Below are 57,671 nucleotides of genomic sequence, written 5' to 3' on the forward strand. Positions count from 1 at the left end.
TGTGAATTGTCGGGCGGCGCTAGCGCTTGCCCGGCCTACGATCAGGTTTTGTAGGCCCGGTAAGCGTTAGCGCCACCGGGCTTTGTTATTCCGGCGTCCCGGAATAAATATCAAACCGATGCCCTTTCGTCACCACGGCGTTGGTGGTCGCGACATCCGCCAGCGGCGGCGCATAGTCCGGGCGCTTCACCACTACGCGTTTGGTCGCCAGCAGGCGGGCCGGTTCGAGCAATCCATCCGCATCCAAATCAGGCCCCACCAGCGACTGAAACACCCGCATCTCTTTCTTCACCAGCGCACTCTTCTGCTTGTGCGGAAACATCGGATCGAGATAGACCACCTGCGGACGCGGCGTGATATCCGTCAGCGCCGTCAGGCTGGAGGCGTGCATCAGCTGTAACCGCTCCTGCAACCACGAGCCAATCTCCGGGTCGGCATACCCGCGCGCCAGACCGTCGTCGAGGAGAGCGGCGACCACCGGGTTACGTTCCAGCATCCGCACGCGACAGCCCACGGATGCCAGCACAAAAGCATCCCGCCCCAGGCCTGCCGTGGCATCTACCACGTCCGGGAGATAACTGCCCTTCACACCGACCGCTTTCGCCACCGCTTCACCGCGACCGCCGCCAAATTTGCGACGGTGCGCCATCGCCCCGCCGACAAAATCGACAAAAATCCCGCCAAGCTTGGGCTCATCGCTTTTGCGCAGTTCCAGATGTTCTGGCGTCATCACCAGCGCCATCAGATTTTCAGCATCGTGCTCCAGCCCCCAGCGGGCGGCAAGAACAGATAAGGCGCCGTCTCCGGCGCCTGTTTCATCCAGCAAACAAATTTTCACGAACGCGATTAGCCTTTGATTCCGTAATGTTCCAGCATCGCATCCAGCTGCGGCTCGCGGCCACGGAAGCGTTTGAACAGCTCCATTGGCTCTTCGGAACCGCCGCGCGTCAGGATGTTATCCAGGAACGACTGACCGGTATCGCGGTTGAATATCCCTTCCTCTTCGAAGCGAGAGAAGGCATCCGCTGCCAGCACGTCGGCCCACAGGTAGCTGTAGTAGCCCGCCGCGTAGCCGCCCGCAAAGATATGGCTGAAGGCGTGCGGGAAACGGCCCCACGATGGCCCAGGAATGAGCGCCACCTGCTTCTTAATCTCGCCCAGGGTTTCGAGGATTTTAGCCCCCTGCTCCGGGCTGAACTCCGCGTGCAGACGGAAGTCGAACAGGCCGAACTCCAACTGGCGCAGGATAAACATCGCCGCCTGGTAGTTTTTCGCCGCCAGCATTTTATCCAGCAGTTCTTTCGGCAGCGGTTCGCCGGTTTCATAGTGACCGGAGATAAACGCCAGCGCGTCCGGCTCCCAGCACCAGTTTTCCATAAACTGGCTCGGCAGCTCGACGGCATCCCACGGCACACCGCTGATGCCAGACACACCCGCCGCTTCGATACGGGTCAGCATATGGTGCAGACCGTGGCCGAATTCGTGGAACAGGGTGATCACTTCGTCGTGCGTGAACAGCGCTGGTTTGCCATTGACTGGACGGTTGAAGTTGCAGGTCAGGTAAGCGACCGGTTTTTGCAGCGAACCGTCGGCTTTACGCATCTGGCCGACGCAGTCGTCCATCCACGCCCCGCCGCGTTTGTTCTCACGCGCGTACAGGTCCAGATAGAAGCTGCCGCGCAGCTCGTTTTTCTCGTCGTACAGCTCGAAGAAACGCACTTCCGGATGCCAGACTTCCACATCGTGACGCTCTTTGGCGGTGATGCCGTAGATGCGTTTCACCACTTCGAACAGGCCGTTAACGGCTTTGCTTTCCGGGAAGTATGGGCGCAGCTGCTCGTCGCTGATGCTGTAGAGATGCTGTTTCTGTTTTTCGCTGTAGTAGGCGATGTCCCACGGCTGCAGGTCATCCACGCCACACTCCGCTTTGGCGAAGGCACGCAGCTGAGCCAGCTCTTTTTCGCCCTGCGGACGCGCGCGTTTGGCGAGGTCAGTTAAGAAATCGAGCACCTGCTGTGGGTTTTCCGCCATTTTGGTGGCGAGGGATTTTTCAGCGTAGCTGTCAAAGCCCAGCAGTTGCGCCAGCTCGTGACGCAGGGCGAGAATTTCCGCCATCACCGGGCTGTTGTCCCATTTACCGGCGTTCGGGCCCTGGTCAGAGGCGCGGGTGCTGTACGCGCGGTAGAGTTCTTCACGCAGCGCCTGGTTGTCGCAGTAGGTCATCACCGGCAGATAGCTCGGGATATCCAGCGTCAGGAGATAGCCTTCCTGCTCTTTCGCTTCGGCCTGCGCTTTGGCCGCAGCCAGCGCGCTTTCTGGCATGCCTGCCAGTTCGGCTTCGTCGGTGATGAGCTTCGACCAGCCCATGGTAGCGTCGAGGACGTTGTTGCTGTACTGGTTGCCAAGCTCGGACAAACGCGCGGCGATTTCACCGTAGCGCTGCTGTTTCTCTTTCGGCAGGCCGATGCCCGACAGTTCAAAATCACGCAGGGCGTTATCGACCGCTTTCTTCTGGGCGATATCCAGCTTCGCGTAGTTTTCGCCGTCGCGCAGATCGCGATACGCGTTGTACAGCCCTTCATGCTGACCGACCCAGGTGCTGTACTCAGAGAGCAGCGGCAGGGTTTGTTCGTAGGCTTCGCGCAGCTCCGGGCTGTTTTTCACCGAGTTCAGGTGGCTCACCGGCGAGAAAATACGGCCCAGCACGTCATCCACTTCCGCCAGACGCTGGCACAGATTGTCCCAGGTGTAAGGTGCGCCCTGCGCAACCACGCGCTCAACCGCCTCGCGACAGTTATCCAGCGACTGGGTCACAGCCGGGACAACGTGCTCAGGGAGGATTTTAGAAAACGGCGGCAACGAAAAAGGCGTGAGTAATGGGTTGGTCATAAGCGCTGTCCTGTTGAATAAGGTGAATGAAGCGCGCATCCGGCGCTGGGCATATTGTCTCTGTAATGGGGATAAGTGTAGTGAATTTCAATGCCAGGCGCAGCGCTTTCGCGGCGGCGGGGACTTTTCTGTATACTGTGCCAATACGCTCTTTTTTCGCCCGATGGCGCTTCGCTTATCGGGCCTACGATTCTCTACTGGAACACCTTTACCCATGCTCAGTTATCGCCACAGCTTCCACGCGGGCAACCACGCCGATGTCCTCAAACACACCGTTCAGAGTCTGATTATTGAATCTCTTAAAGAGAAAGATAAGCCGTTTCTCTATCTGGACACCCACGCGGGCGCGGGCCGCTATCAGCTCAGCAGCCAGCACGCGGAGCGTACCGGTGAATATCTGGAAGGTATCGCCCGCATCTGGCAGCAGGACGATCTTCCGGCTGAGCTGGAGCCGTACATCGGCGTGGTGAATCATTTCAACCGCAGCGGCCAGCTGCGCTACTACCCAGGCTCGCCGCTGATTGCGCGCCAGCTGCTGCGCGAGCACGACAGCCTCCAGCTGACCGAACTGCACCCGAGCGACTTCCCGCTGCTGCGCTCTGAGTTCCAGAAAGATAATCGCGCGCGCGTGGAAAAAGCCGACGGCTATCAGCAGCTGAAATCCAAACTGCCGCCGGTTTCCCGTCGCGGCCTGGTGCTGATCGACCCGCCGTACGAAATCAAAACTGACTATCAGGCGGTGGTTACCGGCATTAACGAAGGCTACAAACGCTTCGCCACCGGGACCTACGCCCTGTGGTATCCGGTGGTTCTGCGCGCGCAAATCAAACGCATGATCAAAGAGCTGGAAGCGACCGGCATCCGCAAAATCATGCAGATCGAGCTGGCGGTGCGTCCGGACAGCGATCAGCGCGGCATGACCGCCTCCGGGATGATCGTCATCAACCCGCCGTGGAAACTCGAAGCGCAGATGAACAACGTCCTGCCGTGGCTGCATAAAACCCTGGTGCCAAGTGGTCATGGCCACGCGACCGTCAGTTGGATCGTGCCAGAGTAATCGCAGTCATCGGTGGAACCTATGGATTCCAGGTATACAATCGCGGCAATCAACGATTAAGGAAGAAGTTATGACTAAGCATTATGACTACATCGCCATTGGCGGCGGCAGCGGCGGTATCGCCTCGATTAACCGTGCAGCCATGTATGGCCAGAAATGTGCGCTGATCGAAGCCAAAGAGCTGGGCGGCACCTGCGTGAACGTCGGTTGTGTACCGAAAAAAGTGATGTGGCACGCCGCGCAAATCCGTGAGGCGATCCATATGTACGGCCCGGACTACGGCTTCGATACCACCATCAATCACTTCGACTGGGACAAGCTGATTGCCAGCCGTACCGCCTACATTGACCGCATCCATACCTCGTATGACAACGTGCTGGGCAAAAATAACGTCGATGTGATCCGCGGCTTTGCGCGCTTCGTTGATGCGAAAACGATCGAAGTGAACGGCGAGACGATCACCGCCGATCATATCCTGATCGCCACCGGCGGCCGTCCAAGCCACCCGGACATTCCAGGCGTGGAGTACGGTATCGACTCCGACGGTTTCTTCGAACTGCCTGCCCTGCCAAAACGCGTGGCGGTAGTCGGTGCGGGTTATATCGCTGTCGAGCTGGCGGGTGTGATTAACGGCCTGGGCGCGGATGCGCACCTGTTTGTGCGTAAACACGCGCCGCTGCGCAGCTTTGATCCACTGATCGTCGAGACGCTGGTCGAAGTGATGAACGCCGAAGGGCCAAAACTGCACACCAACGCGGTACCAAAAGCGGTGGTGAAAAACGCCGACGGCAGCCTGACTCTGGAGCTGGAAGATGGCCGCAGCCAGACCGTCGATTGCCTGATCTGGGCGATTGGCCGCGAACCGGCTAACGACAACTTCAATCTCGCCGTCACCGGCGTGAAAACCAATGCAAAAGGCTACATCGAAGTCGATAAGTTCCAGAACACCAGTGTTCCAGGAATTTATGCGGTCGGTGATAACACCGGTGCGGTTGAGCTGACACCCGTTGCCGTTGCCGCAGGCCGTCGTCTGTCTGAACGTCTGTTCAACAACAAGCCGGACGAGCATCTGGATTACAGCAACATCCCGACCGTGGTCTTCAGCCACCCGCCAATCGGCACCGTCGGTTTAACCGAACCGCAGGCGCGCGAGCTGCATGGCGACGATCAGGTGAAAGTGTACAAATCGTCCTTCACGGCGATGTACACCGCAGTGACATCTCATCGCCAGCCGTGCCGCATGAAGCTGGTTTGCGTCGGCCCGGAAGAGAAAATCGTCGGGATCCACGGCATCGGCTTCGGCATGGATGAAATCCTGCAGGGCTTTGCGGTAGCGCTGAAAATGGGTGCGACCAAGAAAGACTTCGACAATACCGTGGCGATCCATCCGACGGCGGCGGAAGAGTTTGTGACGATGCGTTAATTCCCAATGCCCCTCTCCCGAGGGGCATTTTGTTTGACCATTCATAAATCGTTGCAAAACGAATGCTCCGAATTTCTCCAGCGCCTCTCTCGCTTACCCAGTCAAATAAAAAACGCAGAATCAAGCAGATACCACCCGTTTGCTCAAACCAGGCCAAACCACAAAACGTGATCTACCGCACACTTCGTCCTTCGCACACCGAAGCGAGTGTCTAAGCTTAGTAGATGCCCGGGAAACACCCGTATGTGTGACAACGCAAACCGGAGGTCCTAACCACCATGTTCAACCAGAAATTACACGCTGCAGATATCGTCGAGTTCGAGGTTGCGGAAGAGCTGCGCTACGAAACCGATCCCTGCGAGTTGAAACTGGATGAGATGATCGAGGCGGAACCGGAACCCGAAATGATTGAGGGGCTGCCCGCGTCTGACGCGCTCACCCCGGCCGATCGCTATCTTGAACTCTTCGAGCACGTCCAGTCGACGCGCCTGTTTGCCGACAGCAAAACCTTTCCCGACTGTGCGCCGAAGATGGACCCGCTCGACATCCTCATTCGCTATCGCAAGGTGCGACGCCACCGCGATTTCGACCTGAAACGTTTTGTCGAAAACCACTTCTGGATGCCGGAGTCGCTGACCACCGAATACGTCTCCGACCCGAGCCAGTCCCTCAAAGAGCACATTGATAATCTGTGGCCGGTGCTGACGCGCGAGCCGCAGGATCATATTCCGTGGTCGTCCCTGCTGGCGCTGCCGCAGGCCTATATCGTGCCTGGCGGGCGTTTCAGCGAGACTTACTACTGGGACTCCTATTTCACCATGCTGGGGCTGGCGGAGAGCGGGCGCAACGATCTGCTCAAGTGCATGGCCGACAATTTCGCGTGGATGATCGAGCGCTACGGGCACATCCCGAACGGGAACCGTACCTATTACCTCAGCCGCTCGCAGCCGCCGGTCTTTGCCCTGATGGTTGAGCTGTTTGAAGAGGACGGCGTGCGCGGGGCGAAGCGTTATCTCGACCATCTGTTGATGGAGTACGCTTTCTGGATGGACGGTGCCGAGTCGCTGGTGCTGAATCAGGCCTATCGCCACGTGGTGCGTATGCCGGACGGTTCGCTGCTCAACCGCTACTGGGACGACCGCGACACGCCGCGCGATGAGTCGTGGATTGAAGATGTGGAAACGGCCAAACACTCGGGCCGTCCGCCGAATGAAGTTTATCGGGATCTGCGCGCGGGCGCGGCGTCGGGCTGGGATTACTCCTCCCGCTGGCTGCGCGATGCCGGGCGTCTCGCCAGCATTCGCACCACCCAGTTTATCCCGATCGATTTGAACGCATTCCTGTTCAAGCTGGAAAGCGCTATCGCCAATATCTCCGGCGCAAAAGGCGATAAAGAGACCGAAACCACCTTCCGCCAGAAAGCCAACGACCGCCGCGCCGCCGTGAATCGCTTCCTGTGGGACGACGAAAACGGCTGTTACCGCGATTACGACTGGCGTCGTGAAGAGATGGGGCTGTTCTCCGCTGCCAGCATCGTGCCGCTGTACGTCGGGATGTCGACCCACGAACAGGCCGACCGTCTGGCCGACACGGTGAAAGCCCGTCTGCTGACGCCGGGCGGGATTCTCGCTACCGAGCACGAAACGGGCGAACAGTGGGACAAACCGAACGGCTGGGCGCCGCTGCAGTGGATGGCGATTCAGGGGTTCAAACAGTACGGCAATGACTCGCTGGGAGATGAGATCGCCTGGAGTTGGCTGCAAACGGTGAACCACTTCTATAAAACGCACCACAAGCTGATTGAGAAGTACCACATCGCCAGCGGCACGCCGCGCGAAGGCGGCGGGGGCGAGTATCCGTTGCAGGATGGTTTTGGCTGGACCAACGGCGTCGTGCGACGACTGATCGGGCTGTACGGAGAGCCTTAGCGGTTTCTGGCTTCGGTGCATAAAAAAGCCGGGTGGCGGCTTCGCCTTACCCGGCCTACAAAAGCTAATAACCCTAATCTGTAGGCCCGATAAGCGCAGCGCCATCGGGCAATTTCCAGCTCTGGTGCTTAAAAAAGCCGGGTGGCGGCTGCGCCTTACCCGGCCTACAAATGCAATGGAGTCAGGTGGAAATTAGCGAATCACATCATAAATATCGGTCTGAATTGTTTGCCATTTTTTCGTGCTCGCATCCGGCTGCGCCAGGGCGCGGCGCTTCGCCTGATCGGCTTCGTATTTCTGCCGCTGCACCACCGCGGGTACCGTACAGAACGCCTTCAGATATTGCTTGCGTATGGAGGTCAGCTGTTCGCCGTTCGCCATCGCATGACTCACGGTTGCAATAAAGCGACGACAGGGTTTCTGCTCGACCATTTGCAGGCGGTAGCGCATCAACACTTCCAGCACGTCATCGTATCCGGCTGACATCGCCTGCTCGGTCCAGGACATCTTCCAGTCCATTCCGCCCTTTAAAAACAGCAGCGTCGCGCGAGTATCATTGCGATCGATGGCCGAGCGGAAGTTATTCTCATCCCAGGTCACACCCATACGCGTCAGTTTTTCCCGCGAGGACGGGGCTTCGCGCATCTCTTGCGCCACCTGCGGCGGCTCAGGGTTGGGCGCGGCAGCCGCTGACGGCGGACTGCTGCCGAACACCAGCCAGACTCCGCCCGCAACAATCGCCAGCACCATCACCCCCACCGCACCCCACAGTGCGCCGGAGATCAGCTGGTCGCGCTGCTCGGGTGTGCGCGGCGCGCGCTGAGTTGGCTTTTCAATGCTGTCGCGAATTTCAAACAGATCGCCGCCGGTCTGACGGTCCATCTTCTGCGCATTTTCCCAGAAGTTATGCAGCTCGCTGGCGTCGACCGCCATCAGCCCGGTCGGGTTGATGCGCGTGCGCCCTTCTTCAAACGCCCGCTGGATCGGCCCGGCAATCTGGGCGTAGTAGTTATCCAGCAGCAAAAGTTGCGCCGAGCTCAGCGCCTGCTGCACGGTGAGCATATTGCGGATCTGGCGGATGTCATCGAGGAAGGTTTGCAGGGTTTTGCGCGGCTCCACCAGCAGCGTTAAATTCGAGCGGTCATTAAACAGCGACGAGTAGTAGCGGCTGAACTCTTTCTTATCCACCAGCATCTGCGCCATTTCGCTGAACATCATGCCGCTCAGCACGTCGTTTCGCTCGCTGTTTTTCAGCCAGCGGCGGACGCGGTCGGCATTGAAGAGAGTTTTGAGGTGATTATTAAGCCGCACCGGATCGGGCCACGCCTGCATGATCAAGGATTTAATCATCAGTTCGAGCGCGCGCACCTGCTTATGGGCCTGAAGTTGCAGGGATTCGTTGCCCGGCGCGAGATCGGTGTTATAGCCCAGCAAGGGCTGCTGCAGACGAAGATGTTCCAGCGCCGTGACGAAACGCACCGCGGCGATCAGCTGGTTTTGGCTGACATCCTGGCCGCTTTCATATTTCGGCACGCGCTGCTGCAACAGGCGTAATTGCAGCGTGAAGTCGGACATTTCGGCGTCATTGAGATTCAGCCGTTTCGCCACCGGTCCCCATCCGCCCAGCGCCAGTCGGGCCGTATCGAGCTGGTCGAGGAACCAGCGCGGGTCTTTCCCTTCAGAGACGTGCACATCCAGGAGCAGTAAGATCTCCACGGATGCATGACGAATAATGCCAATACAATGTTCAAACTGCTCGCCGATATGGTGCGATGTACCCGATGTCATCATTTTCCTTAAGTACTACAAAGCTAATTAAGCTGGCCTTAAAGGCAATTTTTTCTTTTATTTCTGTGCTGTTAAACCATAACTGAGATTATGGAGAAATAAAGTGACAGCTCTATAATCATTGAAAATAGTTATGGGAGAAAACGAATGCCGGTACTCACTACTTCACGCCTGACCTGCTCGCCTGTACAGGAACAGGACTGGCCGTTTTACCTGTCGCTGCAACAACACCCCGATGTGATGCGATTTATCGCCGATAAGCGGCCAATTGCCGTCATTCGGGAGGCATTCGAACCTCGTCTACAGCCGTGGGAACCCGGCAGCGCACATTGGCTGTGTCTGATTGTGCGTGATACCGCAAGCCTCACACCGCTGGGTGCTACCGGTTATATTCACAGAGAAAATGACTGCGCGGAAGTGGGCTTTATTTTCGCCGCAGAATCGCAGGGGAAAGGTTACGGATATGAGTCGTTACGCGCCGTGTGTGATTACGCGTTTAACGAGGGGGGAATTCGCCGTCTGACCGCCACGGTGACGGTGGGCAACGTCGCCTCCCGCGGCCTGCTGGAGAAAGCAGGCTTTGTGCTGGAAGGCGAGTTGCGGGAAAACTACTGGCTGGCGGATAGCTGGCATAACGACTGGATTTTCAGCCTGTTAAAGCATGAATTTCAGCCTGAAAGCCGTTAAGAAATTACAGGAACATCCCGCCTGACACTTCGATGCGCTGAGCATTCATCCACCCCAGTTCGTCGCTCAGCAGGGCCGCGATGGCGTCACCGATATCGTCCGGCAGTCCGACACGCCCAAGGGCCGTATTCGAGGCCACCATCTGATTAATCTGCGCATTATCGCGCACCCGTCCGCCGCCAAAATCGGTCTCAATCGCGCCCGGGGCGATGATATTGGCGGTGATTTTACGCGCGCCTAACTCTTTGGCCTGATAGCGAGTCAGCACTTCCATCGCCCCTTTCATCGCCGCGTAGGTACTGGAACCCGGCTGGGCAAAACGCGCCAGTCCGCTGGAGACGTTGAGGATGCGTCCGCCGTCTTTGATCAGCGGCAGCAGGCGCTGGGTCAGGAAGAACGGGCCTTTGAAATGGACGTTCATCGCGTCGTCAAACTGCGCTTCGCTGGTCTCCGCAAAGGGCGCGTATAAACCCGTTCCAGCGTTGTTCAATAAATAATCGAAGGTGTCACGCTGCCAGACATGTTTAAGCTGGGAGAGCACTTCAGCGGCAAAACGTTCGAAGGCTGAGGTATCCCCGACGTTCAGCTGCAATGCCACCGCTTTCACCCCTTTTAATTCAATTTCGCGCACCACTTCCTGCGCTTCTTTCTGGCTGCTGTTGTAGGTCAGGATGATGTGGGTTCCCTTCGCCGCCAGCTTCAGCGCTGCGTTTTTACCTAAGCCGCGGCTGCCACCTGTCACTAATGCAATACGTTCACTCATGATAAACCTCGTTTCGTTTGATATGGCGATTGAGTAAGAGCTTATTAGGTGATAGAAAATCAATAAAGATGGCAGAAAACGCTTCACTGTTTCACTGACAACAATAATGAGCGCAGCCTATGGATAAAATTCACGCAATGCAGCTCTTCATCCGCGTGGCGGAAATGGAGAGTTTTTCTCGCGCCGCGGACACGTCAGGACTTCCTAAAGGTAGCGTATCGCGCCAGATTCAGGCGCTGGAAAACCTGCTCGGCACCCAGCTGTTACACCGCACGACGCGCCGCGTCAGCCTCACGCAGGACGGGATGGTTTACTACGAGCGGGCAAAAGATCTGCTGGCCAACCTCGACGAACTGGACGGTCTTTTCCAGCACGACCCCACCAGCATCAGCGGGCGCTTGCGCGTCGATATGCCCGTTGGCGTTGCGCGAAATTTAGTCATCCCGAAACTGCCCGCCTTTTTGCAGCAGTACCCTGGTATTGAGCTGGAACTGAGCAGCAGCGACCGGATGGTCGATGTGATACGCGAAGGGTTCGACTGCGTGGTGCGCGTCGGCACGCTGAAGGATTCGGGGTTAATCGCCCGCTCGCTCGGCAAACTGTCGATCATTAACTGCGCCAGCCCCGACTATCTGGCGCGTTTTGGCTACCCGGAGAATCTGGACGATCTGGCCTCTCACGCGGTGATTCACTACGCCCTGAACCTGGGCACGCGTCCGCAGGGGTTCGAGTTTTATAACGGCGATAGCACTCAGTGGGTGAAAACCGGCGGCATTTTGACAGTCAACAGCACCGAGACCTATCACGCGGCGTGTCTGGCCGGTCTGGGCATTATTCAGGTTCCGCGCGTGGGCGTGCGTGAGGCGATCAAGGCCAAAAAAATGGTCGAGATCCTGCCGCAATACCGTGCAGAACCGATGCCGGTTTCCCTGATCTACCCGCATCGGCGTAACCTCTCGCGCCGCGTTCATCTGTTCATGGAGTGGCTAACAACGATAATGAAAGCCTACGTTGACTAGTCGCAGTCTATAATTCAGTAAATTCCCGCCAAACGAAAAAAGGAAAATGCGCGTGACGCCGGAAAACAACCCGCAACGACCCACCCAGGAACTGGAGTACGACCCCATCAAGAAGATGGAAGCAGAGCCGGAAAAAAATCCCTCATCCAGCAAGGCCACCAAAGCGCTGGAAACCGTCACCGGAACGGCGCAGAAGATTCAGCGCCGCCCGATGATTGCGCACCTGATCCGCGCCGCAGAACGCTTTAACGACCGTATGGGCAACCAGTTTGGAGCGGCCATCACCTACTTCTCCTTCCTGTCGATGATCCCGATTATGATGGTGTCCTTTGCCGCGGCGGGTTTTGTCCTCGCCTCGCACCCGACGCTGTTACAGGACATTTTCAACAAGATCCTGATTAACGTCAGCGACCCGACGCTGGCCGCCACCCTGAAAAGCACCATCAACACCGCCGTGCAGCAGCGTACCACCGTGGGGATTGTTGGGCTGTTGATCGCCCTTTATTCCGGGATCAACTGGATGGGGAACCTGCGCGAGGCGATTCGTGCCCAGTCGCGCGACGTCTGGGAGCGCACGCCGCAGGACCAGGAGAAAATCTGGATTAAGTATTTCCGCGACTTCGTATCGCTGATTGGCCTGCTGGTCGCCCTGGTCGTGACGCTGTCGATCACCTCCGTTGCCGGCTCTGCGCAGCAGATGATCATCTCGGCGCTGTATCTGGACTACATCGAGTGGCTGAAACCCGCCTGGCGGCTGATTGGTCTGGCGATTTCAATCTTCGCCAACTATCTGCTGTTCTTTTGGATTTTCTGGCGTTTACCGCGACACCGTCCGCGCAAGAAAGCGCTGATCCGCGGGACCTTCATCGCTGCCATCGGCTTTGAAGTGATTAAGATCGTGATGACCTACACCCTGCCGTCGCTGGTCAAATCCCCGTCCGGCGCGGCGTTTGGCTCGGTGCTAGGCCTGATGGCGTTCTTCTACTTCTTCGCCCGCCTGACGCTGTTCTGCGCCGCCTGGATCGCCACCGCCGAGTACAAAGACGACCCGCGCATGCCGGGCAAAACCCACCGCTAAACCCCTTATCGGGCTGAATAAGAATGCAAAATTTCAGCCCGATTCGGCATTTCAGCATATAAATCCAGCCTGTAACTTTTATTTAACCAAAAACCAGTTTTATCGACTGATATTTAAATTCTGTGAAGCATTTCATGGAAGGGTTTTCGTCAGGCTGAAGATTATCCGCTTTTTGCTGCTTTTCTCGCCGCTTCGCGCCCCTGTTACAGATTGAAATGTCGCTTTTGCTATGCGTAATATGGCCTTTCGTCAGACCAAACAATAAGAAAATTTTATGCAAGCCACCGCCACAACTCTCGATTCAGAACCGGAAAGCACGCCGGTCAACTCGCGTAATAAAGTCGTCGTTGCCTCACTGATTGGCACCGCCATCGAATTCTTCGATTTCTATATTTACGCCACCGCCGCGGTCATCGTCTTTCCGCATATCTTCTTCCCGCAGGGCGATCCGACGGCGGCAACGCTTCAGTCGCTGGCCACCTTCGCCATCGCCTTTATTGCCCGTCCGATTGGTTCGGCGGTGTTCGGCCACTTTGGCGACCGCGTCGGGCGCAAAGTCACTCTGGTGGCCTCGCTGCTGACGATGGGGATTTCTACCGTGGCGATCGGCCTGCTGCCGACTTACGAAACCATTGGTATTCTGGCGCCGGTCCTGCTGGCATTGGCGCGTTTTGGTCAGGGCCTGGGCCTTGGCGGTGAATGGGGCGGCGCGGCGCTGCTGGCGACAGAGAATGCGCCACCGCGTAAACGCGCGCTGTACGGCTCTTTCCCGCAGCTGGGCGCGCCGATTGGCTTCTTCTTTGCCAACGGCACCTTCCTGCTGCTCTCCTGGCTCCTGACCGATGAGCAGTTCATGAGCTGGGGCTGGCGCATTCCGTTTATCTTCTCGGCGGTGCTGGTACTGATCGGCCTGTATGTCCGCGTTTCCCTGCATGAAACGCCGGTGTTCGCCAAAGTGGCGGCGGCGAAGAAGCAGGTGAAAATCCCGCTCGGCACGCTGCTGACCAAACATCTTCGCGTGACCGTGCTGGGCACCTTCATCATGCTGGCGACCTACACGCTGTTTTATATTATGACGGTCTACTCCATGACCTTCAGCACCGCCGCCGCGCCTGTGGGGCTGGGTCTGCCGCGTAACGAAGTGCTGTGGATGCTGATGATGGCGGTGATCGGGTTTGGCGTGATGGTGCCGATTGCCGGGCTGCTGGCCGACCGATTTGGCCGTCGCTCGAGCATGATCGTGATTACGTCGCTGATTATTCTGTTCGCGCTGTTCGTCTTCCCGCCGCTGTTGGGTTCCGGCAGTCCGGCGCTGGTGATGGCTTACTTACTGATTGGTTTGAGCCTGATGGGGCTGACCTTTGGCCCGATGGGGGCGCTGCTACCGGAGCTGTTCCCGACGGAAGTGCGTTATACCGGGGCGTCGTTCTCCTATAACGTATCGTCGATTCTGGGTGCGTCTGTGGCACCGTATATCGCCACCTGGTTACAGGCGAATTATGGTCTGTTCTACGTGGGTGTGTATCTGGCGGCGATGGCAGGGTTGACGCTGATTGCGTTGTTGTTGACGCATGAGACGAAGCATCAAGCGTTGTGATGGGTTTTGCCGGGTGGCGGCTTCGCCTTACCCGGCCTACGATTGGGGTTGGTTTTAGGTTTTGTAGGCCCGGTAAGCGAAGCGCCACCGGGCAGCAAACCGCACAACAATTACTTCTTCATCTGCGACAAAATCGTCCGGCACTGATTCGCATCCCCTTCTGACGGCGAAATCAACGCCAACAAGGCTGCCGCTGGCGTCACCAGCGTTGCCAGCGCGGCGGCCACGGCGCCGCGCGCAATCAACGGCCCCGCTTTCACACCCGCCTGCGGATTCTTGAACGACCCGCGCACATACAGCGGCGAGCGCAGGGTGATAATGCGGAAGCCCTTACTCTCCGGATCGATGGTCAAATCCAGCTGCTCCGAGGCCATACTTGCCGTCCCCGTCACGTTAATCACCGCATTCTCCGTATCGAAGGCAAAAATCTGAGGACGCGCCACGCCGTTGACCAGGTCGAGGTTCGCCGCCGCGCAGTTCACCCGCACTTCGTCATCGCCAAAAATCTGCCCAATGATGAAGTTACCGACGTTCAGCCCAAGGATCTCCATCAGGTTACGACTCACCAGCCCGTCGTTCATCAGCAGTTTGAGATTCCCGTTGCTGCTGCCGAGCAGCGTCGCCACCGAGTTCCCGACTCCGCGAATATCCGCGTCACCGTTCATCTCACCGAGGGTTTTCTGCATCAGTTCAACGTTCGGCATCAGCTCTTTCAGCTTCAACCTGCGCGCCTGAATATCGGCCCGCCCCTGCATCGGCTTTTTATCGCCTTCGAGATGAATGTTGGAGGAAATCGTCCCGCCCGCGAGGCCAAATTTCAGCGGCTGCAGGCGCAGGTCGGCGTTTTTCAGGATGATATGAGTCGAGAGGTCGCTGATCGGCAAGGTGCTGCCGTGCTCGATTTTGCGCCCCTTGAAGCGCACGTCGGCATCCATCACGTCCCACTTGTCGGTTTCAAAGCGATCGTACGGCAGCACTTTGTCCGACGGCTGAATGTCCTTCTCGCCTTTCTTCTGTTCGGAACGTTTGGACTGCTGCGCACCTTTCCCGGAATCGACGCCAATCAGCGGGCCGAGATCGGCGAGACGCAGCTGGCGGGATTCCACATCCCCTTCCAGCTTCGGACGCGGCTTGCCGGTGGTGTAGGCGAGCGAGCCGTGAATATCGCTATCGCCGATGCGGCCATTGAAATTACGGTAATCAAAGACCGACGATTTTTCCGTATCGATTTTGGCGACCAGATGCCCGTCCGTCTCAAACGGCGGCGTATCCGGGAGCAGCACGCCGGTTAAGTCATACAGCTCGCCCAGCGAATCGCCGGAGAATTTGAGCTGCAGATCCACACCGCCCATTTTCATCGGATCGTTCACCGTGCCGACAAAGGCTACGCGGGTATTACCCGAGCGGAAATCCGCCTGCACCGGGAACGGCGTGCCTTCGCTGCGCAACGCCAGCACGCCGCCGATTTTACCTGTCCCGGTCAACGGCTGATCGTTGTAACGCCCTTTCGCCTTCAGGCCAAAGACGTAATCGCCGACGCGGGTTTTATCGTCTTTCCCTTTGGTGCCGGTGACTTCGCTGAACGGCAGCGGTTTGCCGAGCGGATCGACCAGGATCTCGATATCCGCTTTGCTGACTTTGTCGTCGATGGCGATCCGCCCGCGATCGAACAGAATATTATCCAGACGGAAGGACCAGGCCGACGGCGGCGCGTTGGGATCTTTCTCTTCACCGCTGCTGGCGAGATTAAAGGTCCAGTTATTGTTCTTCTCTGACAGGCGAATCAGCCGCGCATCGGGCTGTTGCAGTTTGATCCACGGCAGATAGACCGTTTTGGTCAGCAGCGCGAGCGGGGCCAGCGTCGCTTCCACGCGCGGCAGATGGACCATCGTCACATCGGGAATATCAGGGGGGTTGCCGAGAATAATATCGTTGGCATGCACGTGCGGCCAGGGCACCCAGCTGCGCCAGCCGGTTTCGTCTTTCTGACGCTCCCAGACCACGCCGAGATCGCCGCGAATGGCGAAGGGCCGGTTCAGTTCGGTGGAGACTTTCTGGTTGATGGTCGGTTTGAGGCGGTTCCAGTCGAACGTCGCAATGATGATGATCGCGACCACAATCAACAACAAGAAGATCCCTGCTACCCAGGCAACGATCCTGGTGGTTTTGGTCATTGTTATCCCCTTTTTTATTACCTTGCCTTTCATGAATATAGTTCAGGCAGCGGCAAACAGCAGGGGTTACAGCGTGATAATGACCTTATCGAGCGTGTCCATTGGCACCGGACGGGAGAGGAAATAGCCCTGTGCCGCCGCCGCCGGTGAGTTTTGCACATCGCGCCACTCTTCGAGGGTTTCGACACCTTCGACGATCACGCCCTGGCAGTAGCGATTCATCAACTGGAGCAGCAGCGTGAACAGGTTACGGCCTTCGGACGTCTGGCGCAGCATGATGAACAGGTCACGCGCCACCTTGATGTAGTCGTAACGCACTTCGCTGAGCGCGGAGAAGTTCGCCATGCCGGTGCCAAAATCGTCCAGCCACAGCGGGCCAAACTCGCACATCGAGGCGAACGAAGAGTCCTGCGGCAGACGCACGTGCTCCACCAGCTCAAAGCGCATCCACGGCAGCGAGGCGACCAGTTTTTGCAGCTTCGGGTTCTGGCGCAGGGCGATAAGCGTAGGGCCGTCGACGTTCACCGACGCCAGAATGTCGTGGCAGGCGAAAAAGTCCTGCTTTGTGCCCAGCATTTCGAGCTGCTCTTCCAGCACATCCAGACGCTGGCGCACGCTCACTTCGGCAAAGTAACGGTCCGGTGCGATACGCTGCGTGGGATTCGACGGATGGGTCACGACGGTCAAAATCTCAATCGCCATCAGCCTGCCGTCAGTACGGTAAATGGGCTGATAAGTATAAGCACGCTCACATTGCAGCCAATAGCGATGCTCCTGCAAGCTTTCAATACTTGCTTCCGGAGTGGTGCTTAGCCGCTGGATAACCTGCTCTGACTTCATTTCAGATGTCCTGTTGAGAAAAAGATGACGTGTCTGGACTCGTCAAAGGGTTATCGGCCTGGGAAGTGAGAACTTTATGTTCAGTTGGCGGGGAAAATGAAATTAAGATGACAGAATCTGTCCGGAACGCGCGCTGGCTCAAAAAAAAATTTGGAACGTCGTTTTAATATAGTTGACCATAAAATCCCCACAGCGCACACTTACTTTAATTTATCTGTTCAGGTTCACGACTATGTCTAAAAAAATTGCCGTGATTGGCGAATGCATGATTGAGCTGTCACAAAAAGGGGCGGACGTTAGCCGCGGTTTTGGTGGCGATACGTTGAATACTTCGGTGTACATTGCCCGCCAGGTCGCGCCAGACGCGCTGACGGTGAACTATGTGACCGCACTGGGTACCGACAGCTTTAGCCAGCAGATGCTGGAAGCCTGGCAGAGTGAAAACGTCGGGACGTCGCTGATTCAGCGTATGGAAAACCGTCTGCCGGGGCTGTATTACATCGAAACCGACAGCACCGGTGAGCGCACGTTCTACTACTGGCGCAACGAAGCGGCGGCGAAATTCTGGCTGGAGAGCGACGACTCTGCGGCGATCTGCGAAGAGCTGGCGACCTTTGATTATCTCTACCTGAGCGGGATTAGCCTTGCGATCTTAAGCCCGTCGAGCCGCAAAAAGCTGCTCTCCCTGCTGCACGAATGCCGCGCCAACGGCGGGAAAGTGATTTTCGACAACAACTACCGTCCGCGCCTGTGGGCGAGCCGCGAAGAGACGCAGCAGGTTTATCAGCAGATGCTGAGCTGCACCGATATCGCGTTCTTAACGCTGGACGACGAAGATGCCCTGTGGGGCGAGAAACCGGTCGACGAGGTGATCGCCCGAACGCATCAGGCCGGTGTGTCTGAAGTGGTGATCAAGCGCGGCGCAGACTCCTGCCTGGTTTCAGTTGAGGGTGAAGCCGTGGTGGATGTCCCGGCGGTGAAACTGGCGAAAGAAAAAGTGGTGGATACCACGGCGGCGGGCGATTCGTTCAGCGCCGGGTATCTGGCGGTGCGCCTGACGGGCGGTACGGCCGCCGAGGCCGCAAAACGCGGGCACCTGACAGCGAGTACGGTGATTCAGTACCGCGGGGCGATTATTCCGCGCGAGGCGATGCCGGAATAAAATGCAAAAGGGCGACCATCGGTCTAATGCTGGTCAGTTAAGCATCTGAGGTTGTTCCGTTCACCTTATGTTCAGCAGAATATAATCGCGTCACAACCTGTGAACGTGACAAGGGGGCTGCGCGGCCCCCTTGTCAATCCCCGCGCCCCGCCATGAAATCGGTGCTTCGCACTGCGCTCACCTCCCGACCATCTGCCTGCGGTCGGCTCGACTCGACATCCCTGTCTCGTTTCGCCTCTGGCCGCCATCCATGGCGTCCAGCCCTTGTCATCTGGTCTCCGGTTCGCCGATTTCTGCGGGGGCCAACACCGGTGCCACATTCAGACGGCTGTGAAGGTTGAGGGATCGTGAGTCCGGCTGAAAATCGCCGAAGCGTTTCCTGGAGGCCGGGTCGAGGCGCAGGGAAGCGCCGAGAGGGTGCGACCTGCATGGATGCAGGATCGCGCCCGACCCGAAAGCCGCAAGGAATAAGCTGAGGGCACCGCGAAGCGGCGATTTTCTTTGCCGGGAGCCGGGGTTGCCAGGGTGGTGGCGATTGAGCCACCCTGGCACGTTCACCGCAGAGTGATGGACCGGAAGCAGAGGAACGAAAGTGAACGGAACGATTCCACTGATGCCATAAAGGTCTTGGGCAAGCAAAATAATGAATTTAAATTCATTATTTTGCTTAACTGACTGGCATTAGACCATCGGTCGCCCTTTTTAATGTTTTCTCCCTCTCCCGTGGGAGAGGGTCGGGGTGAGGGCATCAGCCCGCACACACTGACATTACTGCGCCTGCGGAATATCCGTCGCGTCCGGGTGTAAATCATCCGCCGCTGGCTGCGCGGTGCGCTCTTCCTGCGTCATGATGCTGTCCCAGGTCGCCTGCAGATCTTTCACGTTGTATTCCGGCTCGCCTTTCGGCTGCAGCAGCACCAGAGCCATATCCTGCGACAGCTGCTGGCGCAGGTCCTGATTAATCATCTCGACGGTCAGGCTGTTCAGGAAGTCCTGACGCAGCTTCTGGTACTGCTCCGGCGCGATATCCACCACCTGATTTTGCAGGGAGCGAATGCGCTGGCTGATCAGGATATCCGTGTCAGTGCGGGCGTAAGTCGCGAACAGTTTTTGCAGCTCCAGATTCTTCTGCGCGACCAGGGCGTTGAACTCTTCTTCGCCCAGACCCTCTTTACGCACTTTCGCCAGCTCTTTAGCGACCACGCCGAGATTGGCGTTCAGCTTATCGTTCGGCGATTCCACGTTGATGGCGCACTGGGCGCGCTGGAACAGCACGCGGCAGTCGAAACCAATGCCGATATCCTTCGCATTATTTTTGCTGAGCGTTTGCTGAACGTGCCAGAACAGCGCTTCACGCGCGAGATCTGCACGCCAGTAGCGCAGCAGCGCCGCGGACTCGCGAATCGGTTGCCATGGAGTGTCCCACATCAGGGCCAGGCGATCCTGACGCACGGTGTCGGTCATGATGCTGACCGGCTCTGCACGCAGCGGTGCGAGTGTTGAAACAGGCGCTGGCACTTCGCGTTTGCCTTTCAGCTCGCCGAAGGTTTTGCCAATCTGCTCGATCACCGCGCGGCTATCGACGTTGCCGACCACAATCAGCGTCATTGCATCCGGGGTGTACCATTTTTGATAGAAGGATTTGACCTGCTCAATGTCGACCGGCTGTTTGATAGGCTCTGCCGGATCGTGCCCCAGCAAAGATGACCCTTTCAGGCGATAGCGCCACCAGCCGTCTTTGGTATCAGCAGGCCAGGTCGCCACCATGTCGCTGTTGCTCAGCGCATAGTTGACCGTATCCGGAGTGATCGCCACTTTGCCCGCGGTATCGCCCAGCCACGTGAGGGCTTCTTTCAGGAGGTCGTTACGGTTGTTCGGCAGGCTGAGGTTAAACATGGTGTAGTCGTAAGAGACGACCGCAGGTGGAAGTGGACGTTTCGGGTCGATGCCCTGCTGCCACAGTGAACGCACCTGTACTGCTTGCAAACTGCCGCTTTGGGTCAGCGCCAGTCGAGGAATAAAATGGCTAAGCCCGCTCTGCTGCGTGTTTTCGGTCAGTGAACCGGTGTTCACCGACAGGCGGATCTCAATGCGATCGCTGGGACGTTGCGGCGTGGCTAACACCTGCCACTGAAACCCATTCGCCAGTGTGCCCTGCTGCCAGGCTGGGTCGGGCTGGAGTGTATCTGCCTGCACATAACTGGCTGCTGCCATCATCAGCAAACCGCCGGTTAAGAGTCGAATTTTTGTGCCCTGCATGTAAACCCCTGATCAACATTCCTGGTTAAAAAGAGTGTCTCACTACATTGAGCACTCTGAAGATAACGTTCAAACACTTCGATTAGACCGCGTGTTCGGCTAAACGTCACGGCGTGAAGTGAAATATACCCGAAAAAAATCTTGTCGAAGTATGACAGGTATGAGCAGTTATTATGCGCAGGAGCCCGCTCCCCGACAAGGGTGAGCGGGCATAAGTATCGAATTTAAGAGGATAAACCGTGGGATTTGCTCTCGGTGACGCGATTATTGAGCGTGTCGTCGAGTTTTTTGTGGTCGAGCTCTTTGACCCATTTCGCCACCACAACCGTCGCCACACCGTTACCGATCAGGTTAGTCAGGGCGCGGGCTTCGGACATGAAGCGGTCGATACCGAGGATCAGCGCCAGGCCCGCCACCGGCAAATGCCCGACCGCGGAAATGGTCGCCGCCAGCACGATGAACCCGCTACCTGTTACGCCCGCCGCCCCTTTCGAGGAGAGCAGGAGCACTACCAGCAAGGTTATCTGATGGAAGATATCCATGTGGCTGTTGGTCGCCTGAGCGATAAACACCGCGGCCATCGTCAGGTAGATCGACGTCCCGTCGAGGTTAAACGAGTACCCGGTCGGAATGACCAACCCCACCACCGATTTACGGCAGCCCAGTTTTTCCATCTTATCGAGCATGCGCGGTAGCGCAGATTCGGAAGACGAGGTCCCCAGCACAATCAGCAGCTCTTCGCGGATGTAGCGGATGAATTTGAAAATACTGAAGCCCGTCGCGCGCGCAATACTGCCCAGCACCACGACCACAAACAAAATACAGGTGATATAGAAGCAGATGATTAGCTGGCCGAGCTGCACCAGGGTGCCGACGCCATATTTACCGATGGTAAAGGCCATCGCCCCAAACGCACCGATAGGCGCGAGGCGCATGATCATATTGATGATGCCGAAAATCACCTGCGAGAAGCTTTCAATGACGTTGAAAATCAGCTGCCCTTTGCTGCCCAGACGATGCAGAGCAAACCCAAACAGCACGGCGAACAGCAGCACCTGCAGGATATTCCCGCTGGCGAAGGCGCCAATCACGCTGCCGGGAATGACATCCAGCAGGAAGGCAACGATGCCCTGGTCTTTTGCCTGTTCTGCGTAAACGGCAACGGCTTTCGCATCCAGCGTGGAGGGATCGACGTTCATCCCCGCGCCCGGCTGCACCACGTTCACGATAATCAGACCGATAATCAGCGCCAGGGTACTGACCACTTCAAAATACAGCAGCGCCACCGCACCAGTCCGGCCTACCGCCTTCATGCTTTCCATGCCAGCGATACCGGTCACTACGGTACAGAAGATAACGGGCGCGATGATCATTTTGATGAGCTTAACGAAGGCATCGCCAAGCGGTTTCATTTGAGCGCCCAGTTCAGGGTAGAAATGGCCAAGCAGAATACCGATGGCAATCGCTGTCAGGACCTGAAAGTAAAGGCTTTTAAAGAGAGAGGTTTTCATAGGGTGTCCTTGGGAAGAAAAACCACAGGATTTTTATGGGTAAGACTTACCTGCGGCTTTAAAATAACACCCGTAAAACATGACAGAAATGAACTTAGATCAAATATGAAACATGAATGTTAAAAACTGTGTGCTGACTCGTACAAGCCAGCAACAAAGTTAGACTTTTGCGGGGGGATTGTCGTCACTGAAGTAACGTTTTTCGAACTCTTCCGCCGGAACGGCTTTGGCAAACAGGAATCCCTGACCGCTTTCGACGCCCGCTTTCGCCAGCCAGTCGCGCTGGGCTTCGGTCTCGACGCCTTCGGCAATCACGTGCAGACTCAGGCTGCGCGCCATCTGGATAATGGCTTCCACCATGCTGCTGTCATCTGGCAGCCCATCGACAAAGGTTTTGTCGATTTTCAGGACGTCCACCGGCAGCGTTTTCATATGCTGGAGCTGACGCAGACCGGCGTAGCCCATGCCGAAATCATCCAGCGCGATGCGGATCCCGGCGTTACGCAGCGGTTTGAGGATCGCCACCGCCTCGTTCGGGTCGTCGATGCGACGGCTCTCGGTGACTTCCAGAATCAGGGTGTCCGGCTTGATACGGTAGCGGTTGATCAGCTCCAGCATCTCCGAGACCATCGTCGGGTGCATCAGCTGTAGCGCCGAGAGATTCACCGACAGCGGCATGTTGATCCCGCGCTCCTGCCAGGCCGACAGCTGACGGCACGACTCTTCCAGCACCCAGTAGCCAACGGTCACCATCAGGCCGCAGGACTCAATGCGCTCGATAAGCCCTTCGGGCAACTCCCAGGTACCGTCCGCCTGCTTGACGCGCAGCAGCGCTTCCGCACTGGTGACTTCGCCAGTCGCGAGGTTGACCTGCGGCTGGAGCCAGATCGCAAAGTGGTCGTTATCCAGCGCGGTGAGAATATCGCTCTCTTCGGTCAGACGCTGCTGCGCCTTTTCCATCTGCTCCGGCTCGAAGAACTGGATCTGGTTTTTGCCTTTGCGGCGGGCGGTGAACGCCGCCGAGAAGGCGCGGCGATAGAGTTGCTCCGCCGTCAGATCGCCGTAATACATCGCCAGACCAATACTGGCGCTCGGGCGCAGCTGGATGCCCTGAATCGGCAACCGCTCATTAATGACAGTGAGTACTTGCTGACCTAATGTGATGGCGTGCCACGGCTCTTTCACGCCGTGAGCCAGAATAACAAAGTCGTAGCCGCTTACCTGGGTGAGGATCATGCGCGGTGCCAGCACCGATTTGATTTTCTCCACCAGCGTTAAAAGCAGCATCTCGCGCTGACTCTCTTTCAGCACACCCGCCGTGTCCTGCAGGGTTTCACAGGCGACGGCCATCAGCGCCGTGGTCTGCTGGCGCGCAACGGTCTGCTCCAGCAGGGCCATCAGGAAGGCTTTGTTCGGCAGGTCCGAGACCGGGAAGCGGGTCGCATTGCTGTTGAGTTCATCATGCTGGCGCAGGAGGCGCTGCTGGTTGATGTTGTAACTGCGCACCAGCATGCCGATCTCATCGTCGTGGTGCAGGCGTGGGAGTGCGAGCTGGTGCCCGACCTGGTCCTGAGGGGCGAGGCTGTCCAGCTCGCGGGCGATTTTACGCAGCGGATGGACAATCAAGCGGTTGATACACCAGGTCAGGGCCACGGTGAGGATCAGCGTCAAAAGTAAGTAAGTAGTTACTAACGTGGAGATCCAGCTCATGACAAACTTGTGCATGCGATAGGCGTCGGCCTGCAGCACCAGATAGGCCAGCGGCTGCGGGTTGGCCGGGCGTTCGAGGGAGTAAAGCGGGAGCGAGATCTGCACCGGCAGTTCAAACAGGCGCATGATCATCATCGGCACCGGACGTTCGGGGATAAAGCTCATCCGCAACGCCTGGAATTGATTCGGTAACACCACGTCCGCGCGGCTGACTATCCCCGCAGGCTGAATGCGCTTGATGATGGTTTCTGCGTCGGGGATATCCCCTTTGAGAATGGCCGCAGAGAGCGGTTCACGGACCGATCGGGCAATACTTTCCAGTTGCGAAGCCGTGTTGTAGCGATTCTGCTGTACGGAATGAAACAGCAAAATGACGCAAAAGACGAATACAAACACCATAGTGACGGCAGAAACCATCGCCATTTGTTTGATAGTTAAAGAACGGCTGACACGCAAATTGACTCTCCACAAAACCCGAAGCATAGGGTAACAAAACGTTACCCTATTCCCGGAGGAGTATACCCGATTGCGACGATTTTAAGAGAGACTAAGAAGTGGATTAAAGATAAATCCGGTTACCAGTCTGCGTAAGGGGTTAACGGCTGCGGAGGCAGGTCCATATCGCCCTGCCAGCCCTCTGCCGAGTAACGCACGTAAATCAGCGCATGGCTCGGGGTGTAATCTTTCGCCTGCTGAATATCGACGCCCATACCGACAAACCAGTTTGAGGTGACGCGACGTTCGATGATGGCACGAGCGGTGTAACCGGTGCCCTGGCTGCTGCTCCCTGACTCCGTCTGTTCACTCGCCTTCTCGCGGTAATCCGCAGGGATAAGGTTCAGCAGCGGGTAGCGCGGCATGGTTTTGGTCCGGGAATGAGACCACGATACCGAGCCACCCAGTTCCCACGACCAGTTCTCAGTGCGCTGACGCCACAAAACAGGTACGGAGAACGAGAGATATTCCTGAGGGCTGTAGTAACCGCCCTGTCCAAGGGTGTAGTTGCTCAAGTCCTTGTCGTAGTGCCAAATCATGTTGTTGAGGCCGACCGTCACCCGTCGGTTATTCTCATTGATAAGCTTGTAGTAATAGCCCGTCATCCAGCGCACGCGCCAGTTATCCTCAACATTTTTGCCTTCCAGCGTATCCGCCCCCAGACTCGCCCAAACGCCGTTGGCTTCACCTTTATCGTAACTCGCGCTGACTACCCCACCATTAGCTCTGACGCCGCCCCAGGTTTCGCCCGTGTTGCTGTTAGGATCTTTTTGCCCACCGAAAGCCAGTAAGGAACTTGAGATCGGCCGACGATGCACATTCAGCGTATAACCGATGGGGCCCAAATCGTTGCTGTAACTTAACCCGCCGACGATATCGACGACGTCAAAGCCCATTGGCGTTGTGCCAATATCCATCGCCCAGGTGTCATTTTCCCAACCCACCGCGACGCTTGCGCCGCTATCAGATTGACTGCGATCGCCGCCCACACAAGGAACGTCATAGCAGGTCCCGAAATGCGGGGAATAGGTGCCGTCGCTTTTTTGGCTAAAGGTCCCAACATCCATGTTCACCATGTCGGTACGGAAGAACATCCGTCCGTCCGACAGCGGTGCGTCCACGTGCAGCATGGTGGTGTGCGCTTTCAGGTCGGAGTAACCGCCCGTGCCGCTGGAACCCCAGTAATCATGTTGCAGGGTGACGTTCACATCCTGCTGTTTATACAGATCCGCCGCATCGCTGCGCACGCCGCGTTTCAACCAGTCGTCTTTTTCGTCATTGCGCGTCAGACGGGTAAAGCTGTCGTTATCTTCAGGGCGCGTGGTGGTGACGCCAGAGGCGACCATTGCATCTTTGTAGGTTTCCAGCGCCTGCTTCGGCTGGCCGCTCTGGGCCTGGAAGTTGGCCGCATCGCGCAGGACCAGCGCACTTTCCATCGACGGTGGCTGGGATTTGGCCTGCGGAATGATTTTGTTGAAGGTCTGCTGCGCGGCAGCCGTATCGCCGAGATCGGACTGCACTCGCGCCACGCGGCGCTGCATGTTGATCGACGGCGCTTCGCCGTTCTGCCCGGCGGGCAGTTTCGCCAGTTCAGCGCGGGCCGCGTCTTTGTTGCCTTCCGCGATATACACTTCCGCAAGACCCAGCAGCGCGTCTTCGTTTTGCGCTTCGCGTTGCAGCACGCTGTTGTACGCCGCTTTGGCCGAGGCGTTATCCCCGCGCTGCTGCGCCCAGTCGGCCAGCGTTAACTCGATGCGCGTGGAAGGCGGCTGCTGACGCAGCAGGGTTTCCGCCTCGCGCTCCTGGCCGCTGTCGCGCAGGCGGTTGGCGGTTTCCAGCACCTGATCGCTTTGCAGACGGTCGGCCAGCTCCTGAATGTTGCCGTTCCACTTCTCGCGCGGAAGGGTGTTCAGATGAGCGAGCGCGGCGCGGTCCTGATTATTGCCAGAGAGGTATAACCCGTAGGCGTATACCTGCTCCGGATCGTTCGGTTTTTGGCTGGCCAGCTGGCGCATCAGGGTGTCCGCCTGGCTGCGCTGTCCGGCGCTATAAAGATCCCGCGACAGGCGGTAGGTGATCCACACATCGCCCGGCGAAAGCGCCAGACGGCGGCGCTGAATCTCTGCTGCCTGGGCAAATTTGCCTTCGTTTTCCAGCTGTTCCGCCTGGGCTGAGAGCCGGTCGTTGGTCAGGCTGCGTTCGATATCATCGATACTGCGACGCTGGCTGTTGGAGAGCGAGCGGATAAACTGATCGGCTTTTTCCGGCGATTCGGCGCGGTAGATATTCGCCAGCCCGCGCACCGCGTTGCTGTTCCCGCTGTCCATCCGCAGAGCCTGACGATAGAAGCGCTCAGCGGCGGCGTTGTCTTTGCGCGCCACGGCGGCATCGCCGAGGCCCAGCACCGCATAGCTGTCGGTGTTGTCGATATTCCGCGCCTGCTGATAATAGCGTTCCGCCTGCGGGACGTTGTTGGCTTTCAGCGCCGCGTCACCCTGCTGGATCAGCAGCCAGTAGCGGTTCACTTTCAGCAGACTGTCCCATTTGCCGCGGTTGTCGCTCTGCGGATCGAGGGCGATCGCTTTTTCAAACTGGGCAACGGCGCGGGCACGATCCCCGCGCTGAGAATAGGCTTGCCCCAGCGCGCCCACGGCTTCGCTGTCGGCGTGATTGGCGCTAACCGCCTGCTGGAGTTCCGACACCGCTTTTCCGCCCTGTCCCGCCTCTACGGCGGCCAGCCCTTCGGCTTTGGCGCGGAACGCTGGATCGGCCAGCTGTTTTTGCTGGGCTTCGAGCTGGGAGCGTGCAGCGGTGACGTTATCGCCCGCGCTGAACACCTGCAGATAGTCCTGAAGCGCTTTTACGCTGCCGGAACTGACCGGCAGGTCTTTGATTTGCTGATACCAGAGACTGGAGGCAGCATCACGTCCGGCGTTCGATTTCGCCATCTGCTCAAGCACGGCAAAGCCTTCGTCGCGGCGTCCGCTCTGGAACAGCAGCTGCGCCAGCGTGTTTTGCAGATCCGTATTGCCAGGGTTACTGGCGTTGATGCGTCTGAGATGGTCAATGGCTTCGTTGCGGCGAGCCGGGCTTTTCGCCACCACGGACCAGTATTCTGTCGCGAGAGAGGCGTCGGGAGGATTCCCGGCGAACAGTTTGTCGTAGGCGTCAATCGCCTCCTGGGTATGGCCGGTGGTCGCCAGCAGACGCGCCTGCTGCAGCTCCTGACGCCCTTCCGGCGTGGAGAGCGTCATGGCGTTGCGCGACGATTTATAGGCGCCGGAGGTCGGGGCAAGTCCTTTCAGCCGGTCTAACTCTTTCTGCGCTCCGGCGTTATCGCCCTGACGCAGCAGGTAGCGGAATCGCGCGGCGATGACGTCCGGGTTATTGGGGTCAATCAGCTCAAGGCGATACAGCGACTGGCGAACCAGATCTTCGCGGTGAGTCGATTCGCCCAGACGCACCTGCTCCAGCAGCTGTTGTTGCTGCGGGGAGTTGGCGGCCTGCGCCAGCGGCATCAGCGTTAAGCCGAGCGATAAACTGAGTAAACTTAATGAGAACTTGCGCATTCCTGGCCCCAGTCAGGGTGTAACTCACCCTTTGCGGTGAAACGAAAACGATGCTGATCCCATCCTTGTCCAAACAGGGTCAGTACGTAGCTGTAATAGGCGTCATTACCGGGGAAATGATCGGCAACTCGCTGGCGTTGAACCGCTTGTGCGTCGCGGTCTTGTAAAAACGGCAGCAGTGAGGCGGAGAAACCGACCGGGCCATCGCCCGTGGTTTTACCGCTGGCGACATCGACCTTCTCCGGGGGAACGCCTTTTTTTGTTGTCATCGTCGTCATGGGTTTAAAACGTGCCAGCAGCCGCGCTTTCTGCGGATCCCGGTCGTGCAACATGCCCGCCCAGAGATAGACGCGAATCGCATCGTAGCTGCCGATAAACGTTTTTTCTGGCTTCAGCTGCCAGCCCTTATTTTTTTGATACTGCACCCAGTCGGGTGAAAATCCCTTTGGCGCGGTTTCCAGCAGCAGTCGCAAATTGGTTTCGCGAAGCGTGGTCCAGGGTGCGCCATAGCGGGTGAAATAGTTCGCCAGCTGCGGCGGGAGATAGCTCGGGTTGAAGCGCCAGGAGGTCTCTTCGGCAAAGCCGATTTTACCGGGCAGCAGCATCAGCCCCAGACCCGGCACTTTGACCACCTCTTCGCGGGCAATGCGCTTGAGCAGCGCTTTCCCGGTCGCGGTGTAGTCCGGCGCGTTCCATAAACGCCCCGCTTCCAGCAGCGACCAGGCGATCCAGATATCGGCATCCGATGCGGAATTGCTGTCGATCACCGCCCAGGCGTCTTTCTCTTTCTGCCCCCACAGCCAGGCGGGGAGATGCTGGCTCAGATCGCCCTGCGCGAGGTTGTCTCGCGTCCAGTCGAGCAGCAGATCAAAGGTCTTACGGTCGTTCGCCGCGAGGGCAAAGAACAGCGCGTAGCTTTGCCCCTCGGAGGTGCTGATTTTGCGCGCGTCACTGGGGTCAATGACGCGCCCGCCCTCGCTGATGTAGTCCTTTTTAAACTGATCCCAGGCAGGCCAGGTGCAGGCGGCGCGAACGTTCGCCGCCGCCATTACCACCATCGCCATTACGCACCAGCGAAACCCTTTCATCACCGGTTACTCACGATCCGAATGCAGACGACGACGGCTGATGATACGCAGCAGACGCCACATCACCCACGCCAGCAGTACGACGCTGATCGCCGCGAAGACCGCTAACAGCACCGGGTGGTTCGCCAGGGCATACCACAGGCGCTCGAACCACGGCAGATGGCCAACGTAATAGACGTCGCCGACGCGCAGACTGTTAACGCCCGATTCACGGATCACCGCCACCGAACCAAACATTGCCGCCCGCTTGCCGCTGTCGTTCATCGCCGTGTTCAGCAGCTCGTAGCCACGCGGGCTGTCTGCCAGCAGGGCGATGACGCTGCGCTGATCGTTGTACGGAGACTGGAAGCCGACAATCGCCGCCATCGGGCCTTGCGAATTGACGTTCGTCTGTACGCTCGCTTCGCGGTCGGCTTTATCCGGCATGATGCTTGGGAAGGCGGTCTGGCGCAGCGGCGTGTTGACCCAGGACTCGGTCGCATGGACCAGCAGGTCGATACGTTTATCGTCTTTCAGCTTATCCGGGATGTTCCCGATGAGCATGATATCGGCGTCTTTGCCCTGAATCTGGCTGCCATCATCCGTCAGCGTGACGTTAATCGCCGGTAAGCCGGTTTGCGCCCCCACGGAGGCCATGGCGTCGAGCAGGGTCGTGACCTGACCTTCGTTTGGCGCTTTTGGCATCACCACGATGGTTTCAGACAGGTCGGCCATGCGGCTGAACGGGAAGCTGGCGTTGGCAAAGGCACGCAGATCCGGCAGGGCGATGAAGTGGTAATACTTCGAGAAGTCGATGGTGGAGTCGTCACCGATCACCACGTGGTTCGCCACCGGCTGGAAGGTGATGCAGTTATCCACCGAACCGCCCGGCATCGGGTTCATGTACTGGAAATCAAAGCGTAACTGGTTCATCGCCCCGAGTTTCAGCGCCGGAATGGAGACGTCCGTTTTACCGTCCAGCAGACCCTGAAGCACCGGCAGACGCAGCAGCAGTTTGTTGGTGTCCTGACTGCTGGTCAGCGGGAAGGATTGCAGGAACTGGTTGTTCAGGCTGATATCCATCCGCGAGCTGTCTTTGGTCGGCGGCGCGGTGTAGCGGTAGTTCAGATCGATATCGATCCCGTTGCTGCGCAGCAGATAAAGATCCGGTGGCAGATTCAGAGAGACGTTGATCGCGGACGGTTCAAGACCCGTTGACTGGAGCTGCTCTTCATAGGTTTTCAGCTCGCCGAAGGTGACCGCGCGATCGGTGCGGATCCAGTTTGGCGCGTCATACGGCTTACGCGTCAGCAGCGGTTTCACTTCGCCAATGTCGACGCTGTTGCCGCGGAACAGGACGTTACCCTGGGCAATGCCCTTCGCGGCCTGAACCAGATCTTTGTCATCACGACCGAAGACCACTAACAGCTTCACATACGGCTTATCCGGATGACTCATCATTTCGACGGTCGGACCTTTCACTTCCGGATGGTCGCGCAGGAAGGACGGGCGTTTGTCGTTGGTGGCAAACACAATGGCGTTTCTGTCCGGCAGCTTGTCGAACAGCACCGGGAAGCTCTGTCCGCGCCAGCCGGAGCGGGAACCAAACCAGGAGGAGACGATGGTCGCCGCCTGCTGCTGGGCGATATCCGGCGAACCGGCAAAGACGATCGGCAGGTTCAGCTCGCGGTTGTCGCGCGGGTCAAAGAACGGCACCGGGAAGGCGGAGAGGTCGTTTTTCACCGCCAGCGTCTGGTAGGTCATGTTCAGGGACGAGTTACGACCCACGTCCATCCACAGCGTGCTGCTGGCCGGGTTTTCGCAGACGTCGCGGTAGTGGCCGACAAACTCAAGACGCACTCGGTTAAAGTCGGTGATAAACAGCGGGTTGATCGGCACCTGAGCCAGGGTTTTCTTGCCCAGCTGCTCTTTGGTGACCGGCAGCACGCCCATCAGCTCATCGTTGAGATAGACCTTAAGCTGCGACTGCACCGGCAGCAGGGACGGCGATGGCGTGTATTCCAGATTCAGCAGCGCGCTGGAGACCACTTCATCGCTGCGCATGCCAAACTCAACGCCGCCGTTCGGGTTGATCCCGCGCAGGACCATGCTGCCCGGAGGCGGCGCAATCTGCGCAAAGGTCAGCTTCACGTCACGCGACGGAATGTTATCCGCAACGATAGGCGCGTTGGCACCGTTCACACCCGGCATCACCTGGCCGACCGCCTGAGCGCCTGTTGGCGTGCCCGGAAGGGTGTTGCCTTCCGTTGGCTGATTCGGTACCACGTTTTCGGTCTGCGAAGGCGCAGCGGTGACCACCGGATCGGTCGCTTGCGCGACGACAGGTACGGTCGGTGCAGGCGTATTTTCAGGCGCCGCCTGAGCCATCATTGCGGGCAGCGCCGCCACAGCACATATCCAGGAAAGTTTTCTTTTCATCGCGTTATCATCATTGTTGAGCCATAACCGGGTCCGGTTGCTGTTTCGCCTCATCCCGCTCAGGACGACGAGGGATAAACGACACCACCCAGGAAACCAGCGAGGTAAGTGACCGGAAAATTATTTTCACTGACGGCGGAGCAAATTCTGCAAGGTGGCGATAACCACGGAACCCCAACTTCAGAATATCCAGCAGACTTTCCAGTGGTTTATCTTCCGGGAAGCTGTCCTGCCAGAGCGCCCACGTATCCGCGCGGGCGAACGTGCACTGTACAAAATCGATATGTTGCTTTTTGGTGAGCGGCATCAGCTGCAGCCCCACTTCATTGCCCGCCACACGCATGACCTGCGTCGGGAATACGTACTCCTGTTGGCCACGCTTGAGCAGCAGTTTGACCTTCTGCCCTTCAAGCACTTTTGCCTGGCCGTTGATCTTGATGCCTAAGCCGCCGTCGGAGAAGTCCTGAACGGTACAGGAGAAGAGATGGCCGTCTTCACGGGCAATGGCTGCGGGCATGGAGATTTCGACGCGATGGGAGCGGCGAACCTGCTTGCTCTCCACCGATACCGCCACCGCGCCGCCGAGGATAATCAGGTTATAGAAGACCCACGCGAGGCTGACGAACACGGTCAGCACTTCGTTTTCCGGGCCGTAGAAGTAGCGCCAGATCCCCACCAGCACGCCGAAGATATTCAGCAGCACGAGGAAGATGTACGGTCGGGAGATCACCCAGTCGACATACTCCTCTTCCACCAGGCCACCTTTGGCGGTGACGTTGAATTTCCCTTTGTGCGGGTTAATCAGCGCCACCAGCGTCGGCGGCGCGATATACCAGGCCAGCACCGTTTCGTAGATTTCACTCCAGAACGAGTGGCGGTATTTCCCCTGAATCTTCGAGTTGGTCAGGCTGGCGTGGATCATGTGCGGGAGCACGAACAGGGCAATCATCAGCGCCGGGGCAAAGATGATGTACGCGTGCAGCAGCAGGAACGCCAGCGGCGCGGTGAGGAAGATCAGCCGCGGGATACCGGACAGGAAGTGGAACATGGCGTTGACGTAGCACAGGCGCTGCGCGAGCTTCAGCCCTTTACCCGTCAGCGGGTTATCGAGACGGAAAATCTGCACCATCCCGCGCGCCCAGCGGATACGCTGGCCGATGTGCGCGGACAGGGATTCGGTCGCCAGCCCTGCCGCCTGCGGAATACGCATGTACGCCGAGGTGTAGCCGCGACGGTGCAGGCGCAGAGAGGTGTGCGCATCTTCGGTGACAGTTTCGACGGCGATACCGCCGATTTCATCCAGCGGTTTACGGCGAATGACCGCACAGGAGCCGCAGAAGAAGGTCGCATCCCACATGTCGTTCCCGTCCTGCACCAGACCGTAGAACAGCGTGCCTTCGTTTGGCGTCTTGCGAAAACGCCCGAGGTTGCGCTCAAACGGGTCCGGCGAGAAGAAGTGGTGCGGCGTCTGCATCATCGCCAGCTCTTTCTCTTTCAGGAACCAACCCATGGTCATCTGCAGGAACGAGCGCGTCGGCACGTGGTCGCAGTCGAAAATCGAGACGAATTCGCCGGTGGCGTATTGCAGCGCGTTGTTGATGTTCCCGGCTTTCGCGTGTTCGTGGGTGGTACGGGCGACGTATTTCACCCCGACGCTGTCGGCGAACTGACGAAACTCTTCGCGGCCGCCGTCGTCCAGAATCCAGATATTGAGCTTATCTTTCGGCCAGTCGATGCCGAGAGAGGCGTAGATGGTGTTTTTCACCACGCTCAGATCTTCGTTGTAGGTCGGAACGAAAATATCCACCGTCGGCCACTGTTCGGTGTCTTTTGGCAGCGGAACCGGCTGGCGGTTGAGCGGCCAGACCACCTGGAAATAGCCGAGTACCAGGACGATCCATGCGTAGGTTTCGGCGAACAGCAGAATCAAACCGCAGGTCAGGCTGACCGGGTCATCCCAGTTCAGGGTCGAGGTATAGCGCCACCAGATGTAGCGGCAGGAGACGGTGAGCGAGAGCACAATCAGCATCATTGCCGAGAAGCGCCCCGGAATACGCCGCACCAGCAGCGCCACGCCCCACAGCAGCATCAGGAAGATAAACTGCGCCAGCGGGTTAAACGGCTGGGTGATACAGACCAGCGCCAGAATGAGCGAGAACACGACGATCACGCCCAGAATAAAACGCCGCAAGCCGGGGTGCAGATGCCCCAGCTCTTTTTGCTTATCCAGATGGCTGGTCTGGTCGCTGACGCGCTCAGGCAGCGTTTCCAGCCACTGATGGTAACGACCACGCAGATTTTTTAAGCGACTCACGCTGCGCCAGCGCGGCTCGGTTCTTTGCTGTTTCGCCTGGGTCGCAATCAGCCATAACGCCTGCAGGGCGTATCGCGCGGGGTCCAGCGGGCGCGGGCGATCGGGGTCGAGATGCGGATAGAGCTCGCGATGGCGCGCGCGAATGTGCTGCCAGCGCGGGTGTTCGAGGGGGATAAACATCCATGCCAGAATGATCCAGAAACAGCCCATCGCGGCGCTGAAGGCTGACGCACCGTGACGGCGATAGTTCCGGTAGCGCTCGCCTAAACGCGCGCTGACGGGCGGGATGAGTAACCAGCTGGATAGCCGACTCATAGATGCCCTCCAGCGGGCTCCGGACGTCCGGTATAGTGCAGTAAGCACCAGTTCGCCAGGGTGAGGATCTCTTCTGCGGCCAGGGAATCGCTACGGTATTCGCCCAGCGGCTGTTTGGAGGCCAGGCATTCGGCGATCGCTTCATCGCGATGGACAACCATTGGCAGCAGGCGGCGCTGGCTTTGCAGCCACACCTGATAGAGATCGTCCTGAATCTGGCTGCTCAGACGTAAGTCGTTGATCAGAATATGCGCCCCGTTCGGCAGCACCTGCTGGTGCAGGCGAATATGGCAGTTGGCGTCCGCGTTGACCACGGTCAGCGTGTGGTCGCAGTGTTCGATTAACTGGCGAGTCAGCGGGGAGAATCCGCTCGGGAGATCGAGCAAGATCCACTTGTAATGGCTTTTTTCCTGCAACAGCTGCAGCGCATCGGCAAAATAGCCCAGCGTGCCATAGCGGGTATACATCGACTCTTTTTCGCTGGCGGTCAGCTGACCGAACGGCAGGATATCGAGCTGTGAAGTGTAACGTTGTGCGGTATCACGCCAGTCGCGGCCATCGAGCAGTGCGCGCGCCCAGCCGTCAGAAGTGTCGTAATCGACGTTAAAAGACATGCGAAGCAAATTATCGGGACAGGCATCAATGACCAGTACCGATTCACCTAAAATCTGTAATGCCCATCCTAGCGCTGCTGTTATAGATGTTGTACCAACACCGCCACGAATGCCCTGTAATCCGAGTATGGCCATCAATGGCTCCCTTATTGTTGACGGGCAAATTCAGCTAATAATGGCCAGCGTTTAATAGCCGCTGCCAACTGTTCTCGCTGTGAAATATCGGTGTAGTCTATTTCAGGCAATGAGAAAGCCTGGCTCAACGCCAAAAAATCGTTTTGGAATGTGTACCCAAGGCCAGAATCAACCGGCGTCGCTGGTTCGTTATTATGCATTTTAGTTTCATTCCTTTATTAAATCTAAACGAACAACAGACGTAGCACGGCTTCCTGCCCGCGAAAATTCATTCATATGCTAAATCTGATGGTCTTTAATTTCAATGTTAGGTTTATTTCTCTGCTTTCGCTAGTAAACTGAGATACAGGTAAATTAGTCGCAAAGAGGGACATCGTGAACCCCATATTTTCAGTTGGTATCCAGTCATTATGGGACGAATTGCGCCACATGCCAGCCGGCGGAGTCTGGTGGATCAGTACGGATCGCAATGAAGATGCTATAAGTCTGGTAAATCAAACAATTGCGGCGCAAGAGCGCGACGCGAAAGTCGCGGCGATCGCGATGGGTGAAAACCCGAAGAAAATCTTTAGCCTCAATGATGAATGCGGGCCGGACAAAGTCCGTTTATTTTCCATGCCGGATGGGCAGGATGGTCTATACTTTTTGCCCCGCGATATTCAATGTAGCATTGACCCGCATCATTATTTAGTGGTGCTTAAATGCGCGAATAACGCCTGGCAAAATATATCCACAGAAAAATTGCGACTCTGGCTGGAAAAGATCAATAAATGGGTGCGAGATCAAAATTGCACGCTGCTGGTGGTCAGTCCCGGCAGTAATAATGATAAGCAGTTCTCATTTTTAATGAGTGAATATCGTTCTCTGTTTGGCCTGGCGAGTATCCGCCATCAGGCCGATAGCCATCTTTACGATATTGCGTTCTGGTGCAATGAAAAAGGCGTCAGCGCCCGACAACAGCTGTCACTGAAACATATTGATGATGAGTGGCATTTAGCCCAGCAGGAAGAGACTGTTGTCCAGCCGCGTAACGATGAAAAACGCATCCTGAGCCACGTCGCGGTATTAGAAGGTGCGCCAGCCCTCTCCGAACACTGGTCTTTGTTCGATACCAACGAAGCGCTGTTCAATGAAGCGCGTAACACTCAGGCCGCCACCATCGTCTTTTCGCTGACGCAAAATAACCAAATAGAGTCAATTGCCCGTCAAATCCATACCCTGCGCCGCCAGCGCGGCAGCGTGCTGAAAATCGTGGTGCGTGAAAACACCACCAGCCTGCGCGCTACGGACGAACGTCTGCTGCTCGGCTGCGGCGCGAATATGGTGATCCCGTGGAACGCCCCGCTCTCCCGCTGCCTGACGCTGCTGGAAAGTATTCAGGGCCAGCAGTTTAACCGTCACGTGCCGGAAGATATCACGACGCTGCTCTCCATGACCCAGCCGATGAAGCTGCGCGGCTACCAGAAATGGGACACCTTCTGCGACGCGGTAAGCAACATGATGAGCAACACGTTGTTACCGGCAGACGGCAAAGGGGTGATGGTCGCGCTGCGTCCGGTGCCAGGGATTCGCATCGAGCAGGCGCTGACCTTATGCCGTCCGAACCGCACCGGGGATATCATGACCATCGGCGATAATCGTCTGGTGCTGTTTTTATCCTTCTGCCGCATCAACGATCTCGATACCGCCCTCAACCACATCTTCCCGCTGCCAACCGGGGATATCTTCTCTAACCGGATGATCTGGTTCGAAGACAATCTGATCAGCGCCGAAATTGTGCAGATGAAACAGCTGGCACCGGAACAGTGGGGCAAACCGCTGCTGGTGGCGAGCGATACCAAGCCGGTGCTGAATGCCACCCACGATGGACACGTCTGGCGCAGGGTGCCTGAGCCGCTGCGTCTGCTGAGTGATGCCGAGGAGAGAGCCTCATCATGAACAACACCGACATTATTCAGCTGGTGATCCTCTGCGCGATCATCTTCTTCCCGCTTGGCTACTACGCGCGCCATTCGTTACGCCGTACCCGCGATACGGTGAGATTGCTGTTTGCAAAACCTCGCTATGTTAAATCAGCCGGAACACTGAAACGGGCTTCACACGTCAAGGCAAACCGAAAACATGACTAATTCTACCTATACCGCTTCGGCACCTTCGCCGCTTTGGCAATACTGGCGCGGCCTTTCCGGCTGGAACTTCTACTTTCTGGTGAAATTTGGCCTGCTCTGGGCGGGCTATCTCAATTTCCATCCGCTGCTGAACCTGGTGTTTATGGCATTTTTACTGATGCCGATTCCAAACCTGAAGCTGCACCGTCTGCGTCACTGGGTGGCGATCCCGATCGGCTTCGGGCTGTTCTGGCATGACACCTGGCTGCCTGGCCCGGAAAGCATCATGAGCCAGGGCTCGCAGGTCGCGGGCTTTAGCAGCGATTACCTGCTCGATCTGACGGAACGTTTTATTAACTGGCAGATGATTGGCGCTATTTTCGTGCTGCTGATTGCGTGGCTGTTCCTCTCTCAGTGGATCCGCGTCACGGTGTTTGTAGTGGCGATTATGATCTGGCTGAACGTCCTGACGCTGGCGGGCCCGAGCTTCTCCCTGTGGCCAGCCGGTCAACCGACGAATACCGTGACCACGACGGGCGGCAGTGCGGCACCGACGGTCGCGACGGCCGGTGAGACGGCAGTGATTGGCGATATTCCGGCGCAGACCGCGCCGCCGACCAGCGCCAATCTCAACACCTGGCTTTCCAGCTTCTATAACGCGGAAGATAAGCGTCAGACCAACTTCCCGGCGTCACTGCCTGCCGATGCGCAGCCGTTTGAACTGCTGGTGATTAACATCTGCTCCCTGTCGTGGGCAGACGTGGATGCGGCCGGTCTGGCGTCGCATCCGCTGTGGAAGCACTTCGACATTCAGTTCAAAGATTTCAACTCGGCGACCTCCTACAGCGGCCCGGCGGCGATTCGTCTGCTGCGCGCCAGCTGCGGTCAGCCGTCGCACAAAAACCTCTATCAGCCCGCGGGCAACCAGTGCTACCTGTTCGATAACCTCGAAAAACTGGGCTTCTCGCAGCACCTGATGCTCGGTCACAACGGCGTATTCGGTGACTTCCTGAAAGAAGTGCGCGAAAACGGCGGGATGCATGCCCCGCTGATGGACCAGACCGGCCTGCCGGTTCCGCTGCTGGGCTTTGACGGTTCGCCGGTTTATGACGACACCGCCACGCTGCAACGCTGGCTGCAAACGGTCGGCAAAGAAGATAACGCCCGTAGCGCGACCTTCTACAACACCCTGCCACTGCACGACGGGAACCACTATCCGGGTGTGAGCAAAACGGCGGATTACAAGGTTCGTGCGCAGAAGTTCTTCGATGAGCTGGATGCGTTCTTTACCGAGCTGGAGAAATCCGGTCGTCGGGTGATGGTGGTGGTCGTGCCGGAGCACGGCGGCGCGCTGAAAGGCGACAGAATGCAGGTGTCCGGTCTGCGCGACATCCCAAGCCCGTCGATCACCAACGTCCCGGCCGGGATTAAGTTCTTCGGCATGAAAGCGCCGCATCAGGGCGCGCCAATCGAAATCACTCAGCCCGTCAGCTATCTGGCGATTTCCGAACTGGTGGCGCGTGCGGTAGACGGGAAGTTGTTTGTGGAAGAGAGCGTGAACTGGAATCAGCTCACCAGCGGTCTGCCGCAGACGGCGGAAGTGTCTGAGAACGCGAATGCGGTGGTGATTCAGTACCAGAATAAACCGTATGTGCGGTTGAATGGTGGGGATTGGGTGCCGTATCCGCAGTAGGGTGCAGTGGTTTTCCCCTCACCCTAACCCTCTCCCAAAGGGAGAGGGGACTTTCTTTTCTCCCTCTCCCTGTGGGAGAGAGCCGGGGTGAGGGCACCAGACCGTACTACAGTTACCGCCCCGACACCCACACCAGCATCTTCAGACTCGCCGAATAATAGTCATCCTTCGCCGTAATCTCCGGTTCGCTCATCGCCTGCCCCATCGTTAAATCACGCACCGCCAGCAGACCGCCTTCCATCATGTAAGGCGCATACTCGTTGGTCGTGACATTCACCCACGCCGGGGTTTTCTCGCGGCTGAACTGCCCAAACCAGCTACGCCACGGCGTGAGCTGCGGGCTTTGCGGGTTATACCAGTGCAGATACAGCGGAATGCGGATCGCATCGTAGCTCATGCGCGGCGGCCAGGCTTTGGCGGGCGTGAGTTTGCCGCCTGCCGCGAGCGAAACCCAGTCGGTCGGCAGATTGGCCGTGCCGGAGCCCATCTTGCCGAGCAGCGTTTGCCCGTCTTTGATCAACTCGCGCCACACCTGCAGATGGGTGCGATCGGCAAAGGCCTGCCAGGCGGGGAAGATAAAGTACGACGGATTGAGGATCACTTCGCTGTTGAGGTTAAACCCGTTCGCGCCTGGCAGCATCACGCGTTGACCGGCGTAGCGGATCACCGTGTGGGAGACCAGCGCTTTGGTGATGGCATCCGAGGCGGCGCTGTAACGTGGGTCATGCCAGCGGGCGTCGGCTTTTAACAGCGCCCAGGCGATCATCGTATCGCCATCGGTGGCATCGTTTTTGTCAGTAATCGGGTCTGGTTCGACGGGGTTATAGCGCCAGTAAAACAGACCGTTATCTTTGTTCTTGAGCGTCGTGTCAGTCCACTGCCAGAGCTTATCAAACGCCGCTTTGTCGTCGCTCACCACCGCCATCAGCATGGCAAAACCTTGCCCTTCCGTGTGGGAGACGTTGCCGTTGCCGGTATCGACAATGCGACCATCCGGCATTAAAAAGCGCGCCTTGTAGCTCTCCCAGGCCTGACCGGCCTCGGAAAACGACGAAAAACAGAGACTCATCATGACCGCCAGTGCGGCGCATGCGGGCTTTCTCATCATTCACTCACTGTGGGTTGTGGTAACGGAACTGCACGTCCGAAATCGAAAAAATGCGCTCGCGACTGACCGTCACATGCGCTTTCCCGCCCTGCCCTTGCATCCAGCGGACATAGAGCCCTTCCAGTATTGCACAGAAGGCGTGACACCAGCGGGTTTGCCGATCCTCGTTGCGGCTGACGGGCAGCGCCTGATGGCGCAGGGTCAAATCGGTCTCGCGGGTGTCTAACTCCACGCAGCCCCAGCCAAAACGCGCCAGTTGGGCGTTGATGTTCGCTTCCAGCTCGCCGACGGTTTCCGACGGCGGAAGCGGGAACTGTTCAGCCAGCGCCACGCCCATCTGATGCAGGAACGGCTGGCTTTCGAGTTCGCCGACGTTGCGCACCATGCCGTCTACCATCAGCGCCAGCAGATCGAACCAGCCTTCCGGCGTTTGCTGCGCGCGAAACCAGCTCAGCACCGCGGGATTATCCATCGTTGTTGTCATTATTTATCTCCCAGCATGTAGCGGAAATAGAGTCCCGCCGTACTTTCGTTATAGCTGCCAAAGGTGTCGTAACCCACCTTGCCGCCGATGGTCATGTCTTTGTTGAGGGTGTAATCCACCCCAGCGCGCATCGTGTAGCCGATCCCGTTTTCGGAGGTGCCTTTGTAGCGAGCCTCTTTGGCAAACCCGCTCTCCACGGCCCCTTCCAGCAGCTGCTGCCAGCTGTCGTTAGTCGGGAAGTAATCGCTGCTGTCCTGGCTGTAAGACTGGTAGCCCACGGAGCCGCCCAGTTTCAGCTTCCAGTTGTCGATTTTTTGCGAGTAGTCGACAGGCAGCGAGACGCTGACGTAGTTTTGCGGGCTGAAATAGCCGCCCTGACCGAAGGTGAACTGACTGAGGTTTTTCGAGAAATCCATCCAGCTCATGCTGAGCCCGGTTTTCACCTCGCGGAAATCGTCGTGATACGGACGCAGATAAACCCCGGCGTTGGCATTGATGCTGGTGTTGCTTGCCACGTTTTCGCCGAGATAGCTGTAACCGCCACCGCCCGCGTAGAAACCGGCGTCGCCATCGTCATAGCTCAGTTGCAGGCTGCCGCCGTTTTTGGTGACGCGCCCCCAGCGTTTGCCAGAGTATTTGTCCTCAAGCCCGACGTAGGAAAGCAGGCTGTCCGTGACCGCGCGGCGCTCTCCGGTCATGATCAGCGATAGATAATTGGTGAGTTTCGGCGACCATTTCACGCCGCCCACCAGCGTGCTGAGATCTTGCCCGAGCGGCGTACTGCCGATATCCAGACGATAATCCTTCCCGCTCAGCGCCATGTTCAGCTCCACGCCGTTCGCTTTTTGCGAGTCCGTCGAGACATCACCCGGCTGATTGACGTTCGCTTTCAGGTTTGAGGCTTCAAGGTACTCCCCGACCCGACCGCTGTCGTAAGCCCCGAGCTTCGCCAGGTTCAGCTGACCGTCGGAACTGGTGAGGTTGAAGTCGTTGCTGTCCAGCGTGCCTAAATCCACCAGCGCGGCGGCCCCCGGATGCGCGGCGAGATAAGTCGCGCGCTCCGTGGCGTTCATTGCCGCAATGGCTTTCTGCTCGTTGGTCGCCGTGGAAACCATGTTCGATGCGGCGTTCGCCAGCGGGTTGGAGCCGAAGCGACGCCATGCGTCACCGCTGGCGCTGCCTGCGCTGAGGGTGATCGGCGTGGCGGTGAATTCAAAGCGCGATTCGCCAAACGGTGAGCTGGACCAGGTGAGCGGCGCTTTGGCTTCGGTCAGCTTGCTGGTGCCCGATTCGCCATCGCGCCCGCGCACGTCGACCTCGCCCTGCAGCCACATGCCGGTCTGTTCGTTCATCTGCTGCATCATGTCGTCGACCTGACGCAGAGTGCGGCTCTGGGCCGTCTCCTGTGGCAGATCGGGGCGCGTGGTGCCCGGCAGCGTCGAACCCGGCTCGCGTGCCGTCTGTGCCAGCTGCCACGGCAGCCCGCTGTCGCTGGAGGCCGTGGCGCCCACCGCCTGCGCGGTGCGGCTGGTGGTGGTGAACGGGTTATCCGCCAGCAGCAAACCGCCCATCGTCGGCGTGGCCGAACTGTTGGTGGATTGCAGCCCCAGCAGTTTGCCGCGCGCGCTGCGCAGATAGGTCATCGCCTGCTGATGGTTGCCCTGCGCCTCTTCCAGACGCGCCAGCAAGACCAGACGCTCAGGAGAGTTATTGGTTTGCAGACCGTTGGCGAGCTGTTTCGCCTTCGTCACGTTGTCTTCGGCCAGCGCCACGTCGATAGCCCCGGCGCGCGCATCCTGATCCGGCGTGTCGCGCGTCATCAGGTAGTCGTAAACCACGCCCGCCTCTTTGTTCATTTTGCCGGTCTGATACAGACGCGCCATCGCGAACATCAGGTCGGTATTCTGCGGGTCGCTTTGCAGGGCGCGGATCAGCTTGTCGTACGCCGCCGCATAGTTACCCTGCTCGCGCAGCTGGTCCGCTTCGTTGATGACGTATCCGTTCCGCACGCCCGCCAGCTGAGTTGGCGTGCTGCGCGACAGCAGTTCCGGGTTCGAGAGGAAGCTCTGGGCTTCGCCGCTCAGCCCGGCCTGATTGAGGACGGAAACCTGATCGGCGTAATCGCCCGCGTTACCCTGCACGCCCTCACGCATGTTGCTGCGCACGACGGCCACCGCGCCGGTCAGATCGCCGCTCTGTGCCAGCATTCTGGCGAGTTTGCCCGCATCCGCCGGGTTTTCCGGGGGACGCGTGGAGAGGGTTTTCAGGGTATTGGCCGCCGCGACGGAATTGCCCTGCGCCAGATAACGTTCCGCCGTCGCCATCTGCAGGTTGTAGTTCACCCGCTGCGCCAGCTCGCGCATCTGCGGCGTCTGGCTGGCCGGAGAGATGCGCGACAGAATGGTTTGCGACTGCTGCCACGCCCCGTTTTCGCTGGCGAACAACGCCGCCGCGTAGAGTGAGCTGGCGCCCGCCCCCTGACGGAACGCAGGCTGCATCACCGAGGCGGCTTCGCCGTCGGCACCGGATTTTTGCAGCAAACGCGCCAGATCCAGACGTAACCAGGGATCGTCCGGCAGACGGGAAATCCCCTCGCGCAGAATCGCAATCGCCTGCTGGGTGTTGCCATTGGCGGCGGCCTGCTGCGCCTGACGGCGGATCGGATCGCCCGGCAAACCGGACACCACGCGCGGCTGGAGTTTCGCCTGCAAGCTGGCCGGAAGCGTGCGCAGCATCGCCTGGGCTTCGTCGGTTTTGTTCTGCTCTTTCAGGACGTAATAGAGGTTTTCCCGTGCAGCACCGTTATTCGGCTGCTGGCTCACCAGCTCGCGCAGAGTCTGTTCGGCCTGCGGATAATCTTTGTTGTGACGCAGGACATCGGCGCGGAACAGCTTCGCCGCCGTGCCGCGTTCGCCGCTTTGCTGCACCAGCGGGGCCGAGAGCGCCAGCGCCTGGCTGACGTTGCCCTCTTTCAGCGCCTGCTGCGCCTGGGCGAGCTGACCGTAAAAGGCGGCGTCATCGGCCTGCTGCTGGCGTTCCGTAGAGGCATCACCGCCCTGACTGGCGGCGCGTCCCAGATATTGCGCGGCGGCCTGATAATCCCCGCTGCGCTGGGCGATGTAGCCCATCCCAGCGAGCGCGTCGGCGTCCTGCGGGTTGGTTTGCAGCACCTGTTCAAACTGGCGCTTCGCCGCGTCCGTATTCCCGCTGTTGAGCGCGGTATAGCCTTCGCCTTTCGCCGCACCGCCGACGTTTTTGCGGTAGTAGGCCTGGATTTCGCTGTCCTGCGGATGGCGCTGCAGCCAGGTGTCGTAGAACTGTTCGTCACCCGCTTTTGGGCCTAACCACAGCAGGGCCTGACGTAAACCGGCGTCCGCGTCTTTGCTGCCGCTCGCCATCTGCTGGAGCTGGATAATCCCGTCGCGGCGCGTGCTCTCCTGCCAGGTAAGCATTTTACCCAGCGCCACTCGCGCGGCGTTGTCCTGCGGATTTTGCGCCGCAAAACGCTGTAGTTCGGCCAGCGCTTGTGGATAGAGCGATTTATCGCTGCCCATCGTCTGGTAATACTCCGGCGCGAGGCTCGCGGGCGGCGTATCACCGTTGAACAGGGTTTTCCAGGTCTCAAGGGCCGCCGGAATGTTGCCGCTGCGTGCCTGCTGACGCGCCAGGGTCAGCGTGCCCTGCGGAACCTGCGTCATCTGTTTGGCGTTATCCAGCGCCTGCAAACCGCCATCATTCGGCGAGACTTTTGCCAGCCGCGCGCGCCACTGCGCCGCCGCCTGCAGATCGCCGTTTTGCTGCGCCCACAGCGCCATCAGATAGAGCGCCTGGGTGTTGTTGGCATCGACCATCAACACTTTTTTCAGCGACTCGCTGGCCAGATCGTCGTGTGACTTTTCGTGCCAGTAGTTGGCCTGGTCAAACAGCGCTTTCAGCGCCGCCTCGTTTTGTGCGGCCTGCGCCGCGCCGCCAAACGCCAGCACGCCGGAAAGACAGATCGCCGATTTTAAGGTTATTTTTTTCACTTTCCGCTCTCCGGATTCAGGCGCTTACGCGCACGCTTTTTCAGCCAGGCGTACAGGCCCAGACCGGTCAGCGAACTCATGATCAGACCCAGGATCGCCAGCAGGGCCGAGTGCTGGTTGGCGTACCAGACAATCATCATTTGGGTCGGCATTTCGCCGCTCGGGAACTGCGAGCCGACGCGGAAACTGCGTACGCCGTTTTCGTTGGTGATGATCGCCGCGTCGCCGCGGATCCCGGCGTTGATACGCGCGGAGGTCAAGTCGTCATGCAGGCGAGAGAGCTGGTCGTCGTTACTGCCGAGCGCCATGACCACCAGGCGGTCGCTGCTCCACGGGGAGCGGAAGCTGACAAACCCCCGCCACGCCTCGTTGGAGGAGAAGTAACGGTCGGCTTCAACGCCGTCGGAGGTCCAGTCGCCCGCCAGCCAGCGCTGCAGTTTTTGCCAGGTGGTCGGCGTGCGCACGCCCAGGGTGTTGTCGTGGGAGGTAAACGGCGATTCGTCCAGCAGGGCCTGGTTGAAGTCGTGCTGCGCCATGCCGCTCACCGCCAGTACGTCGCGGGTGCGCAGCAGTTCAAGGTTGCCGCCCGCCGTTGGCACGCCGAGCACCACGCGATTGTTGTAAAGCGCCGTGCCGGTGGCGTTACCGGATCGCGCGGCCATATCCAGCAGCGTGGCGATCTGGGTTTCCGTCGGCTGTTCCGGCAGGAGCAGCACCGTCTGGGAGTAGTCCGCCAGACGGGTGAACGGGAAAGATGCTCCGACGAAGTATGAGAGATTCGGCAGGAGCGAGAAGTGACGCGTGTGGCTCAGATCGATCCACGAGTCCTCATCGATGCGGCTCTTGATGTTGTTGTTCAGCAGCACGCTGCACGGCGCGTTCTCTTTCGCAGTGATGTTGAAGTAGAGCGAGAGCTGGTTGTCGCCGTAGATCATGTACGGCTCCAGCGGCATATCGAACTTCTCCTGCCGCGCGTCGCCGCCCACTTTGTGCCACAAGGTTTCCAGCGCGCCCTGTTTGTTGACCGGCAGGTTGTGCAGGAAGGTGTCGTTCATGGTCATGCTGAGCCAGGAGCGATTTTCGTCAATCCAGCTCTCCGTCGGGAAGCGGTAGCCGATGTGCAGCGGAATGGTTTCGCCGTCCCACAGGAAAAGATCCGGCGCGGCGCGGAACGCTACGCGCAGGGGCGCATGCCAGATCCCGGTGACGGTCAGGCTTTGATCCTTGCGGATCAGCTCTGAGAGCTTAACCGGACGATCCGTTGGGATCCAGCGCGGGGCGTCGTAAGGCTTGCTCGCCGGGATCGTCTGCGCAGGGATCGTGGTGCTGGCGGTTTGCAGGGCAAAGTTGCCGCGCGTCAGTCGCCATGCCGCCGTGCGCAGCGCCGCTTCGTCGTTTCCGACAACCAGCAGCAGTTTGTACACCGGGTTCGCCGGGTTATCGATCACCTGCAGCATTGGCTGGGTGGATTGCGGCAGCGTCAGGCCGCCGATTTTGTCGCCCGGATGGCCGATCAGAATGCCGTTTTTCTCCGGTAGCCGGTCGTGCAGCGCCGCGAAGGAGACGCCGCGATAATCGGCCTGAATACCGAGCCAGGAGGAGATCAACGCCGCGGCGCTGAGGGCATCGCTGCTGAGCGTCGGGCCAAAGGCAAAGGCGATCGCCGCTGGGGTCATCTGCATACTGTCGAAGAACGGACGCGGGAAATGGCTCAGGTCGGAGCCGATATCCAGCTGCTGCCCTTCCAGCTCGAAGCGCGAATCCGGCAGGATGGTGACGCGATATTTATCCGACAGATCGCGCTGGCACTGCATCGCGTCGCCGTCGTTGATTTTCAGGCTCAGATTGTTGCTGGAGACCAGCAGCGCCGCCGGAATGTCCAGCTGGAAGCGGGAGATGTCGCTGTCCGCCGCGCCCAGCGGCACGGTGCCCAGCGGCTGGCCGTTGAGCATCAGCTGCATAGTGGCATTGCGCGTCGCCATCGCGGGCGAGACTTTGACGTTCAGCGAAAGCTGGGCGTTGGTGATCACCTGGTCGACCGGCAGGGTGAAGTTCATTCCGCCCTGCAGCTGGCCGCCGCTCAGCACCAGCCCCTGCGGCTGGCCCATCTGCGCCACGCTGATGCTGTTCACCGTTGAGGGGACAAAGGTCGGAAGCGCCGCCGGTGCGGGCGCGGGCATGTCTACCGGCAGCAGCGATTCGACGGTGGTTTCTTCACTGTGCAGCGGCAGCGCAAACAGCGACGCCGCAAGCAAAGTGAGTTTTGTCAGCTGTTTCATGCGTTGCCGTCCTCCTGGACCTGCGCCTGCGCGCGGCGGTTCTCCCGGCGCGTTTTCCACGTCAGCCAGAAGAGATCAAACACGCAGCGCACGATGGTCAGCAGCGAACGGAACGGGTTGTCCTGCGGTTTTGGCGGCTGGATCCACGCATCGGCACGGGCCAGCACTACGCGCACCAGCTCACGGCGGCGCGCCAGGGGGATATCTTCAAACATCAGGCGGATAAACTGTTCGTCCGTGGCGACCACTTTCACCGGAATGCTGATCGCGCCGGATTGCAGGAGCAGTTCGACCTCTTCGATGTCGTCCGTCAGATGGCGCTCGTCCGGGAGCTCCACGCGGCAGCCGCCCATCGACAGATCGGCGGTCTGGCTGCGGGAAGAGATACCGCTGGCGTAGTGGATCAGCACCGGGATTTTGACGTCGATGCGGATGGTTTTGCGCGTCTGGCGCGTTTCACGGGCGACGGCGATCGCCGCCAGCAGGAAGATCAGGCTGTAAAGTCCCCAGCCAACGTTCAGGGCGATCACGCTCGGGTCCACGCCGTAGTAGTCGTGAGCGCAGGCGCGGATGATACCGGCAATAACACCAATACCTAACAGGATCGCAATCACCAGATGCGGACGCACGACGCGGAAATCGAAGTAACCGACGTTGAGCAGCGCGCCTTTGTCCGTCACGTTGAACTTGCCGCGTTTCGGGAACACCATGGTGACAACGGTCGGCAGCACCAGGTGGAACGCCAGCACTAAGTCGTAGATTTCGCCCCAGAAGCTGTAGCGATAGCGGCCATTCATGCGCGAGTTGAGGTAAATCGCCAGGAACAGATGCGGCAGCGCGTAGGCAAAGACCAGGCCCGCCGACGAGTGGATGATGTTGAGGTTAAACAGCAGATAGGCCAGCGGCGCGGTCAGGAAGGCGATGCGCGGCAGAGCAAACTGGTAATAGAGCATGGCGCTGAGGTAGCACAGGCGCTGCTGAATGGTCAGGCCGCGGCCAAAGAGCGGGTTATCCAGACGGAAAATCTGCGTCATCCCGCGCGCCCAGCGGGTACGCTGAATCACGTGCAGGACCAGACGCTCGGTGGCAAGACCGGCGGCCAGCGGGATATCGAGGAACGCGGATTTCCAGCCGAGACGCTGCATCTTCAGCGCGGTGTGGGCATCTTCCGTCACCGTTTCGACGGCGAAGCCACCGATCTCTTCCAGCGCACTGCGGCGGATCACCGCACAGGAGCCGCAGAAGAAGGTCGCGTTCCAGTTATCGTTGCCCTGCTGAATCGGACCGTAGAACAGAGTCCCTTCGTTCGGAATATTGCGCCCGACGGAGAGGTTACGCTCGAACGGGTCGGGCGAGTAGAAGTAGTGCGGCGTTTGCACCAGCGCCAGTTTCGGATCTTTCAGGAATCCGCCCACCGTCGCCTGCAGGAAAATACGCGTGGCGACGTGGTCGCAGTCGAAGACGGTGATCAGCTCGCCCTGGGTGAGCTTCATCGCGTGGTTGAGGTTGCCCGCTTTTGCGTGGGAGTTGTCGTTGCGCGTGATGTATCCCACGCCAACGTCCGCCGCAAAGACGGCGAACTCGCGGCGTTTACCGTCGTCGAGCAGGTAGATTTTCATTTTGTCGCGCGGGTAGTCGATGCACTGCGCGGCCAGCACCGTGTCGCGCACCACGTCCAACGATTCGTTATAGGTCGGGATGTAGACGTCGACCGTCGGCCAGAGCGACATGTCGTCCGGGAGCGGCACGATCTCGCGTTTGAGCGGCCAGATGGTTTGCAGGTAGTTCAGCAGGAGCAGCACCCAGACGTAGACCTCGGCGAGGAATAAACCCATCCCGAGAATCGTCTCAATCTCGGAATTAAAATGCAGGGTTTGCGTCAGGCGGAAATACATATAGCGGGTCGACATCAATAATGACATCACCACCATAATCACGGAAATACTGCGTCTTTTGCTGAAGCCCATTAAAAACAGCAGGCCAATGCTGATAAAGCCAAAGATATATTGTTTCTGGCTGTCCATCGGCGTAATGACGATCAGCAGCGCAATGGGGATCATTGCTAACGTCAGCAAAATAAAAAGAAACTTTTTCATAGGTCGCCCTGGGTGAATTTAGAACCCTGACTTACGCGGAAGGGTGTGAACAGTGCCGTCACCCACTTTGACGCCCAGAATGCCGGCGACTTTTTTGGCGATAAGCTCAATGTCGAAGGCGGCGGCTGAGGCCGGGCTAAAGTCGAAGACGGACTGTTGTGAGGCGTTGGCTTCCCCGACGCTTTCGTCGCGGTGAACCACACCCAGTAGCTTATCGCCGAGTTTATTCTCGACGAAGGTGGTGACATCCCGGCTGATCTGACGGCGGTTGTCGCTTTGGTTGAGAACGAAATAGTGCCCGGCTTTGTGGTTGAGCACCCCACCCGTCAGGCGCTGATTCTCAATTTGCGGCAGCAGAGAGAGGGACGCGGTATCGGCCAGCAGGGTGATCAGATGCAGATCGGCCAGCCGCGACATGGCTTTTAACGCCGGTGATGGGCCAGGAGGAAAATCGGCGACGATAATCAGGCCCGGATAGTTGAGCAGCGTGCTCAGCCCGCGCGTGAGGAAGTGTTCGTCGTTGGTGAGTCGTTCCTCAAACGCCATGCGCTGATCTTCGCTGGCATCGCCGTACGGCAGCACGAACAGGTTTCCGCCGGCGGTGAGGACAAACTGGCTCCAGTCGGAGGATTCCGCGGCTTTGGCCACGTAACCGCGGCTGTCGGAAAGCGGAACGCCGAAGTGCAGACGAAGCGCATTTTGCACATCGAAATCCAGCGCCAGCACTTTGCTTCCCGAACGCGCCAGGGCGTAAGCCAGGTTGGCGGTCATGGTCGTTTTCCCCACGCCGCCTTTTGGCGAGCAAACGCAAATTAACGGCATGAGGCGATCCTTTCCAGCAGGGAATTCAGGGGCTGATTCTTTTCAGCGGCGGGTTTTGGCGTGCTTGCGGCGGGCGCAAACAGGCGTGAGAAATTCACATCCGTCGGAGCCTGAACCGGTACTGGCGCAGCGGCGCGGATCGGGGCCGGTGCTGGTATGGGTGCGGATGGAGTCTCTGGTTGGGTAGCCAGTTGTTCAGCGACGCCCTGGAAAATCGACGGGGCATGAGCGGGAACCACGTCGGCAGTGACGATTTCTGCCACTGGAGCGGCCTCGGCCAGCGTGAAAGTTTCGGCGCTCACGGGCTGCGGTGCGGCGACGGAAACGTGCCCGCCTTGCGCAAACGCCTGGGTTTCCGTCTGAGGCGTCAGCTGGTTGAGAATGGCCCAACTCCCCTGATCGCTCGCCTGGTTTTGAACAGAAAAGTCTTTGAAATCGAGCGCTTGATTGCGCGTTTTATCCTTAAATCGCTGCAAATCATCATAATGATTCATAGTTATACTCATGATTTACAAATAAATAATGTACACACCACGATTTGTCATTAGTGGCCATTGACGATCAACAGACGTGTTTTATTCAGGTGTAGGTGTACAGTCACGTTACGGTTTTACCCGCACGCTTATTTTTGGCATGTTTAAATTATGGTTTTATTACTGAAAGACTTATTTACAGCATATGCATAATCATTTACTCGACACATGCTAACTGTTTTTAACCCAGAAAAATACCGAAGTGTTTTTGGTTTTAGTTAAGCGGAACTAAGGGGATTAACATTCAGTTTTGACTTTAAAAGCAGTGCTCTGTATGGATAAAATTGAATTACAAAGAACTAAAGACTGACCAGGATGATTCTTACTTTAATAAAACGTTACTCTGTGAAATATCTTGAAATACATTTTCGTCGTTATTATTTTATGGAAACCGTTAACCCCTTATTCTGGTTAATATTATTTATATCCCTACCATTTTAGGGGGGAGACGAAGAAAGTGATAAAAAAAGGGAGCCACAGGCTCCCTCAGGTTATTCCGCACTTCTTAGCGAGATTTCACCGCCAACCCACGGCTTAAGAACGCCATCTTGCTCAAGCAAGAGCGCCCCCTGAGCATCGATACCGCGGGAAACACCGAAGATCTCTTTGTCGCCAATGATCAGTTTCACCGGGCGATGAATAAAGTTGTCGAGCTTCTCCCAGCGGGAGAGGAACGGTGCCAGCCCGTCCTGCTCAAAGAGCGTCAACGCGTCGCGCAGATCTTTAATCAGGCGAACGGCGAGAGTGTTGCGGTCGATGGTAATGCCCGCTTCCTGCAGCGTGATCCAGCCCTGATTGACGATATCAGACTGCACCTGGCGCATCACCATGTTGAGACCTGCGCCGATCACGATCTGCGCGGCATCTCCGGTTTTGCCTGTCAGTTCGACTAAAATACCGGCCAGTTTACGATCGTTCAGATAGAGATCGTTTGGCCATTTTACGCGGACTTTGTCTGCGCCCAGATCGTGCAGCACTTCGGCCATCACGATGCCAATCACCAGACTTAAGCCAATGGCGGCAGCAGGACCTTGCTCAAGACGCCAGAACATCGACAGATAGAGGTTGGCGCCAAAAGGCGAGAACCACTTACGCCCGCGGCGACCGCGACCGGCCTGCTGATATTCGGCGACGCAGCAGTCACCCGAGTTGAGGCTGCTGATGCGATCGAGCAAATACTGGTTGGTTGAATCGATAACCGGTAAGACCGTCACTTTCCCCTGGTCAAGCTGACGACAAATCACCTCTTCATCCAGTAACTGGATGGGTTCAGGCAGGCTGTAGCCTTTTCCCGGAACGGTGAAGACATCCACGCCCCAGTCGCGCAGGGTTTGAATGTGCTTGTTGATTGCCGCGCGGCTCATGCCGAGGCGTTCACCCAGCTGCTCGCCAGAGTGAAACTCGCCGTCAGCCAGGATGCTAATCAGTGTTAACGGGACGGTGTTATCTTTCACGCAATTGTCTCCACGGCGTTCACTTCACCAGTACGACCAATAAAGCGGACTTCCGGCTCAAGCCAGACGTTGAATTTATCGCCCACGCACTGGCGAACGTGATGGGCCAGGCGCACGACATCTTCACTGGTCGCGTTATTCTCATTGATGAGCACCAGTGCCTGCTGGCGATGCACCGCTGCGCCACCCTCGACCGCGCCTTTGAGCTGACATTGATCGATTAGCCAGCCCGCGGCCAGTTTTACGCTGCCATCCGCCTGCGGATAATGTGGCGCATTGGGCCATTGTGCGAGCAGGGCTTGTGCCGTTTCGCTACCGATCACCGGGTTTTTGAAGAAGCTACCGGCGTTACCATTCACCTTCGGGTCGGGCAGTTTGGTCATGCGCATGTGGCAGACGGCATCAAACACATCGCGAGGCGTTACGGTCTGCGGATCAAGGCGCGTCAAATCACCGTAGGTTAAGACCGGCTGCCACTGTTTTGCCAGACGCAGGCCAACTGAAACAATGACATAGCGATCCTGGTATTCATGTTTGAAGATGCTGTCGCGGTAGCCAAAACGGCATTGCTCAGCCGTCAGTCGGCTGGCTTTGCCCGTCGCCAGCTCGATGCAGTCGACGTACTCGCAAACATGTTTCAGTTCGATGCCGTAGGCACCGATATTTTGAATGGGGGATGATCCCGCACATCCGGGAATGAGCGCCAGATTTTCCAGGCCAGCCATCCCATGCTCGAGGGTGAATTGCACCAGCTTGTGCCAGTTTTCACCTGCCCCGACGTGCAAATGCCAGCTGTCTTCTGTCTCAGTAACATCAATACCTGAAATGCGGTTCACAATGACCGTACCGGCGAAATCATCAAGAAAGAGAACGTTACTCCCTTCGCCGAGGATCAGGACAGGTTGGTGATTTTCAGTGGCGGTTTTCCACGCGTCGAGCAGTTGCTGAGCGTTTTCGGCGCGCACGATATTGTTGGCATTACGTTGAATGCCAAAGGTATTCCAGGGCTTAAGGGAGTGATTCATAGATGCTATCCTGATGCAAAATCAGGGATAGTTTACCGTATATGTGCGGGGATGGGGGATTAGTTTGCTGCGTCGTGAAGGGGATCTGATGTTCGATATGAACGCAAAAAGGCCATCCTTGCGGATGGCCTCTTCACTTAATTGATGCCTGGCAGTTCCCTACTCTCACATGGGGAGACCCCACACTACCATCGGCGCTACGGCGTTTCACTTCTGAGTTCGGCATGGGGTCAGGTGGGACCACCGCGCTAAAGCCGCCAGGCAAATTCTGTTATCAACACGCATCTCTGCACGTCGATTAATCTGTTATCAGGCTGAAAATCGTCGTCTCTGCTTTCGCCAAAACATCTTCGGCGTTGTAAGGTTAAGCCTCACGGTTCATTAGTACTGGTTAGCTCAATACATCGCTGCACTTACACACCCAGCCTATCAACGTCGTAGTCTTCAACGTTCCTTCAGGACTCTCAAGGAGTCAGGGAGAACTCATCTCGGGGCAAGTTTCGTGCTTAGATGCTTTCAGCACTTATCTTTTCCGCATTTAGCTACCGGGCAATGCCATTGGCATGACAACCCGAACACCAGTGATGCGTCCACTCCGGTCCTCTCGTACTAGGAGCAGCCCCCCTCAATTCTCCAGCGCCCACGGCAGATAGGGACCGAACTGTCTCACGACGTTCTAAACCCAGCTCGCGTACCACTTTAAACGGCGAACAGCCGTACCCTTGGGACCTACTTCAGCCCCAGGATGTGATGAGCCGACATCGAGGTGCCAAACACCGCCGTCGATATGAACTCTTGGGCGGTATCAGCCTGTTATCCCCGGAGTACCTTTTATCCGTTGAGCGATGGCCCTTCCATTCAGAACCACCGGATCACTATGACCTGCTTTCGCACCTGCTCGAGCCGTCACTCTCGCAGTCAAGCTAGCTTATGCCATTGCACTAACCTCCTGATGTCCGACCAGGATTAGCTAACCTTCGTGCTCCTCCGTTACTCTTTAGGAGGAGACCGCCCCAGTCAAACTACCCACCAGACACTGTCCGCAACCCGGATTACGGGTCTACGTTAGAACACCAGCCATTAAAGGGTGGTATTTCAAGGTTGGCTCCACGCAGACTGGCGTCCACGCTTCAAAGCCTCCCACCTATCCTACACATCAAGGACCAGTGTTCAGTGTCAAGCTATAGTAAAGGTTCACGGGGTCTTTCCGTCTTGCCGCGGGTACACTGCATCTTCACAGCGAGTTCAATTTCACTGAGTCTCGGGTGGAGACAGCCTGGCCATCATTACGCCATTCGTGCAGGTCGGAACTTACCCGACAAGGAATTTCGCTACCTTAGGACCGTTATAGTTACGGCCGCCGTTTACCGGGGCTTCGATCAAGAGCTTCGCGTTGCCGCTAACCCCATCAATTAACCTTCCGGCACCGGGCAGGCGTCACACCGTATACGTCCACTTTCGTGTTTGCACAGTGCTGTGTTTTTAATAAACAGTTGCAGCCAGCTGGTATCTTCGACTGGTTTCAGCTCCGTCCGCAGGGACTTCACCTACACACCAGCGTGCCTTCTCCCGAAGTTACGGCACCATTTTGCCTAGTTCCTTCACCCGAGTTCTCTCAAGCGCCTTGGTATTCTCTACCTGACCACCTGTGTCGGTTTGGGGTACGATTTGATGTTACCTGATGCTTAGAGGCTTTTCCTGGAAGCAGGGCATTTGTTACTTCAGCACCGTAGTGCCTCGTCATCACACCTCAGCGTTAATAAGCGTCCGGATTTACCTAAACGCTCCGCCTACATGCTTAAACCGGGACAACCGTCGCCCGGCTAACATAGCCTTCTCCGTCCCCCCTTCGCAGTAACACCGAGTACAGGAATATTAACCTGTTTCCCATCGACTACGCCTTTCGGCCTCGCCTTAGGGGTCGACTCACCCTGCCCCGATTAACGTTGGACAGGAACCCTTGGTCTTCCGGCGAGCGGGCTTTTCACCCGCTTTATCGTTACTTATGTCAGCATTCGCACTTCTGATACCTCCAGCACCCCTCACAGGACACCTTCAACGGCTTACAGAACGCTCCCCTACCCAACAACGCATAAGCGTCGCTGCCGCAGCTTCGGTGCATGGTTTAGCCCCGTTACATCTTCCGCGCAGGCCGACTCGACCAGTGAGCTATTACGCTTTCTTTAAATGATGGCTGCTTCTAAGCCAACATCCTGGCTGTCTGTGCCTTCCCACATCGTTTCCCACTTAACCATGACTTTGGGACCTTAGCTGGCGGTCTGGGTTGTTTCCCTCTTCACGACGGACGTTAGCACCCGCCGTGTGTCTCCCGTGATAACATTCTTCGGTATTCGTAGTTTGCATCGGGTTGGTAAGCCGGGATGGCCCCCTAGCCGAAACAGTGCTCTACCCCCGAAGATGAGTTCACGAGGCGCTACCTAAATAGCTTTCGGGGAGAACCAGCTATCTCCCGGTTTGATTGGCCTTTCACCCCCAGCCACAAGTCATCCGCTAATTTTTCAACATTAGTCGGTTCGGTCCTCCAGTTAGTGTTACCCAACCTTCAACCTGCCCATGGCTAGATCACCGGGTTTCGGGTCTATACCCTGCAACTTAACGCCCAGTTAAGACTCGGTTTCCCTTCGGCTCCCCTATACGGTTAACCTTGCTACAGAATATAAGTCGCTGACCCATTATACAAAAGGTACGCAGTCACCCCATAAAGAGGCTCCCACTGCTTGTACGTACACGGTTTCAGGTTCTTTTTCACTCCCCTCGCCGGGGTTCTTTTCGCCTTTCCCTCACGGTACTGGTTCACTATCGGTCAGTCAGGAGTATTTAGCCTTGGAGGATGGTCCCCCCATATTCAGACAGGATACCACGTGTCCCGCCCTACTCTTCGAGTTCACAACGTGTGCATTTTTGTGTACGGGACTATCACCCTGTACCGTCGGACTTTCCAGACCGTTCCACTAACACACGCGCTGATTCAGACTCTGGGCTCCTCCCCGTTCGCTCGCCGCTACTGGGGGAATCTCGGTTGATTTCTTTTCCTCGGGGTACTTAGATGTTTCAGTTCCCCCGGTTCGCCTCATGCCACTATGTATTCATGACATGATAGTGTGTCGAAACACACTGGGTTTCCCCATTCGGGTATCGCCGGGTCAAAGGTTCATATCACCTCGCCGACGCTTATCGCAGATTAGCACGCCCTTCATCGCCTCTGACTGCCAGGGCATCCACCGTGTACGCTTAGTCGCTTAACCTCACAACCCGAAGATGTTTCGTAAAACATCTCGTGTTGCGAAAATTTGAGAGACTCGAACACACCGTCATTCTGTTCTTATTACGGAGAACAGACGCAGCGTGTCGTTTCAATTTTCAGCTTGATCCAGATTTTTAAAGAGCAAAACTTCGCAGTGAACCTTTTCAGGTACACTCTGAAGTTTTCTTGTTTTTTCGCAGTAAAAAGGATGGTGGAGCTATGCGGGATCGAACCGCAGACCTCCTGCGTGCAAGGCAGGCGCTCTCCCAGCTGAGCTATAACCCCATCACAAATGCTAAATCTCATTACCGGTAATTTAGACTGAGACAAGGCGTGGAAGGACGAAGCATACTGAAGTATGCGAGTCGTTTCACAACGCAGTATCAGGATAAATTTGGTAGGCCTGAGTGGACTTGAACCACCGACCTCACCCTTATCAGGGGTGCGCTCTAACCACCTGAGCTACAAGCCTGCAGAGATTTTTACTGCTTATTTTTCATCAGACAATCTGTGTGGACACTACAAAGGCAGGTTCTTTCAGGTAAGGAGGTGATCCAACCGCAGGTTCCCCTACGGTTACCTTGTTACGACTTCACCCCAGTCATGAATCACAAAGTGGTAAGCGCCCTCCCGAAGGTTAAGCTACCTACTTCTTTTGCAACCCACTCCCATGGTGTGACGGGCGGTGTGTACAAGGCCCGGGAACGTATTCACCGTAGCATTCTGATCTACGATTACTAGCGATTCCGACTTCATGGAGTCGAGTTGCAGACTCCAATCCGGACTACGACGCACTTTATGAGGTCCGCTTGCTCTCGCGAGGTCGCTTCTCTTTGTATGCGCCATTGTAGCACGTGTGTAGCCCTACTCGTAAGGGCCATGATGACTTGACGTCATCCCCACCTTCCTCCAGTTTATCACTGGCAGTCTCCTTTGAGTTCCCGGCCGAACCGCTGGCAACAAAGGATAAGGGTTGCGCTCGTTGCGGGACTTAACCCAACATTTCACAACACGAGCTGACGACAGCCATGCAGCACCTGTCTCAGAGTTCCCGAAGGCACCAAAGCATCTCTGCTAAGTTCTCTGGATGTCAAGAGTAGGTAAGGTTCTTCGCGTTGCATCGAATTAAACCACATGCTCCACCGCTTGTGCGGGCCCCCGTCAATTCATTTGAGTTTTAACCTTGCGGCCGTACTCCCCAGGCGGTCGACTTAACGCGTTAGCTCCGGAAGCCACTCCTCAAGGGAACAACCTCCAAGTCGACATCGTTTACGGCGTGGACTACCAGGGTATCTAATCCTGTTTGCTCCCCACGCTTTCGCACCTGAGCGTCAGTCTTTGTCCAGGGGGCCGCCTTCGCCACCGGTATTCCTCCAGATCTCTACGCATTTCACCGCTACACCTGGAATTCTACCCCCCTCTACAAGACTCTAGCCTGCCAGTTTCGAATGCAGTTCCCAGGTTGAGCCCGGGGATTTCACATCCGACTTGACAGACCGCCTGCGTGCGCTTTACGCCCAGTAATTCCGATTAACGCTTGCACCCTCCGTATTACCGCGGCTGCTGGCACGGAGTTAGCCGGTGCTTCTTCTGCGAGTAACGTCAATCACTGCGGTTATTAACCACAATGCCTTCCTCCTCGCTGAAAGTACTTTACAACCCGAAGGCCTTCTTCATACACGCGGCATGGCTGCATCAGGCTTGCGCCCATTGTGCAATATTCCCCACTGCTGCCTCCCGTAGGAGTCTGGACCGTGTCTCAGTTCCAGTGTGGCTGGTCATCCTCTCAGACCAGCTAGGGATCGTCGCCTAGGTGAGCCGTTACCCCACCTACTAGCTAATCCCATCTGGGCACATCTGATGGCAAGAGGCCCGAAGGTCCCCCTCTTTGGTCTTGCGACGTTATGCGGTATTAGCTACCGTTTCCAGTAGTTATCCCCCTCCAT

At 57.6% G+C, this 57,671-nt stretch carries 35 protein-coding genes, 2 tRNA genes and 3 rRNA genes (1 of these 40 only partly in view); 11 read left to right on the forward strand and 29 right to left on the reverse strand.

Annotation, left to right across the window (positions count from 1 at the left end; translation table 11 throughout):
• Nucleotides 1-85: 85 nt before the first annotated feature.
• Together rsmJ and prlC are read right to left on the reverse strand one after the other, a co-directional pair.
• Nucleotides 86-838 (reverse strand): 16S rRNA (guanine(1516)-N(2))-methyltransferase RsmJ, encoded by a 753-nt coding sequence (gene rsmJ, locus U9O48_RS21525; RefSeq protein ID WP_285149912.1) that lies wholly within the window; start codon nt 836-838, stop codon nt 86-88.
• Nucleotides 839-846: 8 nt separating this feature from the next.
• A complete protein-coding gene (gene prlC, locus U9O48_RS21530) occupies nt 847-2,889 on the reverse strand; it encodes an oligopeptidase A (protein WP_282492862.1) in 2,043 nt (680 codons plus the stop codon).
• 214 nt (nt 2,890-3,103) lie between these two features.
• Here prlC and U9O48_RS21535 point away from each other — a divergent pair, with 214 nt between their 5' ends.
• The 3 genes from U9O48_RS21535 (at nt 3,104) to U9O48_RS21545 (ending at nt 7,297) form a co-directional block, all read left to right on the forward strand.
• Nucleotides 3,104-3,946, forward strand: a complete 843-nt coding sequence (locus tag U9O48_RS21535; RefSeq protein ID WP_285146089.1) for a 23S rRNA (adenine(2030)-N(6))-methyltransferase RlmJ — start codon at nt 3,104-3,106, stop codon at nt 3,944-3,946.
• A gap of 70 nt (nt 3,947-4,016) precedes the next feature.
• On the forward strand, nt 4,017-5,369 hold the full coding sequence (gorA, locus tag U9O48_RS21540; protein ID WP_282492860.1) for a glutathione-disulfide reductase: 1,353 nt from the start codon (nt 4,017-4,019) through the stop codon (nt 5,367-5,369).
• Nucleotides 5,370-5,647: 278 nt separating this feature from the next.
• Nucleotides 5,648-7,297: an alpha,alpha-trehalase gene (locus U9O48_RS21545; RefSeq protein WP_285150149.1), complete on the forward strand. Its 1,650-nt coding sequence runs from the start codon at nt 5,648-5,650 to the stop codon at nt 7,295-7,297.
• Nucleotides 7,298-7,489: 192 nt separating this feature from the next.
• On the opposite strand, the gene U9O48_RS21550 is transcribed toward U9O48_RS21545, so the two are convergent.
• Nucleotides 7,490-9,085 carry an STY4199 family HEPN domain-containing protein gene (locus tag U9O48_RS21550; protein WP_285146087.1) on the reverse strand — a complete coding sequence of 532 codons (1,596 nt, stop codon included), beginning with the start codon at nt 9,083-9,085 and terminating at the stop codon, nt 7,490-7,492.
• A 147-nt stretch (nt 9,086-9,232) separates the two neighbouring features.
• Between U9O48_RS21550 and U9O48_RS21555 the strand changes: the two genes are divergently transcribed.
• On the forward strand, nt 9,233-9,772 hold the full coding sequence (locus tag U9O48_RS21555) for a GNAT family N-acetyltransferase (RefSeq protein WP_285150150.1): 540 nt from the start codon (nt 9,233-9,235) through the stop codon (nt 9,770-9,772).
• Nucleotides 9,773-9,776: 4 nt separating this feature from the next.
• Here the strand turns inward: U9O48_RS21555 and U9O48_RS21560 are convergent, their stop codons facing one another.
• Nucleotides 9,777-10,535: an SDR family NAD(P)-dependent oxidoreductase gene (locus U9O48_RS21560; protein ID WP_285146085.1), complete on the reverse strand. Its 759-nt coding sequence runs from the start codon at nt 10,533-10,535 to the stop codon at nt 9,777-9,779.
• A gap of 119 nt (nt 10,536-10,654) precedes the next feature.
• On the opposite strand from U9O48_RS21560, the gene U9O48_RS21565 reads away from it, so the two are divergent.
• The 3 genes from U9O48_RS21565 (at nt 10,655) to U9O48_RS21575 (ending at nt 14,229) form a co-directional block, all read left to right on the forward strand.
• Nucleotides 10,655-11,554, forward strand: a complete 900-nt coding sequence (locus tag U9O48_RS21565) for a LysR family transcriptional regulator (protein ID WP_282492854.1) — start codon at nt 10,655-10,657, stop codon at nt 11,552-11,554.
• Between the two features lie 52 nt (nt 11,555-11,606).
• Nucleotides 11,607-12,632, forward strand: coding sequence for an inner membrane protein YhjD (gene yhjD / locus U9O48_RS21570; protein ID WP_282492853.1), 1,026 nt, complete (start codon nt 11,607-11,609; stop codon nt 12,630-12,632).
• 274 nt (nt 12,633-12,906) lie between these two features.
• Entirely contained in the window at nt 12,907-14,229 is a 1,323-nt protein-coding gene (locus tag U9O48_RS21575) for an MFS transporter (protein ID WP_285150152.1), read from the forward strand.
• 110 nt (nt 14,230-14,339) lie between these two features.
• Here the strand turns inward: U9O48_RS21575 and U9O48_RS21580 are convergent, their stop codons facing one another.
• Together U9O48_RS21580 and pdeH are read right to left on the reverse strand one after the other, a co-directional pair.
• Nucleotides 14,340-16,403, reverse strand: a complete 2,064-nt coding sequence (locus U9O48_RS21580) for an AsmA family protein (protein ID WP_324723183.1) — start codon at nt 16,401-16,403, stop codon at nt 14,340-14,342.
• Between the two features lie 66 nt (nt 16,404-16,469).
• Nucleotides 16,470-17,243, reverse strand: a complete 774-nt coding sequence (gene pdeH, locus U9O48_RS21585) for a cyclic-guanylate-specific phosphodiesterase (protein WP_282492850.1) — start codon at nt 17,241-17,243, stop codon at nt 16,470-16,472.
• A 232-nt stretch (nt 17,244-17,475) separates the two neighbouring features.
• Between pdeH and U9O48_RS21590 the strand changes: the two genes are divergently transcribed.
• Complete coding sequence (locus U9O48_RS21590; protein ID WP_285150153.1) at nt 17,476-18,405, forward strand: sugar kinase; 930 nt, start codon at nt 17,476-17,478, stop codon at nt 18,403-18,405.
• A gap of 768 nt (nt 18,406-19,173) precedes the next feature.
• Here U9O48_RS21590 and U9O48_RS21595 read toward each other — a convergent pair.
• The 9 genes from U9O48_RS21595 to bcsR form a co-directional block, all read right to left on the reverse strand.
• Nucleotides 19,174-20,664, reverse strand: a complete 1,491-nt coding sequence (locus U9O48_RS21595; RefSeq protein ID WP_285146079.1) for a M16 family metallopeptidase — start codon at nt 20,662-20,664, stop codon at nt 19,174-19,176.
• Nucleotides 20,665-20,888: 224 nt separating this feature from the next.
• Nucleotides 20,889-22,175, reverse strand: a complete 1,287-nt coding sequence (gene dctA / locus U9O48_RS21600; protein WP_282492847.1) for a C4-dicarboxylate transporter DctC — start codon at nt 22,173-22,175, stop codon at nt 20,889-20,891.
• Nucleotides 22,176-22,334: 159 nt separating this feature from the next.
• A complete protein-coding gene (hmsP, locus tag U9O48_RS21605) occupies nt 22,335-24,341 on the reverse strand; it encodes a biofilm formation regulator HmsP (RefSeq protein WP_324723184.1) in 2,007 nt (668 codons plus the stop codon).
• A 119-nt stretch (nt 24,342-24,460) separates the two neighbouring features.
• Nucleotides 24,461-27,949 (reverse strand): cellulose synthase complex outer membrane protein BcsC, encoded by a 3,489-nt coding sequence (gene bcsC / locus U9O48_RS21610; RefSeq protein WP_324723185.1) that lies wholly within the window; start codon nt 27,947-27,949, stop codon nt 24,461-24,463.
• Nucleotides 27,931-29,037, reverse strand: coding sequence for a cellulose synthase complex periplasmic endoglucanase BcsZ (gene bcsZ / locus U9O48_RS21615; protein WP_282492872.1), 1,107 nt, complete (start codon nt 29,035-29,037; stop codon nt 27,931-27,933). The genes bcsC and bcsZ overlap by 19 nt, the downstream gene beginning before the upstream one ends.
• Before the next feature lie 6 nt (nt 29,038-29,043).
• A complete protein-coding gene (gene bcsB, locus U9O48_RS21620; protein ID WP_285157431.1) occupies nt 29,044-31,455 on the reverse strand; it encodes a cellulose biosynthesis cyclic di-GMP-binding regulatory protein BcsB in 2,412 nt (803 codons plus the stop codon).
• Nucleotides 31,456-31,465: 10 nt separating this feature from the next.
• Nucleotides 31,466-34,084: a UDP-forming cellulose synthase catalytic subunit gene (gene bcsA, locus U9O48_RS21625; protein WP_285154084.1), complete on the reverse strand. Its 2,619-nt coding sequence runs from the start codon at nt 34,082-34,084 to the stop codon at nt 31,466-31,468.
• Complete coding sequence (gene bcsQ, locus U9O48_RS21630) at nt 34,081-34,833, reverse strand: cellulose biosynthesis protein BcsQ (protein ID WP_282492842.1); 753 nt, start codon at nt 34,831-34,833, stop codon at nt 34,081-34,083. Before bcsQ (U9O48_RS21630) ends, bcsA (U9O48_RS21625) begins: the two co-directional genes overlap by 4 nt.
• An 11-nt stretch (nt 34,834-34,844) precedes the next feature.
• Nucleotides 34,845-35,033, reverse strand: a complete 189-nt coding sequence (bcsR, locus tag U9O48_RS21635) for a cellulose biosynthesis protein BcsR (RefSeq protein WP_282492841.1) — start codon at nt 35,031-35,033, stop codon at nt 34,845-34,847.
• A gap of 175 nt (nt 35,034-35,208) precedes the next feature.
• On the opposite strand from bcsR, the gene bcsE reads away from it, so the two are divergent.
• The 3 genes from bcsE to bcsG are packed head-to-tail and all read left to right on the forward strand — an operon-like array spanning nt 35,209 to nt 38,634.
• Complete coding sequence (gene bcsE / locus U9O48_RS21640) at nt 35,209-36,771, forward strand: cellulose biosynthesis c-di-GMP-binding protein BcsE (protein ID WP_285157430.1); 1,563 nt, start codon at nt 35,209-35,211, stop codon at nt 36,769-36,771.
• On the forward strand, nt 36,768-36,962 hold the full coding sequence (gene bcsF, locus U9O48_RS21645; protein WP_282492839.1) for a cellulose biosynthesis protein BcsF: 195 nt from the start codon (nt 36,768-36,770) through the stop codon (nt 36,960-36,962). The genes bcsE and bcsF overlap by 4 nt, the downstream gene beginning before the upstream one ends.
• The gene (gene bcsG / locus U9O48_RS21650) at nt 36,955-38,634 is read left to right on the forward strand and encodes a cellulose biosynthesis protein BcsG (RefSeq protein ID WP_285157429.1); all 1,680 of its coding nucleotides are present in this window, start codon (nt 36,955-36,957) and stop codon (nt 38,632-38,634) included. Before bcsF ends, bcsG begins: the two co-directional genes overlap by 8 nt.
• A gap of 112 nt (nt 38,635-38,746) precedes the next feature.
• Here the strand turns inward: bcsG and U9O48_RS21655 are convergent, their stop codons facing one another.
• The 14 genes from U9O48_RS21655 to U9O48_RS21720 all read right to left on the reverse strand — a co-directional run.
• Nucleotides 38,747-39,739, reverse strand: coding sequence for a glycosyl hydrolase family 8 (locus U9O48_RS21655; RefSeq protein WP_285157428.1), 993 nt, complete (start codon nt 39,737-39,739; stop codon nt 38,747-38,749).
• 7 nt (nt 39,740-39,746) lie between these two features.
• Nucleotides 39,747-40,226, reverse strand: coding sequence for a cellulose biosynthesis protein BcsD (gene bcsD, locus U9O48_RS21660; RefSeq protein ID WP_285146069.1), 480 nt, complete (start codon nt 40,224-40,226; stop codon nt 39,747-39,749).
• Complete coding sequence (locus U9O48_RS21665) at nt 40,226-44,251, reverse strand: cellulose biosynthesis protein BcsC (RefSeq protein ID WP_324723187.1); 4,026 nt, start codon at nt 44,249-44,251, stop codon at nt 40,226-40,228. The genes bcsD and U9O48_RS21665 overlap by 1 nt, the downstream gene beginning before the upstream one ends.
• Nucleotides 44,248-46,530 carry a cellulose biosynthesis cyclic di-GMP-binding regulatory protein BcsB gene (gene bcsB / locus U9O48_RS21670; RefSeq protein WP_324723188.1) on the reverse strand — a complete coding sequence of 761 codons (2,283 nt, stop codon included), beginning with the start codon at nt 46,528-46,530 and terminating at the stop codon, nt 44,248-44,250. Before bcsB (U9O48_RS21670) ends, U9O48_RS21665 begins: the two co-directional genes overlap by 4 nt.
• Nucleotides 46,527-48,626, reverse strand: coding sequence for a UDP-forming cellulose synthase catalytic subunit (gene bcsA / locus U9O48_RS21675; RefSeq protein WP_324723189.1), 2,100 nt, complete (start codon nt 48,624-48,626; stop codon nt 46,527-46,529). Before bcsA (U9O48_RS21675) ends, bcsB (U9O48_RS21670) begins: the two co-directional genes overlap by 4 nt.
• Nucleotides 48,627-48,644: 18 nt before the next feature.
• Nucleotides 48,645-49,448, reverse strand: a complete 804-nt coding sequence (gene bcsQ, locus U9O48_RS21680) for a cellulose biosynthesis protein BcsQ (protein ID WP_282492832.1) — start codon at nt 49,446-49,448, stop codon at nt 48,645-48,647.
• Nucleotides 49,439-49,942 carry a cellulose biosynthesis protein BcsO gene (gene bcsO / locus U9O48_RS21685; RefSeq protein ID WP_324723190.1) on the reverse strand — a complete coding sequence of 168 codons (504 nt, stop codon included), beginning with the start codon at nt 49,940-49,942 and terminating at the stop codon, nt 49,439-49,441. Before bcsO ends, bcsQ (U9O48_RS21680) begins: the two co-directional genes overlap by 10 nt.
• A 530-nt stretch (nt 49,943-50,472) precedes the next feature.
• Nucleotides 50,473-51,435: a bifunctional biotin--[acetyl-CoA-carboxylase] ligase/biotin operon repressor BirA gene (gene birA / locus U9O48_RS21690; RefSeq protein ID WP_282492830.1), complete on the reverse strand. Its 963-nt coding sequence runs from the start codon at nt 51,433-51,435 to the stop codon at nt 50,473-50,475.
• Entirely contained in the window at nt 51,432-52,460 is a 1,029-nt protein-coding gene (murB, locus tag U9O48_RS21695; RefSeq protein WP_324723192.1) for a UDP-N-acetylmuramate dehydrogenase, read from the reverse strand. Before murB ends, birA begins: the two co-directional genes overlap by 4 nt.
• Before the next feature lie 146 nt (nt 52,461-52,606).
• A 5S ribosomal RNA gene (gene rrf / locus U9O48_RS21700) occupies nt 52,607-52,722 on the reverse strand.
• A 98-nt stretch (nt 52,723-52,820) separates the two neighbouring features.
• A 23S ribosomal RNA gene (locus U9O48_RS21705) occupies nt 52,821-55,726 on the reverse strand.
• A 208-nt stretch (nt 55,727-55,934) separates the two neighbouring features.
• Nucleotides 55,935-56,010 (reverse strand) — tRNA-Ala (locus tag U9O48_RS21710).
• A 110-nt stretch (nt 56,011-56,120) separates the two neighbouring features.
• Nucleotides 56,121-56,197 (reverse strand) — tRNA-Ile (locus U9O48_RS21715).
• A gap of 70 nt (nt 56,198-56,267) precedes the next feature.
• Nucleotides 56,268-57,671: ribosomal RNA gene (locus U9O48_RS21720) — 16S ribosomal RNA — on the reverse strand; it runs 138 nt beyond the window's last position.
• Together the 16S, 23S and 5S rRNA genes with 2 tRNA genes alongside form the textbook arrangement of a ribosomal RNA operon.

The organism is Lelliottia sp. JS-SCA-14, assembly GCF_035593345.1.
In the GTDB taxonomy this organism is placed as follows: domain Bacteria; phylum Pseudomonadota; class Gammaproteobacteria; order Enterobacterales; family Enterobacteriaceae; genus Enterobacter; species Enterobacter wanjuensis.

What these genes read in the sequence shown, in the direction of transcription:
- bcsF (WP_282492839.1), top strand. Translation starts at nt 36,768, where the DNA reads ATGAACAACACCGACATTATTCAGCTGGTGATCCTCTGCGCGATCATC.
- U9O48_RS21555 (WP_285150150.1), top strand. Translation starts at nt 9,233, where the DNA reads ATGCCGGTACTCACTACTTCACGCCTGACCTGCTCGCCTGTACAGGAA.
- bcsQ (WP_282492832.1), bottom strand. Translation starts at nt 49,448, where the DNA reads ATGCCGTTAATTTGCGTTTGCTCGCCAAAAGGCGGCGTGGGGAAAACG.
- U9O48_RS21535 (WP_285146089.1), top strand. Translation starts at nt 3,104, where the DNA reads ATGCTCAGTTATCGCCACAGCTTCCACGCGGGCAACCACGCCGATGTC.
- bcsO (WP_324723190.1), bottom strand. Translation starts at nt 49,942, where the DNA reads ATGAATCATTATGATGATTTGCAGCGATTTAAGGATAAAACGCGCAAT.
- U9O48_RS21560 (WP_285146085.1), bottom strand. Translation starts at nt 10,535, where the DNA reads ATGAGTGAACGTATTGCATTAGTGACAGGTGGCAGCCGCGGCTTAGGT.
- bcsA (WP_285154084.1), bottom strand. Translation starts at nt 34,084, where the DNA reads ATGAGTCGGCTATCCAGCTGGTTACTCATCCCGCCCGTCAGCGCGCGT.
- U9O48_RS21580 (WP_324723183.1), bottom strand. Translation starts at nt 16,403, where the DNA reads ATGACCAAAACCACCAGGATCGTTGCCTGGGTAGCAGGGATCTTCTTG.
- U9O48_RS21545 (WP_285150149.1), top strand. Translation starts at nt 5,648, where the DNA reads ATGTTCAACCAGAAATTACACGCTGCAGATATCGTCGAGTTCGAGGTT.
- bcsA (WP_324723189.1), bottom strand. Translation starts at nt 48,626, where the DNA reads ATGAAAAAGTTTCTTTTTATTTTGCTGACGTTAGCAATGATCCCCATT.
- U9O48_RS21575 (WP_285150152.1), top strand. Translation starts at nt 12,907, where the DNA reads ATGCAAGCCACCGCCACAACTCTCGATTCAGAACCGGAAAGCACGCCG.
- prlC (WP_282492862.1), bottom strand. Translation starts at nt 2,889, where the DNA reads ATGACCAACCCATTACTCACGCCTTTTTCGTTGCCGCCGTTTTCTAAA.
- bcsG (WP_285157429.1), top strand. Translation starts at nt 36,955, where the DNA reads ATGACTAATTCTACCTATACCGCTTCGGCACCTTCGCCGCTTTGGCAA.
- U9O48_RS21595 (WP_285146079.1), bottom strand. Translation starts at nt 20,664, where the DNA reads ATGCAGGGCACAAAAATTCGACTCTTAACCGGCGGTTTGCTGATGATG.
- gorA (WP_282492860.1), top strand. Translation starts at nt 4,017, where the DNA reads ATGACTAAGCATTATGACTACATCGCCATTGGCGGCGGCAGCGGCGGT.
- bcsQ (WP_282492842.1), bottom strand. Translation starts at nt 34,833, where the DNA reads ATGGCCATACTCGGATTACAGGGCATTCGTGGCGGTGTTGGTACAACA.
- U9O48_RS21655 (WP_285157428.1), bottom strand. Translation starts at nt 39,739, where the DNA reads ATGAGAAAGCCCGCATGCGCCGCACTGGCGGTCATGATGAGTCTCTGT.
- U9O48_RS21550 (WP_285146087.1), bottom strand. Translation starts at nt 9,085, where the DNA reads ATGACATCGGGTACATCGCACCATATCGGCGAGCAGTTTGAACATTGT.
- U9O48_RS21565 (WP_282492854.1), top strand. Translation starts at nt 10,655, where the DNA reads ATGGATAAAATTCACGCAATGCAGCTCTTCATCCGCGTGGCGGAAATG.
- bcsB (WP_324723188.1), bottom strand. Translation starts at nt 46,530, where the DNA reads ATGAAACAGCTGACAAAACTCACTTTGCTTGCGGCGTCGCTGTTTGCG.
- murB (WP_324723192.1), bottom strand. Translation starts at nt 52,460, where the DNA reads ATGAATCACTCCCTTAAGCCCTGGAATACCTTTGGCATTCAACGTAAT.
- bcsC (WP_324723185.1), bottom strand. Translation starts at nt 27,949, where the DNA reads ATGCGCAAGTTCTCATTAAGTTTACTCAGTTTATCGCTCGGCTTAACG.
- bcsB (WP_285157431.1), bottom strand. Translation starts at nt 31,455, where the DNA reads ATGAAAAGAAAACTTTCCTGGATATGTGCTGTGGCGGCGCTGCCCGCA.
- dctA (WP_282492847.1), bottom strand. Translation starts at nt 22,175, where the DNA reads ATGAAAACCTCTCTCTTTAAAAGCCTTTACTTTCAGGTCCTGACAGCG.
- U9O48_RS21590 (WP_285150153.1), top strand. Translation starts at nt 17,476, where the DNA reads ATGTCTAAAAAAATTGCCGTGATTGGCGAATGCATGATTGAGCTGTCA.
- bcsD (WP_285146069.1), bottom strand. Translation starts at nt 40,226, where the DNA reads ATGACAACAACGATGGATAATCCCGCGGTGCTGAGCTGGTTTCGCGCG.
- bcsZ (WP_282492872.1), bottom strand. Translation starts at nt 29,037, where the DNA reads ATGAAAGGGTTTCGCTGGTGCGTAATGGCGATGGTGGTAATGGCGGCG.
- pdeH (WP_282492850.1), bottom strand. Translation starts at nt 17,243, where the DNA reads ATGAAGTCAGAGCAGGTTATCCAGCGGCTAAGCACCACTCCGGAAGCA.
- bcsR (WP_282492841.1), bottom strand. Translation starts at nt 35,033, where the DNA reads ATGCATAATAACGAACCAGCGACGCCGGTTGATTCTGGCCTTGGGTAC.